The sequence below is a fragment of the Nonomuraea sp. NPDC001699 genome (assembly GCF_053596455.1).
Genome location: NZ_JBSFGF010000004.1, coordinates 221,033 through 264,205, shown reverse-complemented (window position 1 = coordinate 264,205; position 43,173 = coordinate 221,033). Strand labels below are relative to the sequence as shown.

Sequence of the window (43,173 nt, the reverse complement as noted above, 5' to 3'; positions counted from 1 at the left end):
CGTCATCCCGTTCGTCAGACGCAACGAACTCGAATCGGCCACCGTCACCCAGCTCGACGTGCCGTCGAACGACAACGCCTGGCCGTACTTGCCGGTCAGGGACCACGCCGTGTTCGCGGCCGTGCCGTTGTTGCCCTTGCCCGAGGCGTCGGCGACCGCCGTGCCGGCGCCCGCGTCCATGCCGTACGCCGCCACCAGGCCGTCCGGCACCTGGGACTGCTGGTAGGTCGCGGTGTAGGTCGCCGCGCCGGCCGGCGCCGTGACGTTGTGCGTGGCCGCGCCGCCGTCGGACCAGGAGGTGAGCGTGTAACTGGAGCCGCCGGAGCTCTGCGGTGAGGGCGCGGAGACCGAGTTGTGGGAGCCGACGATCACCGTCCTGGTGAAGGGGGCGACGGTCTGCTCGCTGTTGAAGCCGAGTTGCAACCCGGCGGGCACGGTCTGGAAGGTCAGGTTCACCGTCTTCGGCTGCAGCAGCACGCTCTTGGTGTCGGTCAGGCCGTGCGCGTCGGTCACGGTCAACCGGAGTTCCAGGTGCGACGGGTATTCGTGGTCCGGCGGAGCGAAGGAGCCACCGGTGCCGGTGAAGGTGGTGATCTCGTGCTCGTGGCAGGTGCCGGGGCAGTGATGCATGATCAGCTTCCACTGCATCCGCGAGCCGGGGATCGTGCCGTCCTGGGCGTCGGTGCCGGTGCCGGAGAACGTGATCGTGTCACCGACGGCCCACGTCAGCGAGGGCGACGGGGAGTTGATCGTCGCCGTGGGGGCCGTGTTGTTCACGTTGATCGTGACGGTCGCGTTCCCCTGGCCGCCTCGCCCGTCGTCGGTCCGCAGCTTGACCACGTAGGAGCCCGGTTGCGCGTAGGTGTAGGAGGGGGTGGCCGAGGTGGAGTCGTCGTGGTCGCCGTCGCCGTCCAGGTCCCAGCGGAAGGTGAGCGGGTCGCCGTCGGCGTCGGCGGATCCGGCGGAGGTGAAGTTCACCGTGAGCGGCGCGTTGCCCGAGGTCGCGCTGGCGCCGATGACGGCGGTCGGCGGGATGTTGTTGTACAGGTATCGGATGATCTGCCCGTTGGTGTAGTCGACCGCGAACAGGTCGCCGCCGGGGCCGGTCTGCACCTCCACGGCGGGCATGCCGGAGTCGAACGTGGTCACCGTCGCCGGGTCGGGCAGGCCGTTCGCGCCCTTGGTCATGACCCAGACGCACGACCTGCTGAAGTCGGAGAAGAACAGCGCGCCGTCGTAGGCGGCCGGGTAGGAGCCGCCCTCGTAGAACGCGACGCCGCTGGAGGACGACCCGCCTGACGGGCACGGGTCGTTCGGGGCGGGCTTGGAGGCGTGGTTCCAGGCGAAGTACGGCTGCGTCACCGCCGCCGGGCCCGCCGCGTACAGGTTCTCACAGAGAGTCAGGTTCAGGTTGTCGTAGCCGCCCTGCCGGGCCGGGCCCTCGTAGCAGGGCCAGCCGAAGTTGCTGACCGGGCCGGTCGGAGAGGTGATGCGGTTGATCTCCTCGTAGGTGTTCCAGCCGACCTCGCCCGCCCAGATCTCGTTCGTGCCGGGCCGTACGGTGATGCGGAACGGGTTGCGCTGGCCGTAGGCGATGATCCGGGCCGCGTTGGGGTCGCTGCTCCCCGCGTTCGGGTTGCCGGGGGCGGCGGCGCCGGTGTCGGGGTCGATCCTGATGATGCTGCCGTTGAGGCCCGCCGGGTCGCCGCCGGTGCGCAGGTCCTGCGAGCGCAGCGCGCCGCCCTCGGCGGCCGGCGGGCTGAGCGCGGTGCCGACGGGCGAGGGCGGGTCACCGCACGGGTTGTCCGGGGTGACGTCGGAGCTGGTCAGGTTGTCCTGGCCGTAGTCGGCGAAGTTGAAGCTGGCGCCGTCGCCGCCGCTGGCGTAGAGCATGCCGTCGGGGCCGAACGCCAGGTCGCCGACGGAGTGACTGGGGTGCTGCTGGCACCAGTCGGTAATCAGCGGGGTCTCGGCCACCGAGCCGCCCGAGGGCGTCAGCACGGACAACCGCCCGGTGATCAGGCAGCCGTCACCCGTCGCGCCGGGCGGGGTCGGGCACGGGTCGGCACTCGCGCCCGCGGTGCCCCAGCGCGGCGCGCTGCCGCCGGGCACCGCGTCGTAGGAGTACAGCACGTAGATGCGCGGGTCGGCCGGGAAGTCCGGGTGCAGGGCCAGGCCGAGGAGCCCGCGGTCCCAGAAGTTGTGCACCTGCGTGCGCAGGTCGGCGTAGATCGCCGGTGTGCTGTCGGTGAGGGAGTCGAAGACCTTGATCAAGCCGCTCTTCTCGGCGACGAACACCCGGCCGTCGGAGGCGAACTCGATGTTGGTCGGATTGGTCAGCCCGCTGAAGACCACCTGTCTCTGGAAGCTGCTCGGCAGTGCCTGCGCGGGCGGTGGCGCGACGATGGCCAGCCCGGTCGTGATCAGCAGGACGGAAAGGAGCGCATGGCGAAGCCGCCGTAACACGGGAACCCCCTTGAAACGGAAATATCCCCCGAGCCCTGAATCGATCTATCGCACCGATTCAGGGCCAAGTCACGCGCTTTGTCCGCAACTGGCCAGCCACGCGTACAGCAGCCACCCCAGCTCGTACGGCCGGCACTCCCGGTCCACGGCGACCGGCGGATAGACCCGGTCCAGCACGCCGAGCCGCGACCCCCTGTGCACGCCCGTCGCCATCGCCCGCAGCCCGCGCACCAGCTTGCGGGGGTCGTCCCTGGCCTCCTTGCGCCAGGTCAGCGCCAGATCGTCGAGCACGAACGAGGGCCGCTCGATCATCCAGTCGAGCCCCTTGGAGATCTCCGCCACGTACGCCGTGCCACCCGCGTCAGCCAGGTCCAGCAGCGCCATCGGCCCCATGGAGAGCTGGTGGACGCTGTAGACGGGATACCCCTCGACCACCGAGCCGGTACGGGCGTCGTAGTGCCACCACCACTCGCCCCGCGGCCCCTGGGCCCGGCAGATGCCCGCGGCCACCTGCTCGGCGGCCCGCAGCGCCTCGGCGTCGCCGGTGGCCGCGTGCAGCCTGGCCAGCGCCTGGAGCGGGTAGACCTGGTCGGCGAAGCACCCCACGTGGGCGCGGTAGCGGGGCACCAGCGGGCCCCGGCCGAGCGCGTGCGGGTAGAGCCGGTTGCCGGCCAGCCCGCCGAGCAGCCGCTCGCGGGCCCGTTCGGCGCGGCCGTCGCGCACCCCGGCCGCGACCAGGGCGGCCAGCACCCACGCCGCCTCGACGGTGTAGATCTGCTCGCCCGCGTCCAGCTCGGCGAGACGGCTCAGGGCCTGGTCGAGGTCGGCGTGCCCGCTCTCGGCCGCCGCCCAGCAGATCAGCGCGGCGTCACCGGCGCCGGTCACCTCGGGGAGCCGCTTGACCAGGTTCCCCACCAGGTCGAGGACGTCGTCACCGGCCAGCGCCGCCCGCTGCCTGGACTCCTCCATGGTGGCCACGCCGAGCGCGACGATCGCGGAGTAGCGGGTGCTGCGCCCCTCCGGCACGGCCGTCCAGGTGCCGTCGGCCTGCTGCCGGCCCCGGCGGGTGAAGACGAAGCCGCCGTCGCGGTATCCGGGGGGCAGGCCGCGTACCGACAGGTCCAGCATGTCCCGCACGAAGTCCTGGTGGCCGGAGCTCAGCAGAGCGATCCGGTGATCCGTCACGTCGTCTCCTCGATCCTGCGTCTGACACCGGCCCACTCCCTGATCACCAGGAGCAGGAATCTGCCGTTGGTGCGCACGTAGCGCGGCCCGAGCCGCAACGGCTCCTGGAGCATGCGGTAGAGCCATTCCAGCCCTAATCGCTGCCAGCGCAGCGGCGCCCTCCGGGTGCGCCCGGCCAGCACATCGAACGAGCCGCCCACGCCGTGGATGATCCGCGCGCCGGTGCGCTCCCCCCACTCGCGGATGAAGATCTCCTTCTTCGGCGAGGTGATGCCCAGGAACAGCAGGTCGGCCCGCGAGGCGGCGATCTCGGCGGCGACCTCGCCCGACTCCTCCGGCGCGAAGTAGCCGTCGCGGGAGCCGGCGACGGCCAGGCCCGGGTAGCGGGCGCGCACCTCGTCCAGCACCCCGGCCAGCACCTCGGCGGTCGCGCCGAGGAAGTAGGCCCGGTAGCCGCGCCGGGCGCCCTCGGCCATCAGCTCGGTGAACAGGTCGATGCCCGCCACCCGCTCGGGGAGGCGGTGGCCGAGCACCCGCGCGGCCCAGACCACCGACTGCCCGTCGGCCAGCACGAGGTCGCTGTCCAGCACCGACTGGCGCAGGGCGGCGTCCGCGCGCATGTTGACGACCTTGGCGGCGTTCACCACGCCGATGGTCAGCCTGCCGTCCGCCGCGACGGCCGCCACGCAACGGTCGATCACCTGGCTCATGGTGAGGGCGTCCAGCACGGTGCCGAACACCGTCTTCCTCTCCGGCAACCTCGTCATCCGTCCCCCTGGGTGTCCATGACATATCGGTCTCAGCTCCGGAAACGTCACATCAAGGAAGGACCAGCTCGGTGAGCGTCGCCCGGTGGTCGGTCCTCGGCACCCGCAGGGTCTGGAAGCTCCGGATCGCGATCCGCCGGTCGGCCAGCACGTGGTCGATGGCCACCTTCGGGAACAGCCGCGGCTGCTCGTAGTAGGGCCACGTCATGGAGAGCCCCTTCCCGGTGACGTCGGCGGCGTCCCGGTAGCCCGTGGCGATCAGGTCGCGCAGCACCGCGTGGTCGAGGGTGGAGTTGAAGTCCCCGGCCAGGATCCGCAGGGGCGCCGCGGCGGGCGGCAGCGCCCGGATGCTGGACGCCCAGCACGCCGTACGCCAGCCCTCCGAGGGCGCGCACGCGTGCACCGCGACGATCTCGGCCTCCCGCCCGCCCGGCAGCGTGACGACGGCGGGCAGGTGGCGCGGGCTCTCCTCGAAGGGCGGCGCCGCGATCGACAGGTCCGCCGCCCGCAGCGGGTAACGCGAGTAGATCGCCGCCCCCGACGAGTCCTCCCCCGGCAGCACGATCCGGTACGGCAGCAGCCGCGCCAGCCCCAGCTCCTCCACCCGCTCCCGCATCAGGCCGGTGAACTCCAGCAGGTTCAGCACGTCCGGCCGCTCGCGCTCGACCGTCTCCACCAGCACCGGCGGCAGCACGGAGGAGTGCAGCAGGTTGACCGCCATCACCCGCAGCACCGGCCCGGCGGCCGGCGGGTTGCCCTCGGGCACCGCGCGCGGCACGACGGCCACCGCGAACGCGCACGTCACGGCGAGCGCGGCGGCGATCAGCGGCCAGGAGCGCAGGTGGAACGCGAAGCCCAGCGGCACCACCGAGAGCGCCGCCGCGTACGGCGTGAACGACACGAGCTGCGACCACAGGAACTTCGGCTCCCACCCGGACAGCCGCAGCCCCGCCCACCCCGCCAGGCCCGCCACCATGAGCCACAGCACCGCGCCACCTACGCGACGCCGCACCGGCGCCCGTGCGTCAGCGCCGGCCAGGCCGCGCGCAGCGCCTGGTCCCAGTCCCGGATCGGCTCTCCCCTGGTGTGCGCGAGCACGCTGTTGGCCGGACGCCGGGCCGGCCGGGGGAAGCCCGCCGAGCTCACCGGGCGCACCCGCTCCGGGTCCAGGCCGAGCAGCGTGAAGATCTCCTTGGCCAGGCCGCACCATGTCGTCTCCCCGGAGCTGGTGCCGTGGTAGACGCCCGGCGGCAGCTCGGACTGTGCCAGCCGTACCAGGTAGTCGGCCAGGTCGGCGGTCCACGTCGGCTGGCCGTGCTGGTCGTCGACGACGTCCACGGTGTCGCGCTCGGCCGCCAGCCTGATCATGGTGCGCACGAAGTTGGGGCCGGCCGCGCCGTACAGCCAGGCGCTGCGCACCACGTGGTGCCCGTGCTCCAGCGCCGCCCGCTCACCGGCGAGCTTGGTCCTGCCGTACGCGTTCACCGGCGCGGTCGGCGCGTCCTCCGGGTACGGCGCCGGCGCGGTGCCGTCGAAGACGTAGTCGGTGGACACGTGCACGAGCCGCGCCCCGGCCCGCGCGCAGCTCTCGGCCAGCCAGCCCACCGCGTGCCCGTTGATCTCCAGCGCCTCGGCCTCGTGGGTCTCGGCGTCGTCCACGGCGGTCCAGGCGGCGCAGTTGACCACCACTCCGGGCCGGTAGGCGGTGACGAAGTCGCGGACCGAGCGCCGGTCGCACAGGTCGAGCTCGGAACGGCCGAGCGCGAGCACCGGATCGCCGGTCCGCGCCGCCCGTTCGAGCACGTCGGCGGCCAGCATGCCGCCGCCGCCCGTGACGAGCCACCTCATGACAGACCTCCGGTCACGAGGGCCACCAGTCGCGGTGGTCGGCGTACCAGCGGACGGTGTCCTTCAGCCCCTGGTCGAACGGGATCTCCGGGCGGTAGCCGAGCTTGCGCAGCTTGGCGTCGTCCAGGGAGTACCTGCGGTCGTGGCCCTTGCGGTCCTCGACGTAGCGCACCGAGTCCCAGTCGCGGCCGCAGGCTTCGAGCAGGCGGCCGGTCAGCTCCTTGTTCGTCAGCTCGGCGGTGCCGGCGATGTGGTAGACCTCTCCGGGCTCGCCCTTCTCGGCGACCAGGCGGATTCCGGCGCAGTGGTCCTCGGCGTGGATCCAGTCGCGCACGTTGCCGCCGTCGCCGTACAGCGGGACCTGGCGGCCGCGCAGCAGGTTCGTGACGAACAGCGGGATCAGCTTCTCGGGGTACTGCCGGGGGCCGTAGTTGTTGCCGCAGCGGGTGATCGACACGTCCAGGCCGTAGGTGATCGCGTACGAGCGGGCGATCAGGTCGCCGCCCGCCTTGCTGGCCGCGTACGGCGAACGCGGGCGCACCGGCGCGGACTCGTCCCAGGAGCCGATGTCGATCGACCCGTAGACCTCGTCCGTCGAGACCTGGACGACCTTCGGCGTGCCCGCCTCCAGGCACGCCTGGAGCAGCGTCTGGGTGCCGAGCACGTTGGTCCGCATGAACTCGGCGGCGGCGCCCTCGATCGACCGGTCGACATGGGACTCGGCGGCGAAGTTCACCACCAGGTCATGACCCGGGACGACCTCGCGCAGCAACTCCGCGTCGCAGATGTCGCCGTGGACGAACTCGTGGCGCACGCCTTCGAGGTTGGCGCGGTTCCCGGCGTAGGTGAGCTTGTCGAGGACGGTCACGTACGCGTCGTGCAGCCCCCGGACGAAGTGGGAGCCGATGAACCCCGCGCCGCCCGTCACCAGAATTCTTGTCATGTAGTGATCTGTACCTTGCTGTGATCGCCCAGCACGAGACGGTGGGCTCTGGGCGTGTTGGGCGCTCGGGTGACCTCGACGTCGTGGCCGATCAGGGACGCCTCGATCCGGCCCACGCCGTCGATGGACGCCCGAGGCAGCAGGATCGAGTATTCGATCTCGCTGCCGGTGACCACGCACGACGCGCCGACCGAGGTGAACGGCCCGACGTAGCTGTCCTGGATGCGCGCACCCCGGCCGATGATCGCCGGGCCGACCACGCGGGAGCGCTCGACCACCGCGTCCGGCTCGACCACGACCCGGCCGATCAGCTCGCTGGCCTCGTCGACCCGCCCGCGCACGCCGGGCTCGACCGACTCCAGGACCAGCCGGTTGACCTCCAGCATGTCGGTGACGTTGCCGGTGTCCTTCCAGTATCCCGAGATCACCGACGACTCCACGCGCAGCCCGGCCTCGATCAGCCACTGGATCGCGTCGGTGATCTCCAGCTCGCCCCGCCACGACGGCTTGAGCTCGGCGACGGCGGCGTGGATCGCCGGGCTGAACAGGTAGACGCCGACCAGCGCCAGATCGCTCTTGGGGCTGGCCGGCTTCTCCTCCAGGCCGACCACGCGGCCCTCCGCGTCCAGCTCGGCGACCCCGAACTGGCCGGGGTCGCCGACTCTGGTCAGCATGATCTGCGCGGCGGGCCGTTCCCTCGCGAACCTGTCCACCAGGTCGTTGATGCCCCCGACGACGAAGTTGTCGCCCAGGTACATCACGAAGTCGTCGTCGCCCAGGTACTCGCGGGCGATCAGCACGCCGTGCGCCAGCCCGAGCGGCGTCTCCTGGCGGAGGTAGGTCACCTGCAGCCCGAACGCCGAGCCGTCCCCGACGGCCGACTCGATCTCCGCCTGCGTGTCCCCGACCACCAGGCCGAGCTCCCTGATCCCGGCCGCCGCGATGGCCTCCAGCCCGTAGAACAGGACCGGCTTGTTGGCGACGGGGACCAGCTGCTTGGCCGAGGTGTGCGTGATGGGCCGGAGCCGTGTGCCCGACCCCCCGGCGAGCACGAGTGCCTTCACTGCTAGTAAGCCCCTTCTCCACGGGTGACGACGGACCAGGTCTTCCACAGGATCTGCAGGTCGAGCAGGAGCGACCAGTTCTCCACGTAACGCAGGTCGAGCCGTACGGACTCCTCCCACGTCAGGTCGGAACGGCCGCTGACCTGCCAGAGGCCGGTCATGCCTGGCTTGACCACCAGGCGGCGGCGCACGTCGGCGCCGTACCTGGCGACCTCCTCCGGCAGCGGCGGACGGGGGCCGACGAGGGACATCTCACCACGGATCACATTGAGCAGCTGCGGCAGCTCGTCCAGGGAGTAACGGCGCAGGAAGGCGCCCACCCGGGTGATCCTTGGATCGTTCCTTATCTTGAACAGCACCCCGTCGAACTCGTTCGCCTCGAGAAGCTGGTGCTTGAGCCGTTCCGCGTCGACCACCATCGTGCGGAACTTCACCACCCGGAACTCCCTGCCGCCCCTGCCCACCCTGGTCTGGTGGAACAGCGCGGGACCCTGGCTGGTCACCCTGATCACCAGGGCGAGCGCCAGCAGCGGCAGCGCGAGCACCAGCAGGGCCGCGCCGGCCACCAGGCGGTCGAAGACCGACTTCGCGAACTGCCGCGTGCCGTCGAACTCCGGGTGCTCCACGTGCAGCAGCGGCATCCCGGCCACCGGCCTGATGCTGATGCGCGGGCCGGCGACGTCCATGAGCGCGGGCGCGACGAACAGGTCCGTACGCGCCGTCTCCAGGCTCCAGGCCAGCCGGCGCAGCGCCGCCCCGTCCAGTTCGGGACAGGCCAGGACGGCCACCGCGTCGGCCCGCGAGTGGGCCACGACCTCGGCGACGTCGCCGAAGGAGCCCATCACGGGGATGCCGTCGAGGTCGACGTCCAGCGTGTCGTGCGGCAGGCAGGCCCCGACGACCTGCATGCCGTGGTGCGGCTGGCGGCGGAACTGCACGACGAGGTCGAGGATCGACTCCCGGTGCCCGACCGCGATCACCTGCCGCATGTACTCGCCGATCGCCCGCCTGCGATGCAGCCGCTTGCGCATGCGGTAGCGGAAGTAGAGCGTGGCGATCAGCACCAGCGGCAGCATCGCCATGACGAAGCTGCGCGCGATGGCCGTCTGCGTGGCGTAGGCCAGGACGGCCGTGGTGGCCATCAGCCCGATCCCGCCGGTGAAGACGGCCTTGAACTCCTCCGGGCCCTCGCCGTTGGCGCGCTGGCGGTACGCGCCTCCCATCTTGAGCGCTGCCGGCCACGCGACGAGCAGGCCGAGCCCGAGCACGTACTCGGCGATCGGCACGTACACGCCGGAGGCCAGGCGTACGCCCAGCACGCACACGCACGCGAGCAGCGCGCATGCCGTGTCTCCGCCTAACAGGAGCCGCAGGTACGCCCGGGTCCAGATGCTGGACTCAAGGCGTGGCGCGGCCTTGAGGAGCACAGCAGTGGACTCCCCAGTCCCCACCCTCATAGCACCACCCTGTGATAACTGCTTTCACCGCGATAACAGGACGTTCCTTGTGCCACATAGGTTGACAATGACCCATGCGTTATCAAGGGCGGCGGCCCCCACTAAAGAGTAAAGATCGATTCCAACCTGGGGAATAACGGGAAATGTCCACAATCGGACGTCGATCTAGGGGTTTCGGGGGTTGACGGAACGGTCCAAAAGTGCAGCACGCAGGCGAGGAAATGTGATGTTTATGGCGATATTTCGCCAGGTAACAGGCTAGCGAACGCGCTAGTCGTACTCCAGATCCGGCAATGCGGACGGCGGATCAGGGCTGCGCCACACGACCACAACCCCGTCACGCGCGGAATCGGCGGCCAGGTTCAGCCGGTCGAGATCGAAATCGGGCAAATAGCGTAGACGGGCGAGAAAGGTGGCATCAGTCGCGGAACGCGGCACCACGCAGCCTTCGCCCTCACGATCGAGCAGGATGAAGAGAACGTCTTCCCCGGATTCGGTGGCGACCCGGACCTCCGCCACGTCCTCCCACGCAAGGGCCTCGACGCTGCCGTCGGCGTAGTGACGGGTGACGCCCTCTTCGGTGACATATACGTAGGAGTCCGGCATCGGGTTGCCGTGCATGGCCGCGATTCTTGCGAGTTCCGGGCTTGTCCCGCAAGGGCTCGCGCTCAATGACGGCCATGGCGTTTCCGTTCAGGAACGCTCGGGACTGCCCCAGTTGTGGCTGAGATGCGCCGCTACGGCCGCCTGTGCCGCCTCCGCCGGGCCCGCCGCGATGGCGTCGAGCAGTTCGCGATGCTCGCGGACCAGGACGTCCCGGTCGCGGTAGACCTCACGCAGACGGACCATGCCGAGCCTGGTCTCGGCGGCGAGCGCGGCGTAGAGGCGTACGAGCCGCCTGCTGCCGGCCGCCTCGATCAGCGCCTCGTGCAGGGCCATGTGCTCGGCCACGGTCGCCGACCACGGCGCGTCGGCGGGCAGCTCCTCCCATCTGAGCAGCGCGGCCTCGGCGTCGGGGACCCGGCGGCCGGCGACGGCCCGGGCCATGAGGTCCTCCAGGGGCCGGCGCACGTACATGAGGTCCTGGAGGTCCGCGATCGTCACCTCCGGGACATAGGCGCTGCGGTTGCGCTCGCGCCTGAGCAGTCCCTCGTGCACCAGACCGGCCAGCGCCTCGCGCACGGTCGGCCTGGCCACGCCGTACGACGCGGCGATCTCCTGCTCGGGCAGCGACGTCCCCGCCGCGATCTCGCCGGAGAGCACCCGGCTGCGCAGGGCGTCGGCGAGCGCGCCGACCGTGGAGACGGGTTTGAGGGGCAACATCACGGCTGTGATGCTAGTGCCGTTTCCGCGACGCGTTCCCTGCCGCGTTCCGGCACCGCCACCGCCACCAGGCCGAGCACCAGCAGCACCAGCCCGGCGACCGAGAGCGGGGCCAGGCGCTCCCCCAGTACCAGCAGGCCCAGCAGCGCGGCGACGGCCGGCTCGGTCAGGGCCAGCGTCGCGGCCGTGGCGACCGGCGTGGTACGCAGGCCGCGCCCGTACAGGACGTAGGACAGCGCGGTCGTCCCGAGGCCCAGGTAGAGCACGGCGAGCAGCGAGCGCGGCTCCCCCATCCAGCCGACGCCGCCGACCAGCAGCACCGGCAGCATGACCACGGCGGCGCCGCCGAACATCACCCCCATCACGGCGTCCGACTCGGCCCCCTGCTCGATGGCCCTGGCGGCGGAGACCGCGTAGAAGGCGTAGAGCAGGCCGCCGAGCAGCGCGAACAGCACGCCCGACACCAGCCGCCCGCCCGCCTGCGCGCCGCCGCCGACGATCAGCGCCGCGCAGCCGCAGACCGCCGCCGCGGTCGCCAGCGCCCACCGCCCGCTCGGCCGCCGCCGGTGCAGCACCCAGGACAGCACGCCGGTGAACGCCGGCCCGCTGCCGATCGCGACCACCGTGCCGATGGCCACCCCGGTCCGCGCGACCGCCGCGAAGAAGCACAACTGGTACGCCGCCACCGCCAGCGCGGCCAGCAGCAGCCCCGGCCGCAGCACCCGCCTGAGGCCGGCCCTCGCCAGCAGGCCGAGCGCGGTGCCGCCGATGACCAGCCGGGCGGCGGCCAGCGCGACCGAGTCCACCGAACCGACCGACCCGACCGAGACGAGCAGCCCCGCGGTGCCGGCGGTGCCCCAGAGCGCGGAGGCGCCCACGACGGCGAGAGGTCCGTTCTTCATGCCTCCATTGTCAGACAATTAGACAATTTCGTCCAGAAGTCCGTCCAGCATGCGGTCAGCGGGGGCGGCGACGTCGCCGGCGTAGTCGTCCAGGACGGTGAGCGCGTCGTGCACGTTCGGCAGGCTCCGGCGCGGCAGCTCCAGCAGCGGCTCGCCCTCGGCGGTGATCCCGCCCTCCACGTGGAAGGCGTCGCCGGAGACGGTGAGGGAGACCTCGAAGAGCACCTCGCGGCCGTCGGGCAGGGTGAACGCGGTGCCGGTGCGCACGCCCGAGGGTGGGACGAAGCGGGTGAAGGGGTTGCCGCGCACGAAGGGGTGGCGTAAGTCGGCGAGGATCTCGGCCGCCCTGCTCAGGGCCGCCAGCAGCCCGGCCGCGGCCCGGCTCTCGCTGTCCACCCGGAAAAGGGTAGTTCACCCCACCACCACGTGACCAGGCCGGCCGATCACCCCGGCCCGCCGCCCTGCTCCGCCGCCACCGGCCCGCCGCGGGGCGGGGTCAGTCGGTGGCGAGGCGGGCGTGGCGCTCGACGTCGTGGCGCACGCCCTCGTAGCAGAGCTTGCCGCGCTCGATGCCCTCGGCCAGGAACCCCGCCTTGGTCGCCACCCGGCACGACGCCGGGTTGTCGGTGCGGTGCCCCAGCTCCAGCCGGAAGAGCCCGCGCTCGCCGAACGCCCAACGGGCCAGCTCCTCGGTGGCCGCCGTCGCGATCCCGAGCCCCCGGTGTGAGGGCAGGACCCAGTAGGACACCCACCCGTTGTCGTGGGCGTCGATCCCGGCCACCGCCACGTTCCCGACCACCCTGCCACCCTCGACGGTCACGGCGAACGCGTGCCCCACGCCCGTCCAGGACGTGATCCAGCCCATCGCGTCCTTGAGCGTGACGACGGGGAAAGGCGACTGGCGGCGCAGATCGGGCGTCTCGAACGCACGCAGCACGACCGGGGCGTCGTCCTCACACCATTCGCGCAGCCGGATGTCGATGAGGGTCACGCTGCCCGAGACTACCTGCGGCTCATGACGGGGCGATCTGGTGCGCCTCCTCGAACGCGCTGACCAGCGGCCGGGGCGCGGTCAGGCACCACGCCTCGGCCATCAGCTCGAACAGCTCGTCGGCCTCGATCTTGTCGAGGTGGACGACGACCCACCCGAAGCGCCCGGCGGTGAACTGCACCTCGAACACCTCGGGCCGCTCGGCCACCAGCGCGAGCTGCTCCTCGATCGTGGCCTTGACCCCGACCGTCTCGGTCTTCTCCCACAGGTAGCCAAAGCCCTTGCCGTTGACCTTGAAACCGACCCACTCCGCGCTGGGATGCTCGGTCACCTCCGGCAACCCCCGCACCAGATCAAGGAACTCGTCGACGCTCACACCCATGCCGTCTGTCTACCAAACCCGACCGACAACCTCGCCGGCTCAGCGGTAGTGACGAACCTCGATGACGTTGCGGTCCGGGTCGGGGAAGAAGATGGTCTCGGGGGCGATGCCCTGGGCGCCGAAGGAGTTGGAGCCTCTGCCGGTGACCTCGATCCCGTGGTCCTTCAGCCGGACCTGCAGCGCGTCGAAGTCCTCCCGGCTCACCGACAGGCAGAAGTGGTTGATCTGGTGCCCGGCGCTGCCCGTCACCCCCGTGCCCTCCTCCACGCCGTTCGACACGTCGTGCGCCATCAGGTCGATGATCGTCTCATCGGTGATCCGTACGCTCGGGAACCCCGCCTTGCCTTCGCGGAACTCCTCCCCCCGGACCCCCGGCAGGCCCACCACCTGCTCGTAGAAACGCAGGGCGGCGAGCTGGTCGGAGACCCAGAGAACGAGATGGTCCAGACGCGCATCCATGTAATAGATCCTCCTATTCCCGTCCAATATCCGTTGCGCGCATGCCGCTGTCCAATTGGGGGCCCCTGCGGGGGACGATCGTCTCCTGATCGAAAGGTGGAATTCACGCGTGGTTTCTCTGTCCCGCTGGATGGCCGATCCGTCAGTATTTGTCCCATGGTGAAGACGGTCGGGATCGAGCCGATGCCCTTCGTCGTACGGGCCGCCAGGTTCGTCATGACGCTTCAGGTGGCGTTCGGCCTCGTGAGGCTGGTCTTCCTGGTCGGAGCGGTGTTGCCCGCCTTCGCGCCCGGCCCGCTCCTGCTGTTCGGGGTGCAGGTGACGTTCCTCCTGCTGACCGGATGGCTGATGGAACGCTTCGGCGCCCGTAGGGCGTGGACGCTCTGGGCCGCCGTCGCCCTGGAACTGCTGCAGGTCGGCGGGGCCGTCGCGGTGGACGCGCTCGACCCCGGCCTCGACCTGGAACGGGTGCTCTTCGCGACCGTCCTCGGGCCGCTGCCCGTCGTCGTCCTGCTGCTCCTGCCGCCGTCCTGGCGCTGGTTCTCCAGCCGGGACCGGGCGGACACCCCCTCTTGACAGCAGTGGGCGCAGAACGTCCATGATCGAGTATGAATGCGTTGATCCGTGCGGCGCTCGTGGGGGCCGTGGTCGGCCTGGCACAGGCGGTCATCGCCTTCCACGGCCCCGATGACGCCGCGGGCAACCTGCTGCTGATGCTGTTCGCGACCCTTCCGCTCGGCATGCTGCTGTCCTGGTACGCCATGTTGCGGAACTGGTGGCTCGCCTCGCTGCTGGGGCAGTTCGCCCTCATCGCGCTGTACGCCGGCCTGAACGTGACCGCCCCCGTCTCCGTCATGGTCGGCTTCGGCGCCTGGCGCGTCGGCCTGATCAGCATGGCCGCCGGGGCGTGCGGCTACGCGCTGGGAGCGGGCATCGCCCTGCCGGTTGCCGCACCTGTGCGCGTCTCGGCGGTCGGCGTGGCCGCGTCCCTGTTCCTGGCGGCGTGGTCGAACCAGGACGTGATCGCACTCGCCGCCCAGTCGCAGGCCATGACCGCCCGGGACACCTCGAACGTCGTGCCCGACCTGCCCGGTTTCCGGCTGGACGAGGTGGAGGTCCGCGGCCCGGAGCTCTCCCTCAGGTACGAGCGCGCCCCGGACATCCTCCTGGTCGAAGTCCTGCCGGAGACCATGCCCCCGGCGCAGGCCTGCGCTGACGAAGTGGATCGCCACGAGGACGAGACCTGCGTGCAGGCGGCGCCGGACCTCTGGATCCTGAGAGATGACTTCGGCAGCGTCGTGTTCACCGCCCATGGGAACACCCTCGTGCGGCTCTCCGGCGAGGACATGGACGAGAAGCAGCTGCTCGCCGCCGCGGCCACCCTGCGGCCGGTCGGCCTCTGGGAGCTGGCCGCGCCCGCGTACGAGCGACCGTGATGCTGCCGGACAGCCGGAAAGTGATGAGAGATGCTGGATAGGCTGGGGTTCAGCGACGAGGAGGAGGTCGTCTATCTGGAGCTCCTGCGCCGCCGCCGGGTGACGATCCCCGACGTGGGCGAGGCGCTGGACCTGCCGGTGGCGGCCGTGACGGCGGCCGTGACGCGGCTCGTCGCGCTCGGCCTGGCCAGCCGCGACAACACCGGGTTGTACATGGCCGTGCCCCCCGACGTCGGCCTCGGCACGCTGATCGCCGAGCGCCAAGCCGCGTTGCAGCAGGTGCAGGGCAGGCTGGCCGAGCTGGTGGAGGTGTACCGCACGGGCGCGGCCTCGCCCGCGGGCGAGATCGAGGCGCTCACCACGCCGGAACAGCTCGCCACCTGGCTCGGCAACCTGGAACGCGGCGCCCGCCGGGAGGTGCTGGCCTTCTTCCGGCCTCCGTACGTGCTCGACGTCAACCTCGACGACTCCACCAGCGCCCTGGCCACCTACCGCTACGTGTACGAACGCGCCGCGCTGGACGACCCCAGGGCCCCGGCCGAGATCGCCAGGTTCCTGAAGGGCGGCTACGAGATCAGGATCGCCGTCGAGCTGCCCAGCAAGATGATCATCGTGGACCGGGAGGTCGTGCTCCTGCCCGTCCTGCCCGACCAGACGAGCGTGGAGCCGGGCTTCCTCCTGGTCAGGGGGCAGTCCCTGGTCCATCTTCTGGTGGAGTTGTTCGAACGGGTGTGGCAGGCGGCGACCCCGCTGCGGCTCACCGCCACGAGCGTGACCGAGGGGGTCGCGGCTTGGGACGACACCGATGTCGCGCTGATGACGTACCTGCTGTCCGGGATGCCGGACAAGACGGTCGCCAGCCGGCTCGGCACCAGCGAGCGCACCGTCCAGCGCCGGATCCGGCGGCTGATGAAGCTGGCCGGGACCGACAGCCGCATGCAGCTCGCCTGGTACGCGGCCCGGTCCGGCATGATCCCGCTGTGAGGGGCGCCCCCGCCGGGGACGCCCCTCACCTGGAACTATCGGCGTAGCTGGTACGCGCGGGTCACGATCTGCTCGACGGTGCCGCCGTCGGCGTCGGTGGCCTGCACGCGCAGCGACACGAAGCCGCCGGGCTTCGCCGGGTTCCTGATCGCGCCGGTGAAGGCCCGCTCACCGGCCCCGGCGAGCCGTACCGGCTGCCAGGTGGCGCCGTCGTCGGCCGAGGTCCACAGGGCGGCCCGGGTGATGCGCGGCCCCGCCAGGCCCTTCGGGTAGCGCAGGCCGAGGCCGACGCGGGTGGGGGCGTTCGCGTGGGCGCTGTTGGTCTCGTCCACGTCGAGGTCGTAGTCGATCGACAGGACCGGCAGCAGGTCCTGGGCGGCCACCTGCTGCGAGTGGAACGTCCAGTCGGTGCGCACCTTGGTGGAGGTCGTCCAGAAAGGTGCGTTCCGCTGCACGTCGGTCACCACGCGGTACTGGGCGCGTTCCGGCACCACCGGGAAGGCGACGGCCGCCGACGGCGCGGAGCCCAGCAGCTCGCCGTCGCGGTAGACCGTCGACTGCTCCTTGTCGGCGGAGGCGCGGAACAGGTACGTCTGGCCGGGCGCGGTGTCGAACAGCCCGCCCGCGAAGAGCACGCCGATCGCGCCCTCGCGGACCGCCGACTTGTCCACCGCGGCCGGCAGCGCCGTGCGGACCACCGCCTTGTTCCAGTCGCGCGACACCCGCTGACCGGCCTTGAGCACGGACGGCGCGGTCTGCTGCCACGCCTGGCCGCCCTCCCAGACCGAGCCCACCTGCATCGACTCGAAGGTCCGCAGGTCGGCCGTGACGTACTCGGTGAGGGGCCGCGGGATGACCATCCGGGTGAAGACCTGGTAGGCCGTGCCCTGCATCGGCGAGACCAGCGCGCGGGCGTACCCGGCCTCCGTGGCCGGCGCCGAGGCGTGGAACGACGACTGCACGGTGGCCAGCTCGCCGTCGCGCACCTTGTACCGCTGGTCCGCCGGGACGCCGCCGTTGCGGTACTTGACCAGCTCGTAGGCGTACGGGCTCACCGCCGTGCCCGAGAGCCGGACCTGCAGCCTGCCCTTGGCCGCCGCCGCGGCCAGCCGGGCGCCCTGCTCACCCGCGAGCGTCATCGCCGGGATCCTGGTCGGCGACGTGCTCCAGTTGTCGGCGCCCCAGTTGTCGGGCTTGTCGTTGTAGATGATGACCGCGCCCGCTCCTGCGGCGGCCGCGTTGTCGACCTGCTGCTGCGGCGTGAGCTCGGCGCTGCGCTTGACCAGCGCGAGCCGTCCCCGGACCGGCTGCCCCGCGTAGTCCTCGGGACGCCCGGTCCCGGCGTCCGCGGCCCGCAGGACCTGGGCGCCGTCGATGCGCGCGGAGCCGGCCCGGCCCCGGAAGTAGGCCGGCTCGATCGGCTCGGCCCCGGCGCCGAGGACCTGGGCCTTCAGCTCCGGCGCGGTGAGCGACCAGGCGACCCGGGACTCGAAGCGGCTGCTCGTGCCCTGGGACGGGACGGAGTACACCTTCGTCTCGCCGTTCATCCACTGTTCGAGGCCGTAGGCGCTGGTGCCGGCCGCACTCTGGACCGACAGGCCGAGCCGGACCCTGTCCGCCTGGTTCGGCTTCGGGGTGTCCATGGTGACCGGTCCGGCCTTGGCGCCGTCGAAGGTGATGGTCCGGTCGGAGTCGATGACCGCGCCCGGCTCGGCGCCGTAGGTGTACTCCCAGACCCGGTTCCCCTCGGCGGCGTAGTGGAAGATCTCCGCCATGAAGGCGTGCTCGCCCCGGGGCAGCCGGACCTTGGTGGTGCCGTCCGCGCCGATCAGGTAGCTGTCCGGAAGGGCCAGCCTGTCGAGGTTGATGTCGTGCACGACGGCGGCGCCGGTGGTCGGCTTGCCGTCCCGGTCGAGCACCTTGAGGGTGACGTCGAAGCGCTCCACGTCCCGGACGAAGCCGACGGCCGTGGTCACGACCGTCTGGCCGTCGGCGGTGGACGCGGTGACGTGCGCGCCGTGCGCCCCCGCCGGCACGGCCGAGGTGTCGACGGTGACGGCCGCCGACGCGGTGCCGTGCGCCGGCACGGTCACCGTCTGGGCGCCCAGGGTCAGCGCCGCGGCCGGCAGATCCTCGCCCGCGCCCTTGGCGGCGAGCGTCAGGGTGACGGGCTGGTCGCCGTCGTTGACGTACTCGATCTGCTTGGTGGCCGGCTCTCCGGCGTCCCAGTCGGCGAGCCTGAAGTCGATCACGCCGGAGCCCGAGACGGGCTGGCGTACGGCGCGGCTCACGTCCACGCGGCCGGCGCCCTGGCTGTGCACGGGGGTGCCGGCCGTCGTCCGCGCCGTGCTGACGAGCTGGTTCTTCAGCCTCGCGGCGGTCCAGTCGGGGTGCCGCTGCGCGAGGATGGCGGCGGCGCCCGCCACGTGCGGCGTGGCCATCGACGTGCCGCTCGCCGTGGTGTACGTGCCGTCCACCGGCGTGCCCATCGAGGTGCCCGCGGCGCGGGCGGCCACGATCTTGAAGCCGGGAGCGGTGATCTCCGGCTTGAGCGCCCCGTCGCCGCCGCGGGGACCCCGGCTGGAGAAGTCGGTGACCGCATCCGCCGAGTCGACCGCGCCGACGGTGAGCGCCGCCTCGGCCGCGCCGGGCGAGCCCACCGTGGTCGCCCCCGGGCCGCTGTTGCCTGCGGCGATGGTGAACAGCACGCCCGTCTCGGCGGTCAGCTCGTTGACCGCCACGGCCATCGGGTCGGTGCCGTCGGCGCCCTCCTGGCCGCCCAGGCTCATCGAGACGACCTTCGCGCCCGAGTGGGCCGCCCAGTTCATCCCGTCGAGGATCCACGACTCCATGCCGGCGCCCTCGTCGGCCAGCACCTTGCCCACGATCAGCCGGGCGCCGGGCGCCACGCCCTTGTACTTGCCGCCCGAGCCCGCGCCGCTGCCCGCGATCGTGGAGGCGACGTGCGTGCCGTGCCCGTGGCCGTCCTGAGCCGTCTCGCCGGGGACGAAGCTGCGGCTCTCGGCGATCCGGTCGGCCAGGTCGGGGTGCTCGGCGTCCACGCCGGTGTCCAGGACGGCGACCTTGACACCGGTTCCGTCGTAACCGGCGGCCCATGCCTCGGGGGCGCCGATCTGCGGCACGCTCTTGTCGAGCAGCGTCTTGACCTTGCCGTCCAGCCAGAGCTTCTCGATGCCGCCGGAGAGCCGGGCCTTGGGCGTTCCCGCCTTGGCGGTGTCGTCGTCCACGGCCTCCCAGAACGCGCCGCCGCGCTTCTTGTCCGCGGCGACGGCCGCTCCCCGGATACCGGGCAGGGACCGGGTGAGCCGGCCGCCGTCGGGCGGAGCGGCCTTGGCCAGGCCCTTGCCGGAGTAGCGGACGATGGTCGGGATCGATTCGCTGTGGGCGTCGTCGTACCCCTGGGCGATGAGCTGGGTGACGTTGAACAGCCGCTTGTCCACCTGGCCCGAGGCGACCAGCGGCGCGGCCTCGTTCGGCAGCACGTACACGTCGCCGCCGACCGTGTAGGTGCGCAGGTCGCCGGCCGAGCGTTCGCCGGGGGTGACGGTGACCGAGACGGGACGGCCGGCCTGGCCGGTCACGGTGACCTCGTCCCCGGTGATGAGGGTGACCCGCGCGGTGGTGACCGACGACGCCGGGACGCCGGTGACGCCGGCGACTCCGGCGGCGGGGGCCGTCGCGTCACCGTGGGCGCTTCCGGTGCCGGCCGCGACGAGCGTGGCGGCGAGGGCGGCGCTGAGCAGCGCCGCTCTACGACTGAATGGCATGGCGGTGGCTCTCTTTCTACCGGTTGGGGGGTTGCGCAACCGGCAGAACAAAGTTTCGCCAGAAAGGGACTTACACACCATGACTAGGTCATGGCGGACAACCGACATGTCAGGTCGTCGCCACCGTCCGGGTCAGCGACGGTTGTCAAGGCGTGAGGTCGCGGGCGGTCCCATCCGCGATCGCGCCCAGCTTGTCGGGGTTGGCGACGTTGTGAACGGCGGTGATGTGCCCGTCGGCGTCGAAGTCGAAGGTCACGGTGGCGACGACCCGGCCCTGACCGCTGAACACCACGCCGGGGCCGCCGTTGATCTCGGCGAGCTCCGCCCGCATGTCGCCCGGCTCGATGCCCTGGTAGGTGACCGTGCCGATCGCGGCGAACCACGAGGCCACCGTCTGCGCGCCCACGACCGGCCGCAGCGCCTGGCGCACCTTGCCTCCCCCGTCGGTCCACAGGGTGACGTCGGGGGACAGCAGTTCCATGAGCGTGTTGATGTCGCCGCCGGTCGCGGCGGCCAGGAAGCGCCGCGTGACGTCCCGCTGCCGCGTCCGGTCCGCCGTGAAGCGCGGCCGCCGGGCCTGTACGTGCTCCTTCGCCCGATGCGCGACCTGGCGCACCGCCGCCTCGGAACGCTCCACCGCCTCGGCGATCTCGGCGTGGCTGAAGCCGAAGACCTCCTTGAGCACGAACACCGCCCGTTCGAGCGGGCTCAGGGTCTCCAGGACCACCAGCATCGCCGTCGAGACCGAGTCGGCGCCCGCGACGTCGTCGGCGGTGTCGCCGCTGGTCAGGATCGGCTCCGGCAACCACGGCCCCACGTACGTCTCGCGCTGGTACTGCGTCGACCGCAACCGCTGCAACGCCAGGTTCGACACGATCCGCGCCAGATACGCCTTCGGATCGGCCACCTGCGAACGGTCGTCGGCCGACCACCTGATCCAGGCGTCCTGGACCGCGTCCTCGGCGTCGGCCGCCGAGCCGAGCACGCGGTAGGCCACCGAGAACAGCAGCCTGCGATGCTGGTCGAAGACCTGCTGGTCCTGCTCCGAGTACGCGCGGCTCATCGCCCGGCGCCGATCCGGGTGAACCGGCCGCCACGCGGCCAGAGCGCGCCGGAGACCGGCATCTTCTTCATACGGACGTACGTCGGCCAGGGTGCTGCGGTCACCGTCTCCTTATACCGTGCGGCCATCCGGCCGGTGAGGTACACCCTGCGCGGGCTGTCGTCGGGGTGGGTGAACTGCACGACGCCGTCGTTCCGTCCGAGGCTCACCGGGGTGTGGTAGTAGCCGAAGCGGAACGGCTTGAGCCGCCGGCCGTCCAGGGCGCGCAGGATCGACACCGCGGCGTGCACGCCGGTCGGCATGCCGCTCTGGCAGGTGCCGTGCATGACGCCGTAGCCCTGGCTGATCGCGGCCGCGTCGCCGAGGGCGTACACGTCCGGGTGCGACACCGAGCGCAGGAAGGCATCGGTGACGATGCGGCCGCGCTCGTCCACGGTGAGCCCGGCGGCCGCCGCCAGCGGCGAGACCCGCGTCCCGCTCGTCCAGAGCACGGCGTCCGCGGCGACGCTCTCCCCGCCCGCCACCTCCACCGAGCCGGGCAGCACCTTCGTGACCTCGACGCCGCTGCGCACCCGCACGCCCAGCCGGGCGAGGGCCTCGCGCAGGTACGCCCTCGGCCCGGCCGCCATGGCCGCGCCCGGCTCCTGCCTGCCGAGCAGCACGACGTCCAGCTCGGGGTGACGCTCGGCGATCTCGGCGGCCGACTCGACGCCGGTCAGCCCGCTGCCGCCGACGACCACCGTGCCCCGGCCCGCCTGGGCCAGCCGGGTCAGCCGGGCGGCCAGCGCCTCGGCGTCCTGCACGCTGTCCAGCGTGTACGCGTGCTCCTCCACCCCGGGCACGGTCGCCGTGTCGGCCACGCTGCCCAGCCCGTACACGAGGGTGTCGTAGTGCAGGACCCGGTCGTCGTCGATCCGCACGCTCCTGGCGTCCGCGTCCACGGCCGTCACCCAGCCCCGGACGAACCGCGCCCCCGTACCTTCCAGCAGCTCCGGAATGCTCATCTCGGCGACCTGCTGCCCGCTCGCCACGACGTGCATCCGCAACCGCTCGGTGAACCGCTCCTGCGGATTGACCAGCGTCACCCGGACGTCCTCACGCCCCTTGGTCCGCGCCGCGAGCTGAACCGCCGCCGCCATCCCCGCGTACCCCGCCCCCAGAACCAGGATGTGATGCGGAGCCTTGCCGTTCTCGCGCTGTGTGGTCATCATCGTCCCTTTCGTACGGTGCCTCTGACCACGCGATGCAAACAGCCACCCCGTCCGTGACACGCCCCCACTGTGATCCGCACCACACAGCGAAGGCGACCTTCAGAGCGACCGGCGCGACAACCAGCGGTCCAGCAGGACGGGGACGAGCGTGGTCGCGGCCAGTGCCGCGCCGATCCACGGGATGGCGGCGATCCCCGCCCCGGCGTCCAGTGCGGCGGCGGCCAGCACCGGGACGAGGCTGATGCCCAGTTGGAAGGCCGAGACGGTGGTGGCCCCGGCGAGCGTCGGCGCCCCCGACGCGATGGCGAACACGCGCCCGTAGACGGCCGGGTTCAGCACGAACCCGGCCACGCCGAGCAGCGGCACCAGCGGCACGACGGCCGGGACGTGCCGTCCGAGCACGGCGAGCAGCACGGAACAGGCGGCGATGCCGAGCGCCCCGGCCAGGAGCGCGTGCGTGGGCAACCGGTCGGCGATCCGGCCGCCGATCGACAACCCGGCGAAGGCCCCCACGCCGAACAGCGTCAGGATCAACGGGACCCAGACCCCGGGCACGCCCGTGACCTCGGTCAGGAACGCCGCCAGGTAGTTGTAGGAGATCATGTAGGCCGCGGTGCTCAGCAGGGTGACGGCGTACACGACCCAGAGCTGGGGCCGCCGCATCGTGCGGAGCTCGCCGCGGACGCTCGCCCGCCCGTGCCAGCTGGTGGCGGGCAGCGCGACGAGCGTCAGGACGGCGCCCACGACGGTGAGGGCGACCACCGCCCAGAACCCGCCACGCCACCCGGTGAAGTAGCTGATCATCGCCCCGGCCGGCCCACCCGCGATCATCGCCAGGCTCAGCCCGCTGACGACGACCCCGGACGCGCGGGCGGTACGGTCCGCCGGGACCAGTCCGATCGCGGTGACCGCCGCGACCGCCCAGAACCCCGCGTACGCGAGACCGCAGAGGAACCGCGTGACCAGCAGCACCGGATGGCTGTCGGTGAGGATGCCGACCGCGACGCAGGCGGCGAAGGTCGCCTGGGCGGCCACCAGCGTCGTCCGGCGCGGCCAGCGGAGGGTCAGGATGGCCAGCGGCGGCCCGCCGATCACGACGCCCACGGCGAACGCGGAGATCAGCCCGCCGGCGGAGGACAGCGTGATCCGCAGGTCCTCGGCGACCGCCGGCAGCACCCCGGCGAGCAGGAACTCCGCGCTGCCCATCGAGAACAGGCTGAAGGACAGCAGGTAGACCCCCAGGGGGAGCCTGCCGCGGGCGACCGCCGTCCCCCGGGCGGCCGCGGCCTCGGCGCTCAACGGTCCACCCCCGCGTCGCGCAGGGCCGCGGTGAGGCAGGCGGGGACGGCGGTGACGGCGTGCCGGGCGGCCAGGCTCTCCACGATCGGCGTGACCAGCCGGCACGGACGGCACCACGCCGCCCAGAACTGGATCAGAACCGGACGTTCCGCCTGGAGGACGCGTTCGGCGAAGTTCTGCTCGGTGACGCTGCGCACCGAGCCCGGAGCATGCGCGGGCATGACGAGATCTCCTTACGTATGAGGGGGTTGCTAGCGAGCCGGGGCGCGGCGCCGCTCGACGGCGTGCCGGACCTCTTCGTCCACCAGGTCGGCGTTGACGGCGAAAGCGGCCGCCGCCCCCATCCCCGCCGCCGTGACGACCTGCGCCCGCGGGTCCACGACGTTGCCCGCCGCCCAGACGCCGGGCACGCTCGTCCGTCCCGTGCGGTCGGTGACGACCCAGCCGGCGTCGTCCGTCTCGCAGCCCAGGCGGGTGAGCAGCTGGTCGTTCGGCACCATGCGCGGGAACAGGAACACGGCGGCGCGTGGCAGCACCCGTCCGTCGGCGAGCTCGACGCCGCGCAGCCGTCCGTCCTCGACGACGAGGTGGTCGATCGGGCCCTCGACGATGCGCAGGCCGCGGGCCTCCAGACGGTCGCGGTCCGCCGGCGTCAGGTCGAGGGTGTGGGCGAGGAAGACGACGTCGTCGCTCCACTGGCGCAGGAGCAGGGCCTGGTGGACCGCCCTGGGATGCGTGCCGAGCACCGCGAGCGGCCGGTCGCCGACCTCGTGGCCGTGGCAGTACGGACAGTGCAGGACGTCCTTGCCCCACTGCTCCCGTACGCCGGGGATGGCGGGCAGTTCGTCGTACAGGCCGGTGGCGACCAGGAGCCGACGCGCACCGAGCACCGGGCCGCCCTCCAACCGCACGGAGAACCCGATCTCGCCGTCCTGCCACGCGGACGGGCCCGGCTCGATCTCGTCCACGCGCGCCCGGACGAGCCGCACGCCGTACCGGGCGATCTCGGCCCGTCCGAGCTCCAGCAAAGTCGACGGCGGCAGGCCGTCGCGGGACAGGTAGCCGTGCATGTGCGCGGCCGGGGCGTTGCGCGGCGCGCCCGCGTCGACGACGACCACATTGCGCCGCGCCCGCCCGAGCAGCAGAGCCGCGTTCAGCCCGGCCGCCCCCGCGCCGACCACCACTACGTCGTGCTCGGTGTCCTTGCTGTTCATCGCCTTGGTCATGACGATCACCTCCTGGCCCCGATGGTGCGATCCGGCACACGGAGATGACAACTTCTGTTGCCATTTCCGGGACAGCGGAGGTGGAATGGGCCTCATGGAACAGCAATCCCGGATAGACGCCACGCTGGCCCAGGTCGGCGCCCGGCTCAGGCATCTCCGCACCGAGCGCGGGGTGACCCTGGCAGCCCTGGCCGAGGCCACCGGCATCTCCAAGAGCACGCTCTCGCGGCTGGAGTCGGGGCAGCGCCGTCCCAGCCTGGAGCTGCTGCTGCCGATCGCGGAGGCGCACCAGGTACCGCTGGACGAGCTGGTCGGCGCGCCGGAGGTGGGCGATCCGCGCGTGCGGCTCAAACCGGTCGTCCGCAACGGCCGGACCGTACTGCCTCTGACCACCCAGCCCGGCCCTTTGCAGGCGTGGAAGTCGGTCATCCCCGCCGACCAGAAGCGGCCGCAGCCGGTCACGCACGAGGGCTATGAGTGGATGTACGTGCTTTCGGGGCGCGTCCGGCTGATCGTGGGCGACCACGACCTGATCCTGGGGCCGGGTGAGGCCGCCGAGTTCGACACCCACCTGCCCCACTGGTTCGGCCCCGCGGGCGATCAACCGGTGGAGGTGCTCAACCTGTTCGGACGGCAGGGCGAACGCATGCACATGCGCGCCCAGCCCCGCTCCCGGCAGCCGTCCTAGAGGTGCCCGGTCATTGGCTGGTGCAGCGGGTGGGCCGGACCACGATGACCACCCGGCGTTCGGCGTCGCCGACCGGCCGTTCGTAGTCCAGGCCGTACCGCCTGGCCAGGACGTCGAAGAAGTCACCCTGGGGGTCGCTCTCGACGCGCTCGACCGTGCCCCGGACCTCCAGGTAGCGGTACGGCCGGTCGGGGTCGTTGACGGAAATGGCCACGTACGGGCGGGCGGCGGCGTTGCGCCCCTTCTGCCGGTCGTTCGTGGTGGTGAAGCGCAGGAACTCGCCGTCCCAGACGGTCCACACGGGGGTCACCTGCGGGGTGCCGTCGGGCATCAACGTCGCCAGGTGGGCGTACAGGGGGCGGGTCAGCAGGTCGAGGTGGCTCTCCGGAATCACAGACATGGCAGCACACTATCAAAGCTTTGATATCTATACGGGCTTGTATAGCGTGCCGGCTTGTAGGCTCCCTGCATGGACATGCCCCCGGAGGAGCGGCTCGGCCTCGACGTCAAGCGCGCCGAGCAGCGACTCATGGCGGCCAAGCACGCGGCGGTCAAGATCGCCGGGCTGACCGTCCCCCAGTACGCCGCCCTGCTCGCCCTCGACGCCAGCCCCGGCATCTCCGCCGCCGCCCTGGCCAGGGAGTGCCTGGTGACCCCGCAGGCCATGAACGTCGTACTGAAGAACCTGCTGGAACACGGCCTGATCGAACGTTCCCCCCACCAATGGCACCGCACCATGCTGGAGACCCACCTCACAGACGCGGGCCGCGAGGCGCTCCGGGTGGCGGACGAGGCCGCCGTGATCATCGAACGCAGGATCGCCGACGCCTTCACCCCCGAGGAACGCGCCACCCTCCGCACCCTCCTGGCCCGCTTCACCGCCGCGATCTGACCCCTGCCCATCCCGGCGTCATCCGCGAGACGGGCTCAGCAGGCGCGAGCCGACGACCGCGACCTCGAACCACTCGCTCCCCACCACGTGCAACGACGGCAGGCGAGGACCGCGACGGCCGCCGCCACCCGCACCGCGCGGCTGCGCAGACGGGCAAGGTGAAGGCGATCGCGAAGGAGCAGACGGCCCCACGACTCCACCCACCCACTCGGTCAGCCGAAAAGCGGTCAGCGTTCCACGCGAAGACTCACCTGAGACCCCAACTCACGGAACCCGAGAGCTCGCGCCACCCGCCGCGACGCCTCCGGACGCGCCCTCCACTGCGGCAACAACCCCTCACCCAGCGCGTCGGCCACCGCCGCCGACGCCACCACCCGCCCCAGCCCCCGCCCCCGAAACTCCCCAGCAGTCAGTACGGACAGATGCGCCGCCACCCCCGACCAGGTCCGAAACCCAGCGGCGGCGACCACGTCACCACCCTCACGAACCACCCACACCCCCGACCCGACCTCCTCCAACCCACTCTCATCGGCATCCCGCTCGTCCACCCCCGCCACCAGCCCAGAGACATCCCGATCCCCCACCGCCAAACGTTCGACGTCCACCCCGACATGGCAGGGAACGAACTCGTCAGCATCGAGATACGCGAGCGTCGCCGGCCCCAGAACCTCACGAACCTCCAGCCGCTCGGACAGCCGCGCAAGATCAACGCCATCCTCACCAAGACAGCCGGTCAGAGCACGCCGCACCGGCCCCACCAAGCCTGCCTCAGGCACCGTGACCAGCGCCGCTCCACCCAGGACGACGATCCCTGTCCACCCGGGCGGACACAATACCGACCCGGCGGAGGCGGTCACCGCCACCTCTCCCCGCTGAGGAAACACGACCGGAACCCCCGCCAGCCCCGCCCACAACCGCCCCGCCCGCCCCACCGAACTTCTCTGCACACCCCATGATCTACTTGACGCGCAGCCGACGTCCACAGACCGTGCAACGTGAAGACCTCCGGCAGGGCGCAGACAGCATCTCCACCACAACCGAAGGCCTTCTCACCCGGCTCCGACCCGCTAGTTGCTCTCTGGTCGCTGCCAAGTGCCGGGGCGGCGCAGGAACTCACAGCGCGGGCCGTTGAAATGGTCGTTGATGTGATGCCGCAAGGCAGTGAGCTCGTCGACCACGGCCGCGAAATCTTGCCTCAACTCGTCCTGCAAGGCAGCGAGCTCGGTCATCATCAGAACAATGCTGATCACGGTGATGTCATCCACGGTGCGGCTACTCGTCTCGAGCGCCTGGACGCGTAGCAACACCTCGAGGATCTGCGCCTCTACGTTCACGACTCCTGCCTGTTCCACACAGGGAAGAAGATGCCGCCCCGGAGACCCGGCACGGACTCTGACATGAGCACAGTGACAGGCGAATGGCAAAGACGGCGGGCCATATCGCAGATCAGGTGTGGTTCCTTCTCCCCACGCCAAACCTCTTTCCTCTTCGGGGTACAGATTTTCACCGACCCCCCGGACACAAACAGAGCCGAACAGCTCCGGAGCAGAGCAAGCCAGGCAGCGCAGACGAATCTACAGTTCGTATGACAACGGCCATCACCACCACCGCGTAAAGGCTGCCAGTTCACTAACTGACGTAAAGGCCATCGAAGACAGCCCGACCACAACTCCGTCTTCGGGTCTCCGGGCCGGGTACACATCGGGAACGCGGCTCCCGGTCTCGCGGACCCCCTTCGGACCAAATCACCTGGACAGGCATCCCACGCCACCACGTCAGACGGCGAACCACATGACGATCTGCAGCAGTTCCGCCTCTACAGGTGGAACCAGTGGATCCGCCGACAAGTGGTGCAGACGAAGCAGGTCGCGTCTCGGTTGGCCCAGTCCAGACCCATGAAGGTCATCCCGGTGGTCTGCAACTTCCACTGACGGGACTCGAAGATCTCACCCTGACACGTGTCGCACCTGAGGTTCTGGCCGTGCGGGAGCGTTACGGTGGTGGCCTCATTCATGCTCACGATGCTAGACGCCCCCCAATCGGGACGACCGCTCAGATGTCCGGCTCTTGCCCCAGCGCGGCAAGCTCGTCAGCAGCCGATCGGTGCTTGGCATCATCACGGCGCCTGTACTCCTGAAGATCCTCGTAAGTGATCCGGCGGTGCTTGCCGATCAGTCGGAAGGGAATCTTCCCCGACTCCAACAGCTTTGGTCGTCCAACGCGACCACACGCGCGATCGCGACCCCCAAACTGCTGCTGGTCGACTCCGGGCTTGGCGCCCATCTGGCAGGCCTGACCCCGTCCCGAGTGGCCGACATAACGGCACCCGCGGGTCCGCTGATCGAGAACTTCGCCCTTGGCGAGCTGGCCCGCCAGCTCACGTGGTCCGAGGAGCCTGTACGGCTCTATCACTACCGAGATCGAGATGGGGTCGAAGTCGACGGCATACTCGAACGGGCCTCTGGCGAGATCATCGGCATCGAAGTCAAGGCCACCGAAACCGTACGCGCCAATGACTTCAGGGGCCTGCAGCATCTGGCCCGCAAACTGGGCGACCGGCTCATTGCCGGGTACGTCCTGTACGCGGGCCAGGAAACGCTTCCCTTCGGAAACCGCATGCGCGCTCTTCCACTATCCACATTGTGGACCGCGTCTTCCACGACCTGTTGGACGGGCTCATGTGTCCCCGAACGCGGGCCCTCGCGGCACGGCTCGCCCGGTAGGTCAAGCTTCGCCGGAGGTCAGACCGACGGGGCAGGACACGCCGGCTCCCGCCGATACCGCAGTACCCGTTGGGCACTTTGTACAAGTACTGCTGGTGGTAGCGCTTTGCTTCAGGTCATAGATGTGCTGCTCAGTTGGCCTTCGACCGGCACTCAGCCCACATGTCGACGGCCTCGTGGAGGTCAAGCATGGACTTCGAACGGAGGCAGACGAGCACCACGTGGGCGTTCGCTCTTTCGATGGCACGCGGCTCGCCATGACCAATGCCGAGATCGAGGCGAGGGAACTCGCCGCAACGTTCCACCGCCCTGAGTCAGCCCGACCGACCACATCCGTCGTTGTCCGCGAACCACCGCCTGTCTCCAGCCACGTGGCCGCTGACGATGTTTAGTTCAAGTACTCAAGTAGCGGGTACCATGACTAGATGAAGGCATCATCGCGACATCTCTCGGTCTACGTCACCCCTACGTTGACCACAGAGGACCGCGGCGTCCTGGGCGAGATTCACCAGATGCGCAAGCAACTTCGGCATGTCCTGAAAACGCCAAAACGCTGGCAAGGCGGGCTGCGTCGGTCGGCCTTGGCTCGGGCCATCCGCGGGTCCAACAGCATTGAAGGCTATCAAGTCGCCGAGGATGACGCCGTGGCCGCGCTGGACGGCGAAGAGCCGATCGGTGCCGATGAGCGGACCTTCCTGGAGATTCAGGGTTACCGTCAGGCGCTGGGTTATGTTCTCGCGATGGGCGAAGACGATTATTCGACTTTCGACTCCACCGAGATTCGCGCGATGCACTACATGATGCTGCAACATGAGCCGTCGAAGTCCCCCGGCCGTTACCGCAAGGGCCCGGTCTTCGTACACGATGATCGCAAGGATCAAGTGGTCTACGAGGGCCCAGATGCTGGCGATGTTCCAGCGCTCATGGACGCGCTGGTCGAGAGCCTCCATGCGGAACCAGAGATCGATCCCGTGGTGCGCTCAGCCATGGCACATCTGAACCTCGTCATGATCCACCCATTTCGCGACGGCAACGGCCGTATGGCCCGCGCTCTTGCGACTTCTGTACTGACGAGATCAGACATCGGAGAGCCGGAGTTCTCAAGTATCGAAGAGTGGTTGGGGGCGAACACCGAGGATTACTACGCCGCCTTGGCCCTCACCGGCCACGGTTCGTGGCAGCCGCGTGACGATGCCCAGCTCTGGATCTCATTCAATCTACGCGCCCACCACATGCAGGCCCAGACTGTGGCTCAGCGAGTAGGGGAGGCGGGAACCACCTGGGCCGAACTCGATACTCTCATCGCAGAAAACTCACTGCCCGAGCGCGCGCTTGACGCCATGTTCGAGGCTGTTTTGGGCTACCGGGTACGGCGCGCCGGCTACCTGAAGCGAACCGGCGTCGAGGATCAGACCGCCACGCGCGACCTGGCAGCCCTTGCCAACGCTGGACTCCTTGTCCCTCATGGCAACGGGAGGGGACGCTTCTACACCGCCGGAGAGTCGCTGCAGCGGATTCAGCAGAACCGTCGGGCAAGACGCACGCCGCTCACTGATCCGTATCCGTGGATGCGCCCGCGTCTTGCCACAGCTCCTTGATGTCCCAGCTCGGGCGACAGAGCGTCCAAACCGGGCATCGACTCGATCCGGTGCCGCTCTCCTCGGCGCGTTACCTCAGGCCTCGCCAGAGGTCAGGCCGACCGGACAAGCCACCCCGGTGCCACCGATGCCGCAGTAGCCGTTGGGGACTTTGTACAGGTATTGCTGGTGGTAGCGCTTTGCTTCAGGCGATAGATGCGCGACCTAACGAGGCTTGGACCGGTACTCAGCCCACGTGTCGACCGCCTCTTCAAGGTCAAGAGCGGCAACATCCTCACGCGCCATCCCAACCGTGTAGATCAAGCGGTCTGCGAGCCAGTCTGGAACGGGTTCCCTGGGAGATGCCTTCTCCACCCGAATGTGATCGGCCAGCGCGCCGAGGCGTTCGATCACCTGGCCGAGCTGGATGATCTCGGGGCGGCCTGTACCCGCCTCCCGGACCCTGGCCGTCGCCTCCTCGTACACTTCGGCGTCGGCACGTTCACCGACAGCCCACACCTCGCAGATCTCCACCGACTTGTCCTCGGTGATGCGGTAGACGACACGCCAGGTGTTGCGACCGACCACCAGCTTCCGGAAACCGGTCAGTTCACCGCCAAGCGGATAACCAGCTTCAGGGTTGTCCAGCAGGAGAAGGATCTTCTTGAGCACCTTGGGTACCGCGTCTGGGCCGATCCGCCGAAGGTCGTCGACCGCCGGCGCCGTGAAGGCGACGTCGGACACGATTCACTCATCGTCCGGGATGGCGGACAGCGACTCGCGAGTGTGCCCGAAAGCGGCAAGCACCTCATCGAGTGAGACCCGCTCCCCCGTGTCCGTAACCGACCGGGCGAGCACCAGCGCCAGATCACGCAGATCAGCCGCCGCCTCCTCCAGCTCATTGAGCCGGCGGATACTCACCACGGCCGCCACTGGCTGACGCCGACGGGTGACCACCAGATCGGTCCCCTGCTCCGCATCAGCCACCAGGCGGGCAACCCCTCGCTGGGCCGCCTCTGTGACGCTCAGCTCAGTAGCGTCGTGCAGAACAGTCATACATGAACTGTATATCTATCTGCACAGAAGTGCGACGCCTGGGCCAGCCTTCGGCTCACGCCTCGCCGGACGTCAGGCCCACCGGGCAGGCGACGCCCGTTCCGCCGATTCCGCAGTAGCCGTTGGGGACTTTGTACAGGTATTGCTGGTGATAATCCTCGGCGTAGTAGAAAGGCTTGGCTTGGGCTAGTTCGGTGGTTATGGGGCCGTAGCCGGCCTGGGTGAGGACCTGCTGGTAGGCCGCCTTGGACGCCTCCGCCGCCTTCTCCTGCTCCGGCGAGTGGTAGTAGATCGCCGACCGGTACTGGGTGCCGGCGTCGTTGCCCTGGCGCATGCCCTGGGTCGGGTCGTGGGCCTCCCAGAAGACCTTCAGGAGCTCCTCGTACGACACCTGGGCCGGGTCGAACACCACCCGGACGGCCTCGGTGTGCCCGGTGAGGCCGCTGCAGACCTCTTCGTACGTCGGGTTGGGGGTGTAGCCGCCCTGGTAGCCGACGGCCGTCGTCACCACGCCGGGCGTCTGCCAGAACTTGCGCTCGGCTCCCCAGAAGCAGCCCAGGCCGAAGTCGGCCACCTCCAGGCCCGAGGGGTACGGCGGGGCGAGCGGAGCGTCCAGGACCGCGTGCCGCGCGGGCACGGGCATCGCCTCCGAGCGGCCCGGCAGGGCGTCCTCGGGACGGACCATCGATGTCTTGTTGCCGCCGAACAGCCAGCCCATCGTGCCACCTCCATCAGGTGTCTCTACCTTACGCAGCGCCGCGGGCGGCGGCGTGGCGTGGGTAGCGGGATTGCGCCTACACAACGCCCGAACACTTAAGGATGCCTAAACATTCCCGTATAGTGACACACATTTGTATTTAAGCTGGTAAGGCCCGAAAATGGGTTACATGCCTGACCTTCGGCGCGGTGTACTGTTCGGGATCGCCGCCTACACCATGTGGGGGCTGTTCCCCCTGTACTGGCCGCTGCTCAAACCGTCCGGAGCCGTGGAGATCCTGGCCCATCGGATGGTCTGGTCGCTGGTCGCCGTCGTCGCGGTGCTCGCCGTACGCCGGCACTGGAGCTGGTTCCGCGAGCTGGCCCGGCAACCGCGCAAGCTCGTCCTGCTCGCCATCGGCGCCGTGGTCATCACCGTCAACTGGGGCACCTACATCTACGCGGTCAACACCGGCCACGTCGTCGAGAGCGCCCTCGGGTACTTCATCAACCCGCTGGTCAGCGTGCTGTTCGGGGTGCTGGTGCTGAGGGAGCGGCTGCGTCCGCTGCAGTGGACGGCGGTGGGGTTCGCGGCCCTCGCGGTGGTCGTGCTGACCGTGGACTACGGCCGGCTGCCGTGGATCGCGCTCACGCTCGCGGTCAGCTTCGGCGTGTACGGGCTGGTCAAGAAGCAGGCGAACGTGGCCGCCACCGAGAGCCTGGCCGTCGAGACGCTGGTGCTGCTGCTGCCGGCGCTCGGGTACCTGATCTATCTGGAGTTCGCGGGCGGGGCCACGTTCGGGCAGGAGGGCGCCGGGCACGCGCTGCTGCTGGTGGGGGCCGGGATCATCACGGCGGTGCCGCTGATCTTCTTCGGCGCGGCGGCGATCCGGGTGCCGCTGAGCACCGTCGGGGTGCTGCAGTACATCGCGCCGATCCTGCAGTTCGTGGTGGGGGTGACGATCGCCGGCGAGGTCATGCCGCCCAGCCGATGGATCGGGTTCTCGATCGTGTGGCTGGCCCTGGCCATCTTCACGTACGACAGCTTCCGGGCGGCACGGACGGCCGCCCGGGTCAGGCGATCAGCCCGAACGCTCGACCACGTAGTCGCAGAGCGCTAGGAACGCCGCCCTGGCCGGGATGTCGGGCAGGGCGGAGAGGTCGACGCGGGCCCGGTCGACCCACGCGACCAGCTCGGCGCGGGCCCGCTCCATGGCCGGGTGGGCCCGCAGCAGGGTGAGCGCCTCCTCCACGTCCTCCTCGGCCACCGGGCCCGACAGCAGCTCGGTCATGCGCGACTGCTCACCGCTGGTGAGCGCGTAGAGGACCGGCAGGGTCCTGACGCCCTCGCGCAGGTCGGTGCCAGGGGTCTTGCCCGACTGGGCGCCCGAGGAGGCCACGTCGAGCAGGTCGTCGCCGAGCTGCCAGGCCACGCCGACGGCCTCGCAGGCGCGGCTCAGCCGCTCCTCGACGTCGGCGGGGGCGCCGGACAGCAGCGCGCCGAACCGGCCGGAGGCGGCGATCAGGGAGCCGGTCTTGTCGGACAGGACGCTCAGGTAGTGGCCCACCGGGTCCTCGTCCGCGCGCGGGCCGACCGTCTCGCGGATCTGCCCCTGGACGAGCCGGGAGAACGTCTGGGCCTGGATGCGGATCAACTCGGGGCCGAGGTCGGCCAGGAGGTCCGAGGCCTGGGCGAACAGGTAGTCGCCGGTGAGGATCGCCACGGTGTTGTCCCACCGGGCGTTGGCCGAGGGCGAACCCCGGCGCACCGGGGCCTCGTCCATGACGTCGTCGTGGTAGAGCGAGCCCAGATGGGTCAGCTCGATGACCACCGCGCCGGGCACGACACCCGGCGCGGACGGGTCGCCGAACTGGGCCGCGAGCAGCACCATCAGCGTACGGAACCGCTTGCCGCCCGCCTCGATGAGGTGCTTGGACGCCTCCGTGACGAAGGCGTCCTCGCTCTCCACCGACGAGCGAAGGAGCTTCTCGACCGCGGCCAATCCGGTGGCCACGTCCTGCGCCAACCGTTCGTCCTCAATGGGAAGGTCAACCACGGGCGGCGCAGACATACGAAATCCCCTTTATCTAATGAACAGAGCCGAAGCGGCGTCGTTGGCGACACCGAGGAGGGACTCCGGGTAGAGCCCCACTCCTACGGTAACCAGCAGGGAAACGGCGATGACGGCCACGGTCCCCATACTGGGCACCGCGATCGCCGGGCCGTCGGCCGCGGGCTCGCTGAAGAACATCAGCACGATGACGCGGACGTAGAAGAACGCGGCGATGGCCGAGGCCACCACGCCCACCACGACCAGACCGGCCATCCAGCCGCCCATGGAGTCGCCGGGCTGCGTGCCGCTGTTGAGGGCGGCCGCGAACACGGCGTACTTGCCGAAGAAGCCGCTGGTCAGCGGGATTCCGGCGAAGGCGAGCAGGAAGAAGGCGAACACCCCGGCGAGCATCGGCGAACGCTTGCCGAGCCCGGCCCAGCGCGACAGGTGGTTCGCCTCGCCTCCGGGATCGCGCACCAGCGTGACCACCGCGAACGCGCCGACCGTGGTGATGCCGTAGACGGCCAGGTAGAACAGGATCGACTTGAGCGACTGGGCGTTCTGCCCGGCCGAGCCGAACGTCGCCATCACACCGACGAGCAGGAAGCCCGCGTGCGCGATGGAGGAGTAGGCCAGCATGCGCTTGATGTCGGTCTGCGTGATCGCCAGGATCGAGCCGACGATCATCGTCAGGGCCGCGACGGCCCAGATGACCGGCCGCCAGTTCCAGTCGAGGTTGCCCAGACCGACCCAGAACACCCGCAGCAGTGCGCCGACGGCCGCGACGAGCGTGCCGGACGCCATGAGCGCGGTGATGGGGGTCGGGGCGCCCTGGTAGACGTCGGGCTTCCACGCCTGGAAGGGCGCGGCGCCGATCTTGAACAGCAGGCCGACGCCGAGCAGCGCGAGCCCGGCCATGAGCAGCGGGTCGAGCAGCGCGCCCTTGGACAGGGCGGCGTTGATCCCGGGCAGCGAGACGGTGCCCGCGTAGCCGTAGATCATGGCGGTGCCGTACAGGAAGAACGCCGACGAGAACGCGCCGAGCAGGAAGTACTTCATCGACGCCTCCTGCGACAGCAGGCGGCGCCGGCGGGCCAGGCCGCACAGCAGGTACAGCGGGAGCGACATGACCTCAAGGGCCACGAACATCGTGAGCAGGTCGTGCGAGGCGGGGAAGAGCAGCATGCCGCCGACCGCGAACAGCACCAGCGGGTAGACCTCGGTCTGCCCGGCGCCGTTGTCGGCCGCCTCGGCCTCCTCCTCGTCCGCGCTGCCCGGCACGGCCGCCGCCGAGGCCACGAAGTGGCCCTCGTCGTTGATCAGCAGCACCGACACGAACGACAGGACGATGATCACGCCCCAGATGAACAGCGCGGGACCGTCCACCGCGACCGCGCCCATGGCGGCGGCCTGCGTCGGCACGCCGCGCATGACCTGCAGGATGACCAGGGCGAACGCGCCGATCAGGCTGAGCAGCGTGAGCGGGACGTGGATGGACTTGCGCAGGTAGCGCGGCGCGAACGCCTCGACGAGCACGCCGATGCAGGCCGCACCGAAGATGATCAGCAACGGCGCCAGCGTGCCGTACTCGATCGTCGGCGCTTGGATGACGTCGTTCACTGACCTGTCCCCTTCTCAGCGATGGTGGCAGTGGGTACGTGCACGTTGGTCAGCGTCTGCTGGACCGACGGGTTGATCACGTCGAGCAGCGGCTTGGGGAAGAAGCCGAACCCGATGATCAGCGCGACCAGCGGCGCCAGCACCCAGATCTCGCGGGCGTTGAGGTCCTTGAACGCCTTGACCGGCTCGGCGGTCGGGCCGTTCAGCGTCCGCTGGACCATCCACAGGATGTAGACGGCGGCCAGGACGACGGCCACCGCGGAGATGATCGCGGCCACCGTCAGCGCGCCGGAGCCGTGCGCCTCGCTGGAGTACGTGCCGATCATCACCATGAACTCGCTGACGAAGGACGAGAGCCCGGGCAGCGAGAGACCGGCCAGACCGGCGACCAGGAAGAAGCCCGCGAGCACCGGGGCGACCTTCTGGACGCCGCCGTAGTCGGCGATGAACGGCGAGCCGCGCCGGGCGATGAGGAACCCGGCCGCCAGGAACAGCGCGCCCGTGGCGAAGCCGTGGTTGACCATGTAGAGGGCCGCGCCGGACTGGGCGACCGACGACATGGCGAACACGCCGAGCACGATGAAGCCGAAGTGCGAGATCGACGTGTAGGCGATGAGCCGCTTCATGTCGGTCTGGCCGATGGCCACGATCGCGCCGTAGATGATGCTGATGACCGCCAGGACGACGATCGGCATCGTGAACGCCTTGGCCGCGTCGGGGAACAGCTCCAGGCAGAAGCGGAGCATGCCGAACGTGCCGACCTTGTCGAGCACGCCCACGAGCAGCACGGCCGCGCCGGCCGGGGCCTGGGCGGCCGCGTCGGGCAGCCAGGTGTGCACCGGCCACAGCGGCGCCTTGATGGCGAAGGCGATGAAGAAGCCGCCGAACAGCCACTTCTGCGTCGTCGGGTCCTTGATGGCGCCGACGAGCGGCTCGAACATGAACGTGCCCTTGTTGGCCAGCACGTACAGGCCGATGACCGCGACCAGCATGAGCAGGCCGCCGAACAGCGAGTACAGCAGGAACTTGACGGCCGCGTAGGACCGCTGGGCGCCGCCGTACGACCCGATCATGAAGTACATCGGGATCAGCATGGCTTCGAAGAACACGTAGAAGAGGAAGACGTCGGTCGCCGCGAAGACGCCGATCATCATCGTCTCAAGGACGAGCAGCAGCGAGAAGTACGTCTTGACCGACCGCTTGGGCGTGATCAGCGTGCCGTCCGAGGTCCGGACGCCGTCGGCGTCGTGCCAGGAGGCCAGCACGACGATCGGCACCAGCACGACCGACAGGGCGATCAGCACCAGCGCGACGCCGTCGACGCCGACCCCGAACTTCACGCCGAAGCTCGGGATCCAGTCGTACTCCGCCTTGAACTGGAAGCGCTCGCCACCGGGCTTGAACCCGGCGGCCATGACGCCCGTCAGCACCATCGTCAGCAGCGAGACCGCCAGCGTGACCTGCTTGGCCAGCTTGTCGCCGCCCTTGGGAAGCAGGGCCACCACGATGGCGCCCACAACGGGCACCGCCATGAGTATCGGGAGCCAGGGTGACATCAGATGTTCCCAACGAGGAGCAGGGCGCCGGTCAGCAGGGCGGCACCGATCAGGATGGACAGCGCGTACGTTCGCGCGAAGCCCGTCTGGAGCCTGCGCAGGCGACCCGAGCTCCCGCCGATGCCTGCCGCCAGACCGTTGACCAGCCCGTCGACGCCGCGGTTGTCGAAGAACACCGCGATGCGGGTCAGCCACTGGCCGGGACGCATGAACAGGGACTCGTTGAGGGCGTCGCCGTACAGGTCACGGCGGGCGAACGTGGTGAGGAAGGAGCCGCGCGGCTGCACCGCCGGCACCGCTGCCCGGCCGTACTTCATCCAGGCGAAGACCACACCGACGGCGACGAGCGCGAGGGTGGCCAGACCGGGCGTGCTGGCGAACTGGAAGGCCGGCGCCTCTGCCTCGCCGCCCACGGCGGGCCGCAGGAAGTTGTAGAGCGTACCGCCCAGCACCAGGTACGCGCCCAGACCGAGCGCGCCGAGCGACAGGATCATCAGCGGAACCGTCATGACGAGCGGCGACTCGTGCGGGTGGGCGTCCTCCGCCCAGCGCTTCTCGCCGAAGAAGGTCATGAAGACCATCCGCGACATGTAGAAGCCCGTGATGCCCGCGCCGAGGACGGCCAGCCAGCCCAGGATCGGCTGGTGGTGGACCGCGGTCTCGATGATGCCGTCCTTGGTGAAGTAGCCGGACAGCAGCGGGAACCCGATGATCGCCAGGTAGCCGATGAAGAACGTGACGAACGTGATCGGCATGAACTTGCGCAGGCCGCCGTACTTCCTCATGTTCACCTCGTCGTTCATGCCGTGCATGACCGATCCGGCGCCGAGGAACATGTCGGCCTTGAAGAAGCCGTGCGTGATGAGGTGGCCGATGGCGAAGGCGTAGCCCGCGGGGCCGAGGCCCGCGCCGAGCATCATGTAGCCGATCTGCGACATCGTCGAGCCGGCCAGGCCCTTCTTGATGTCGTCCTTCGCACAACCGATGATCGCACCGGCGAGCAGCGTGGCCGCGCCGACGATGGAGACGGCGAGCGCCGCGCCCGAGCCCTCGGGGAAGAAGAACGCGCCCGAGCGGACCACCAGGTAGACGCCGGCGGTGACCATGGTCGCCGCGTGGATCAGGGCCGACACGGGCGTCGGGCCCTCCATGGCGTCGAGGAGCCAGGACTGCAGCGGGAGCTGGGCCGACTTGCCGCAGGCGCCGAGGAGCAGCAGCAGGCCGATGGCCAGCATGGTGCCGTCGGAGGCGGCGCCGGAGCCGATCTTCGCGCCCAGGTCCTTGAAGGCCAGGGTGCCGAACGACGTCCAGATGATGAACATGCCGACCAGCAGGCCGAAGTCACCGACGCGGTTGACGACGAACGCCTTCTTCGCCGCGACCGCGGCCGACGGCTTGAACTGCCAGAACCCGATCAGCAGGTACGAGGCCAGGCCCACGCCCTCCCAGCCGATGAACAGGCCCACGTAGTTGTCGGCCAGCACCAGCAGGAGCATCGCGGCGACGAACAGGTTCAGGTACGCGAAGAACCTGCGCCGGTGCTCGTCGTGCGACATGTAGCCGATGGAGTAGATGTGGATCAGCGATCCGACACCCGTGATGAGCAGCGCGAAGCTGATCGACAGCGGGTCGATGAGCAGGCCCATGTCGACCATGTGCGGGATGAACTCGTAGAGGTGCACCGCCCGGCGGCGCTCCTCCTCCCCGAACCCGATCAGCTCGAAGAAGGCCAGCACCGCCACCACGAACGAGGCCAGCGACATGACCGTGCCGAGCAGATGGCCCCAGCGGTTGGTGAACTTGTTGAACACCAGCAGGATGAACGCCCCCACGAGCGGAAGGGCGATCATCAGCCAGGCGTTCCCGATCACACCGCCGACGTGAGGGGTGATCTGAGCGATTTCAGATTGCATCAGTCACCTCTCTTAGTACTTCAGCAGGTTGACGTCGTCGACGGACGCGGACCTGCGGGTTCGGAAGATCGTCACGATGATGGCCAGGCCGACGACGACCTCGGCCGCGGCCACCACCATCACGAAGAACGCGATGATCTGGCCCTCCAGGTTGCCGTTCTGCCTGGCGAAGGTGACGAACGCGAGGTTGCAGGCGTTGAGCATGAGCTCGACGCACATGAACACCACGATCGCGTTGCGCCTGATCAGCACGCCGAGCGCGCCGATCGCGAACAGCACACCCGACAGGATCAGGTAGTGGGTCGTCACTTGGTCACCTCGTTGGTCGTCTCCTCGGCGTCATCCTCGGCCGTGTGCTGGATGGCCTCGGCGAGCTTCGGGTCCTCGGGGAGGTGGCCGTGCTCGACGTCGTAGCGGGCGATGTAGCGGTTGACCGACGACGGCGCGACCGAACCGTCGGGCAGCAGCGCCGGCATGTCGATGGCGTTGCTCCTGGCGTACGTGCCGGGGCCGGGCAGGGCCGAGGGGTTGTCGCTCAGGAACCTGGCGCGCGAGAGGTCCTTCTGCGTGACCTTCTCGGTGAGCTTCTCCCGGTGCGCCAGGACCATCGCGCCCAGGGCGGCGGTGATCAGCAGGGCCGAGGTGACCTCGAACGCGAAGACGTACTTGGTGAACAGCAGCAGCGCGATCGAGCGGACGTAGCCGCCCTGCGCCGTGGCCTGCGCGAGGCCCGCCTCACCGGAGAAGATCGCGTTGCCCACCGCCAGGATGATCAGGACGGCGAAGCCGAGGGCCGCGAGGGCGCCCCAGAAGCGCTGACCCTTCAGCGTCTCCACGAAGGAGTCGGAGGAGTCGACGCCCACCAGCATGAGCACGAACAGGAACAGCATCATGATGGCGCCGGTGTAGACGATGATCTGCACCGCGGCGAGGAAGGGCGCGTCCTGGACGGCGTAGAGCACCGCGAGGCAGAGCATCACGGTGCCCAGCATCAGCGCTGAGTAGACGGCCTTCCTGTTGAAGACCATGCCGAGCGCCGCGCCGACGGATACGACGGCGAGAACCCAGAATGTGATGGTCTCACCCATTGGTTCGTCCCAGCCGGTAGTAGTCCTCTTCGGTCTCACCGAGCCGCATGGGGTGGGGCGGCTGCTCCATGCCCTGCGTCAGCGGCGCGAGGAGCATCTCCTTGGTGAAGATGAGGCTCTCGCGGCTGCTGTCGGCGAGCTCGTACTCGTTGGTCATGGTGAGCGCGCGGGTCGGGCAGGCCTCGATGCACAGGCCGCACAGGATGCACCGCAGATAGTTGATCTGGTACGTGCGCCCGTAACGCTCACCCGGCGAGAAGCGCTCCTCGTCGGTGTTGTCCGCGCCCTCGACGTAGATCGCGTCCGCCGGACACGCCCACGCGCACAGCTCGCACCCGACGCACTTCTCCAGCCCGTCCGGCCAGCGGTTGAGCTGGTGACGACCATGGAAGCGAGGAGCCGTCGGCTTCTTGACCTCCGGGTAGTTGGTCGTGACGGGCTTCTTGAACATCGTGTGGAAGGTGACCCCGAAGCCCTTGACGGGGTTCAGCCAATCAGTTAGTCCCACTGGGAATCTCCTTGTGCTGCACCCCGTGGTAGTGCGGCAGATCGAGCGGCGGCACAGGGAAGCCGCCGGCCGTCGGCTCGTCGGACAGTTGCTCGAACTCGGCCTCCACCTCGGCCTTGCGCGCCTCCTTGCGCCGCTGGTTGACGGTGTCGAACCGCATCCAGATGGCCAGCGCGCCGACCACGATGACCGCGCCGATCACGATGCCGACCGTCTTGTTGCCCTCGTTGACGACCACGTTGCGAGCCGCGGCGACGAGCAGGATCCAGGCCAGGTTCACCGGGATCAGCACCTTCCAGCCCAGGGACATGAGCTGGTCGTAGCGCACGCGCGGCAGCGAGGCACGCACCCACACGATGAAGCTGAAGGTCAGCACGAACTTGATGAAGAACCACAGCACCGGCCACCAGCCCGTGTTGGCGCCGTCCCACAGGGAGATCGGCCACGGGGCCCGCCAGCCGCCCAGGAACAGGGTGACCGCGATGCCCGAGGCGGTGAAGGTGTGCAGGTACTCGCCCATCATGATGAGGGCGAACTTCAGGGACGAGGAGTACTCGGTCTGGAAGCCGCCGACCAGCTCGCCCTCGCCCTCGGGCAGGTCGAACGGGATGCGGGCGGCCTCGCCGAACATGCAGATCACGTAGATCACGAACGACGGGATCAGCAGGAAGACGAACCAGCCCTGCTCGCCCTGCGCCTTGACGATCTCGGAGGTGGACAGCGTCCCGGCGAACAGGAAGATGGCCACGAACGACAGGCCCATCGCGATCTCGTACGAGACCACCTGCGCCGCCGACCGCAGACCGCCCAGCAGCGCGTACGGCGAGCGCGACGACCAACCGGCCAGCACCACGCCGTAGACCGAGATGGCGCCCATGGCCAGCATGAACAGCACCGCCACCGGCAGGTCGACGAGCTGCAGCGGCGTCTGCACGCCGAACAGGTTGACCATCGGCGCGAACGGCACGATCGAGAAGGCCAGGAACGCCGGCACGACCATGATCACGGGGGCCAGCAGGTAGAGCACCTTGTCCACGGTCCGCGGGAAGATGTCCTCCTTCAGACCCATCTTGATGCCGTCGGCCACCGACTGGAGCAGACCGAACTTGCCGGCCCGGTTGGGGCCGTAGCGGTGCTGCATCCGCGAGATCAGCTTGCGCTCGTACCAGACGCCGAACAGGATGCCCAGCATCAGGAAGGCGAACAGCATCACGGCCTTGATGATGGTGATCCACAGCGGGTCCTTGCCGAAGTCGGCAAGGGTGGGATCGGCCGCGAGAACGTGGGTCATGATGCGCTCCCGATGGTGACGATGTCGCCGGCCAGCGCGCGCAGGTCGCGCGTGACCGAGCAGCCGCCGGAGTTCGCCGGCACCCAGACCACCCGGTCGGGCAGGTCGGCGACGCGGACCGGCAGCGTGACCGCGTTGGGGCCGGGGCCGCCGACGACGAGCTTGTCGCCGTCGATGACGCCGATCTCGGCCGCCGTGGCCGCCGACACCAGCGCCTCGGTGGCGCGGGCGGTGCCGGCCAGGTACGGCTCGCCGTCCTGGAGCCTGCCCTCGTCGAGCAGCAGGTGCCAGGTCGCCAGCAGCGCCTCACCGGCCGCCGGGGCGGCCTGGGCGCGGGTGGCGGTGCTCGGCGCGGCGACGCGGGCCCCGCGCCAGGCGCCGAGGCTGCCCAGCTCGCGGCGGACGGCCTTGGCGTCCGGCAGGCCGAGGTGCACGTCCATGCGGTCGGCGAGGTTGCCGATGACGGCCAGGTCGCTCTGGATGCCGGGCACGCGCAGCGGCGCCTCGAACGAGCGGCCCCTGCCCTCCCAGTTGACGAACGTGCCGCCCTTCTCCTGCACGGCCGCGACCGGCAGCACCACGTCGGCGCGGTCGGTGACGGCGCTGGCCCGGATCTCCAGGCTGACGATGAACGGCGTGTTCTCCAGCGCCTCCAGCGCGGCGGCGGGGTCGGCCAGGTCGTGCGGGTCGACGCCGGCCACGACCAGCGCGTCGATC

General features: G+C 70.0%; 45 protein-coding genes and 1 pseudogene (1 of these 46 running past the window's edge). 8 read left to right on the top strand and 38 right to left on the bottom strand.

Going from position 1 to position 43,173, the window contains the following annotated elements; translation table 11 throughout:
- The 15 genes from ACWCSU_RS14685 to ACWCSU_RS14615 all read right to left on the bottom strand — a co-directional run.
- A partial coding sequence (locus tag ACWCSU_RS14685) for a PQQ-dependent sugar dehydrogenase (RefSeq protein WP_449935357.1) occupies nt 1-2,466 on the bottom strand: 2,466 nt, incomplete at its 3' end.
- A gap of 69 nt (nt 2,467-2,535) precedes the next feature.
- Complete coding sequence (locus ACWCSU_RS14680; protein ID WP_449935355.1) at nt 2,536-3,651, bottom strand: hypothetical protein; 1,116 nt, start codon at nt 3,649-3,651, stop codon at nt 2,536-2,538.
- Nucleotides 3,648-4,418 carry a WecB/TagA/CpsF family glycosyltransferase gene (locus ACWCSU_RS14675; protein WP_357692311.1) on the bottom strand — a complete coding sequence of 257 codons (771 nt, stop codon included), beginning with the start codon at nt 4,416-4,418 and terminating at the stop codon, nt 3,648-3,650. Before ACWCSU_RS14675 ends, ACWCSU_RS14680 begins: the two co-directional genes overlap by 4 nt.
- Nucleotides 4,419-4,470: 52 nt before the next feature.
- Nucleotides 4,471-5,406, bottom strand: a complete 936-nt coding sequence (locus ACWCSU_RS14670) for an endonuclease/exonuclease/phosphatase family protein (protein WP_449935353.1) — start codon at nt 5,404-5,406, stop codon at nt 4,471-4,473.
- A gap of 8 nt (nt 5,407-5,414) precedes the next feature.
- Nucleotides 5,415-6,266 (bottom strand): dTDP-4-dehydrorhamnose reductase, encoded by an 852-nt coding sequence (gene rfbD, locus ACWCSU_RS14665; protein ID WP_357692315.1) that lies wholly within the window; start codon nt 6,264-6,266, stop codon nt 5,415-5,417.
- 13 nt (nt 6,267-6,279) lie between these two features.
- The gene (gene rfbB, locus ACWCSU_RS14660) at nt 6,280-7,209 is read right to left on the bottom strand and encodes a dTDP-glucose 4,6-dehydratase (protein ID WP_357692317.1); all 930 of its coding nucleotides are present in this window, start codon (nt 7,207-7,209) and stop codon (nt 6,280-6,282) included.
- Nucleotides 7,206-8,273, bottom strand: a complete 1,068-nt coding sequence (locus ACWCSU_RS14655; protein WP_449935349.1) for a glucose-1-phosphate thymidylyltransferase — start codon at nt 8,271-8,273, stop codon at nt 7,206-7,208. Before ACWCSU_RS14655 ends, rfbB begins: the two co-directional genes overlap by 4 nt.
- Before the next feature lie 2 nt (nt 8,274-8,275).
- Complete coding sequence (locus ACWCSU_RS14650) at nt 8,276-9,730, bottom strand: sugar transferase (RefSeq protein ID WP_449935347.1); 1,455 nt, start codon at nt 9,728-9,730, stop codon at nt 8,276-8,278.
- 270 nt (nt 9,731-10,000) lie between these two features.
- Nucleotides 10,001-10,351, bottom strand: a complete 351-nt coding sequence (locus ACWCSU_RS14645; RefSeq protein ID WP_357692323.1) for a hypothetical protein — start codon at nt 10,349-10,351, stop codon at nt 10,001-10,003.
- 72 nt (nt 10,352-10,423) lie between these two features.
- Nucleotides 10,424-11,053, bottom strand: a complete 630-nt coding sequence (locus tag ACWCSU_RS14640; protein ID WP_449935778.1) for a GntR family transcriptional regulator — start codon at nt 11,051-11,053, stop codon at nt 10,424-10,426.
- Nucleotides 11,053-11,955, bottom strand: a complete 903-nt coding sequence (locus ACWCSU_RS14635) for a DMT family transporter (protein ID WP_449935344.1) — start codon at nt 11,953-11,955, stop codon at nt 11,053-11,055. Before ACWCSU_RS14635 ends, ACWCSU_RS14640 begins: the two co-directional genes overlap by 1 nt.
- A gap of 18 nt (nt 11,956-11,973) precedes the next feature.
- Complete coding sequence (locus ACWCSU_RS14630) at nt 11,974-12,351, bottom strand: hypothetical protein (RefSeq protein ID WP_357692327.1); 378 nt, start codon at nt 12,349-12,351, stop codon at nt 11,974-11,976.
- A 100-nt stretch (nt 12,352-12,451) separates the two neighbouring features.
- Entirely contained in the window at nt 12,452-12,946 is a 495-nt protein-coding gene (locus ACWCSU_RS14625; RefSeq protein ID WP_449935341.1) for a GNAT family N-acetyltransferase, read from the bottom strand.
- 22 nt (nt 12,947-12,968) lie between these two features.
- Nucleotides 12,969-13,328, bottom strand: a complete 360-nt coding sequence (locus ACWCSU_RS14620; protein ID WP_357692331.1) for an MmcQ/YjbR family DNA-binding protein — start codon at nt 13,326-13,328, stop codon at nt 12,969-12,971.
- A gap of 39 nt (nt 13,329-13,367) precedes the next feature.
- Complete coding sequence (locus ACWCSU_RS14615) at nt 13,368-13,787, bottom strand: VOC family protein (RefSeq protein ID WP_357692333.1); 420 nt, start codon at nt 13,785-13,787, stop codon at nt 13,368-13,370.
- A 156-nt stretch (nt 13,788-13,943) separates the two neighbouring features.
- Between ACWCSU_RS14615 and ACWCSU_RS14610 the strand changes: the two genes are divergently transcribed.
- From ACWCSU_RS14610 to ACWCSU_RS14600, 3 genes are read left to right on the top strand one after another with little or no spacing between them, the layout of a single operon-like run.
- Nucleotides 13,944-14,363 carry a hypothetical protein gene (locus tag ACWCSU_RS14610; RefSeq protein ID WP_449935340.1) on the top strand — a complete coding sequence of 140 codons (420 nt, stop codon included), beginning with the start codon at nt 13,944-13,946 and terminating at the stop codon, nt 14,361-14,363.
- 32 nt (nt 14,364-14,395) lie between these two features.
- Nucleotides 14,396-15,223 (top strand): hypothetical protein, encoded by an 828-nt coding sequence (locus ACWCSU_RS14605; protein WP_449935338.1) that lies wholly within the window; start codon nt 14,396-14,398, stop codon nt 15,221-15,223.
- A 30-nt stretch (nt 15,224-15,253) separates the two neighbouring features.
- On the top strand, nt 15,254-16,207 hold the full coding sequence (locus ACWCSU_RS14600) for a helix-turn-helix domain-containing protein (RefSeq protein WP_449935336.1): 954 nt from the start codon (nt 15,254-15,256) through the stop codon (nt 16,205-16,207).
- A 35-nt stretch (nt 16,208-16,242) separates the two neighbouring features.
- On the opposite strand, the gene ACWCSU_RS14595 is transcribed toward ACWCSU_RS14600, so the two are convergent.
- The 6 genes from ACWCSU_RS14595 to ACWCSU_RS14570 form a co-directional block, all read right to left on the bottom strand.
- A complete protein-coding gene (locus ACWCSU_RS14595) occupies nt 16,243-19,995 on the bottom strand; it encodes a S8 family serine peptidase (protein WP_449935334.1) in 3,753 nt (1,250 codons plus the stop codon).
- A 145-nt stretch (nt 19,996-20,140) separates the two neighbouring features.
- Entirely contained in the window at nt 20,141-21,058 is a 918-nt protein-coding gene (locus ACWCSU_RS14590; protein WP_449935332.1) for an RNA polymerase sigma-70 factor, read from the bottom strand.
- Complete coding sequence (locus ACWCSU_RS14585) at nt 21,055-22,269, bottom strand: NAD(P)/FAD-dependent oxidoreductase (protein ID WP_449935331.1); 1,215 nt, start codon at nt 22,267-22,269, stop codon at nt 21,055-21,057. The genes ACWCSU_RS14590 and ACWCSU_RS14585 overlap by 4 nt, the downstream gene beginning before the upstream one ends.
- 99 nt (nt 22,270-22,368) lie before the next feature.
- Nucleotides 22,369-23,568, bottom strand: a complete 1,200-nt coding sequence (locus ACWCSU_RS14580) for an MFS transporter (protein ID WP_449935330.1) — start codon at nt 23,566-23,568, stop codon at nt 22,369-22,371.
- Nucleotides 23,565-23,789 (bottom strand): thioredoxin family protein, encoded by a 225-nt coding sequence (locus ACWCSU_RS14575; RefSeq protein ID WP_449935328.1) that lies wholly within the window; start codon nt 23,787-23,789, stop codon nt 23,565-23,567. Before ACWCSU_RS14575 ends, ACWCSU_RS14580 begins: the two co-directional genes overlap by 4 nt.
- 30 nt (nt 23,790-23,819) lie before the next feature.
- Nucleotides 23,820-24,794: an NAD(P)/FAD-dependent oxidoreductase gene (locus tag ACWCSU_RS14570; protein ID WP_449935326.1), complete on the bottom strand. Its 975-nt coding sequence runs from the start codon at nt 24,792-24,794 to the stop codon at nt 23,820-23,822.
- 94 nt (nt 24,795-24,888) lie between these two features.
- Between ACWCSU_RS14570 and ACWCSU_RS14565 the strand changes: the two genes are divergently transcribed.
- Nucleotides 24,889-25,482 carry a helix-turn-helix domain-containing protein gene (locus tag ACWCSU_RS14565; RefSeq protein WP_357692352.1) on the top strand — a complete coding sequence of 198 codons (594 nt, stop codon included), beginning with the start codon at nt 24,889-24,891 and terminating at the stop codon, nt 25,480-25,482.
- 10 nt (nt 25,483-25,492) lie between these two features.
- On the opposite strand, the gene ACWCSU_RS14560 is transcribed toward ACWCSU_RS14565, so the two are convergent.
- Nucleotides 25,493-25,882: a PPOX class F420-dependent oxidoreductase gene (locus ACWCSU_RS14560; protein ID WP_449935324.1), complete on the bottom strand. Its 390-nt coding sequence runs from the start codon at nt 25,880-25,882 to the stop codon at nt 25,493-25,495.
- Nucleotides 25,883-25,951: 69 nt separating this feature from the next.
- Between ACWCSU_RS14560 and ACWCSU_RS14555 the strand changes: the two genes are divergently transcribed.
- Complete coding sequence (locus ACWCSU_RS14555) at nt 25,952-26,374, top strand: MarR family winged helix-turn-helix transcriptional regulator (RefSeq protein ID WP_364099394.1); 423 nt, start codon at nt 25,952-25,954, stop codon at nt 26,372-26,374.
- 227 nt (nt 26,375-26,601) lie between these two features.
- Here ACWCSU_RS14555 and ACWCSU_RS14550 read toward each other — a convergent pair whose 3' ends face one another.
- The 3 genes from ACWCSU_RS14550 to ACWCSU_RS14540 form a co-directional block, all read right to left on the bottom strand.
- Nucleotides 26,602-27,231: a GNAT family N-acetyltransferase gene (locus tag ACWCSU_RS14550; RefSeq protein ID WP_449935322.1), complete on the bottom strand. Its 630-nt coding sequence runs from the start codon at nt 27,229-27,231 to the stop codon at nt 26,602-26,604.
- Nucleotides 27,232-27,441: 210 nt separating this feature from the next.
- Nucleotides 27,442-27,708, bottom strand: a complete 267-nt coding sequence (locus ACWCSU_RS14545) for a hypothetical protein (protein ID WP_357692360.1) — start codon at nt 27,706-27,708, stop codon at nt 27,442-27,444.
- A gap of 482 nt (nt 27,709-28,190) precedes the next feature.
- Nucleotides 28,191-28,388 (bottom strand): hypothetical protein, encoded by a 198-nt coding sequence (locus ACWCSU_RS14540; protein WP_357692362.1) that lies wholly within the window; start codon nt 28,386-28,388, stop codon nt 28,191-28,193.
- Nucleotides 28,389-28,477: 89 nt separating this feature from the next.
- Here ACWCSU_RS14540 and ACWCSU_RS14535 point away from each other — a divergent pair, with 89 nt between their 5' ends.
- Complete coding sequence (locus ACWCSU_RS14535; RefSeq protein ID WP_449935321.1) at nt 28,478-29,410, top strand: DUF4143 domain-containing protein; 933 nt, start codon at nt 28,478-28,480, stop codon at nt 29,408-29,410.
- A 112-nt stretch (nt 29,411-29,522) separates the two neighbouring features.
- On the top strand, nt 29,523-30,695 hold the full coding sequence (locus ACWCSU_RS14530) for a Fic family protein (protein ID WP_449935320.1): 1,173 nt from the start codon (nt 29,523-29,525) through the stop codon (nt 30,693-30,695).
- Nucleotides 30,696-30,770: 75 nt separating this feature from the next.
- Here the strand turns inward: ACWCSU_RS14530 and ACWCSU_RS14525 are convergent.
- From ACWCSU_RS14525 to msrA, 4 genes and pseudogenes are all read right to left on the bottom strand, one after another.
- Nucleotides 30,771-30,878, bottom strand: a pseudogene (locus ACWCSU_RS14525) (peptide-methionine (S)-S-oxide reductase MsrA); the annotation flags it as partial.
- Nucleotides 30,879-30,899: 21 nt separating this feature from the next.
- Entirely contained in the window at nt 30,900-31,418 is a 519-nt protein-coding gene (locus tag ACWCSU_RS14520) for a type II toxin-antitoxin system RelE family toxin (RefSeq protein WP_449935318.1), read from the bottom strand.
- A gap of 3 nt (nt 31,419-31,421) precedes the next feature.
- On the bottom strand, nt 31,422-31,730 hold the full coding sequence (locus tag ACWCSU_RS14515) for a type II toxin-antitoxin system prevent-host-death family antitoxin (RefSeq protein ID WP_237103413.1): 309 nt from the start codon (nt 31,728-31,730) through the stop codon (nt 31,422-31,424).
- Nucleotides 31,731-31,785: 55 nt separating this feature from the next.
- The gene (msrA, locus tag ACWCSU_RS14510) at nt 31,786-32,448 is read right to left on the bottom strand and encodes a peptide-methionine (S)-S-oxide reductase MsrA (RefSeq protein ID WP_364082547.1); all 663 of its coding nucleotides are present in this window, start codon (nt 32,446-32,448) and stop codon (nt 31,786-31,788) included.
- Nucleotides 32,449-32,617: 169 nt separating this feature from the next.
- Between msrA and rarD the strand changes: the two genes are divergently transcribed.
- A complete protein-coding gene (rarD, locus tag ACWCSU_RS14505) occupies nt 32,618-33,547 on the top strand; it encodes an EamA family transporter RarD (protein ID WP_357692380.1) in 930 nt (309 codons plus the stop codon).
- Here rarD and ACWCSU_RS14500 read toward each other — a convergent pair.
- The 9 genes in view from ACWCSU_RS14500 to ACWCSU_RS14460 are tightly spaced (at most 12 nt apart) and all read right to left on the bottom strand, a layout consistent with a single transcriptional unit that may run on beyond the window.
- Entirely contained in the window at nt 33,509-34,498 is a 990-nt protein-coding gene (locus ACWCSU_RS14500) for a polyprenyl synthetase family protein (protein ID WP_357692382.1), read from the bottom strand. The two genes, rarD and ACWCSU_RS14500, sit on opposite strands and share 39 nt — an antisense overlap.
- A 12-nt stretch (nt 34,499-34,510) precedes the next feature.
- Complete coding sequence (nuoN, locus tag ACWCSU_RS14495) at nt 34,511-36,100, bottom strand: NADH-quinone oxidoreductase subunit NuoN (RefSeq protein WP_357692384.1); 1,590 nt, start codon at nt 36,098-36,100, stop codon at nt 34,511-34,513.
- Nucleotides 36,097-37,656, bottom strand: a complete 1,560-nt coding sequence (locus ACWCSU_RS14490) for an NADH-quinone oxidoreductase subunit M (protein WP_357692386.1) — start codon at nt 37,654-37,656, stop codon at nt 36,097-36,099. The genes nuoN and ACWCSU_RS14490 overlap by 4 nt, the downstream gene beginning before the upstream one ends.
- Complete coding sequence (gene nuoL / locus ACWCSU_RS14485; RefSeq protein WP_449935315.1) at nt 37,656-39,569, bottom strand: NADH-quinone oxidoreductase subunit L; 1,914 nt, start codon at nt 39,567-39,569, stop codon at nt 37,656-37,658. The genes ACWCSU_RS14490 and nuoL overlap by 1 nt, the downstream gene beginning before the upstream one ends.
- 12 nt (nt 39,570-39,581) lie before the next feature.
- Entirely contained in the window at nt 39,582-39,878 is a 297-nt protein-coding gene (gene nuoK / locus ACWCSU_RS14480; protein ID WP_125643825.1) for an NADH-quinone oxidoreductase subunit NuoK, read from the bottom strand.
- Nucleotides 39,875-40,657 (bottom strand): NADH-quinone oxidoreductase subunit J, encoded by a 783-nt coding sequence (locus tag ACWCSU_RS14475; RefSeq protein WP_357692390.1) that lies wholly within the window; start codon nt 40,655-40,657, stop codon nt 39,875-39,877. The genes nuoK and ACWCSU_RS14475 overlap by 4 nt, the downstream gene beginning before the upstream one ends.
- Nucleotides 40,650-41,165 carry an NADH-quinone oxidoreductase subunit NuoI gene (gene nuoI, locus ACWCSU_RS14470; RefSeq protein WP_189646988.1) on the bottom strand — a complete coding sequence of 172 codons (516 nt, stop codon included), beginning with the start codon at nt 41,163-41,165 and terminating at the stop codon, nt 40,650-40,652. The genes ACWCSU_RS14475 and nuoI overlap by 8 nt, the downstream gene beginning before the upstream one ends.
- Nucleotides 41,152-42,456, bottom strand: a complete 1,305-nt coding sequence (gene nuoH / locus ACWCSU_RS14465; RefSeq protein ID WP_352322507.1) for an NADH-quinone oxidoreductase subunit NuoH — start codon at nt 42,454-42,456, stop codon at nt 41,152-41,154. Before nuoH ends, nuoI begins: the two co-directional genes overlap by 14 nt.
- Nucleotides 42,453-43,173 carry the 3' portion of an NADH-quinone oxidoreductase subunit G gene (locus tag ACWCSU_RS14460; RefSeq protein ID WP_449935313.1) on the bottom strand. 1,667 nt of this gene lie beyond the right edge of the window, so the window shows 721 of its 2,388 coding nt (coding positions 1,668-2,388); its start codon lies off the right edge, out of view; it ends in the stop codon at nt 42,453-42,455. The genes nuoH and ACWCSU_RS14460 overlap by 4 nt, the downstream gene beginning before the upstream one ends.

Excerpts from the sequence above, each read along its gene's own strand:
- nuoH (WP_352322507.1), bottom strand. The coding sequence starts at position 42,456 with ATGACCCACGTTCTCGCGGCCGATCCCACCCTTGCCGACTTCGGCAAG.
- ACWCSU_RS14540 (WP_357692362.1), bottom strand. The coding sequence starts at position 28,388 with ATGAATGAGGCCACCACCGTAACGCTCCCGCACGGCCAGAACCTCAGG.
- ACWCSU_RS14615 (WP_357692333.1), bottom strand. The coding sequence starts at position 13,787 with ATGGATGCGCGTCTGGACCATCTCGTTCTCTGGGTCTCCGACCAGCTC.
- rfbB (WP_357692317.1), bottom strand. The coding sequence starts at position 7,209 with ATGACAAGAATTCTGGTGACGGGCGGCGCGGGGTTCATCGGCTCCCAC.
- ACWCSU_RS14590 (WP_449935332.1), bottom strand. The coding sequence starts at position 21,058 with ATGAGCCGCGCGTACTCGGAGCAGGACCAGCAGGTCTTCGACCAGCAT.
- ACWCSU_RS14605 (WP_449935338.1), top strand. The coding sequence starts at position 14,396 with ATGAATGCGTTGATCCGTGCGGCGCTCGTGGGGGCCGTGGTCGGCCTG.
- ACWCSU_RS14565 (WP_357692352.1), top strand. The coding sequence starts at position 24,889 with ATGGAACAGCAATCCCGGATAGACGCCACGCTGGCCCAGGTCGGCGCC.
- ACWCSU_RS14490 (WP_357692386.1), bottom strand. The coding sequence starts at position 37,656 with ATGTCACCCTGGCTCCCGATACTCATGGCGGTGCCCGTTGTGGGCGCC.
- rfbD (WP_357692315.1), bottom strand. The coding sequence starts at position 6,266 with ATGAGGTGGCTCGTCACGGGCGGCGGCGGCATGCTGGCCGCCGACGTG.
- nuoL (WP_449935315.1), bottom strand. The coding sequence starts at position 39,569 with ATGCAATCTGAAATCGCTCAGATCACCCCTCACGTCGGCGGTGTGATC.
- ACWCSU_RS14595 (WP_449935334.1), bottom strand. The coding sequence starts at position 19,995 with ATGCCATTCAGTCGTAGAGCGGCGCTGCTCAGCGCCGCCCTCGCCGCC.
- ACWCSU_RS14500 (WP_357692382.1), bottom strand. The coding sequence starts at position 34,498 with ATGTCTGCGCCGCCCGTGGTTGACCTTCCCATTGAGGACGAACGGTTG.
- rarD (WP_357692380.1), top strand. The coding sequence starts at position 32,618 with ATGCCTGACCTTCGGCGCGGTGTACTGTTCGGGATCGCCGCCTACACC.
- ACWCSU_RS14635 (WP_449935344.1), bottom strand. The coding sequence starts at position 11,955 with ATGAAGAACGGACCTCTCGCCGTCGTGGGCGCCTCCGCGCTCTGGGGC.
- ACWCSU_RS14570 (WP_449935326.1), bottom strand. The coding sequence starts at position 24,794 with ATGACCAAGGCGATGAACAGCAAGGACACCGAGCACGACGTAGTGGTG.
- ACWCSU_RS14555 (WP_364099394.1), top strand. The coding sequence starts at position 25,952 with ATGGACATGCCCCCGGAGGAGCGGCTCGGCCTCGACGTCAAGCGCGCC.
- ACWCSU_RS14650 (WP_449935347.1), bottom strand. The coding sequence starts at position 9,730 with ATGAGGGTGGGGACTGGGGAGTCCACTGCTGTGCTCCTCAAGGCCGCG.
- ACWCSU_RS14530 (WP_449935320.1), top strand. The coding sequence starts at position 29,523 with ATGAAGGCATCATCGCGACATCTCTCGGTCTACGTCACCCCTACGTTG.
- ACWCSU_RS14620 (WP_357692331.1), bottom strand. The coding sequence starts at position 13,328 with ATGGGTGTGAGCGTCGACGAGTTCCTTGATCTGGTGCGGGGGTTGCCG.
- ACWCSU_RS14675 (WP_357692311.1), bottom strand. The coding sequence starts at position 4,418 with ATGACGAGGTTGCCGGAGAGGAAGACGGTGTTCGGCACCGTGCTGGAC.
- ACWCSU_RS14475 (WP_357692390.1), bottom strand. The coding sequence starts at position 40,657 with ATGGGTGAGACCATCACATTCTGGGTTCTCGCCGTCGTATCCGTCGGC.
- ACWCSU_RS14610 (WP_449935340.1), top strand. The coding sequence starts at position 13,944 with ATGGTGAAGACGGTCGGGATCGAGCCGATGCCCTTCGTCGTACGGGCC.
- ACWCSU_RS14645 (WP_357692323.1), bottom strand. The coding sequence starts at position 10,351 with ATGCACGGCAACCCGATGCCGGACTCCTACGTATATGTCACCGAAGAG.
- ACWCSU_RS14640 (WP_449935778.1), bottom strand. The coding sequence starts at position 11,053 with ATGTTGCCCCTCAAACCCGTCTCCACGGTCGGCGCGCTCGCCGACGCC.
- ACWCSU_RS14585 (WP_449935331.1), bottom strand. The coding sequence starts at position 22,269 with ATGATGACCACACAGCGCGAGAACGGCAAGGCTCCGCATCACATCCTG.
- ACWCSU_RS14575 (WP_449935328.1), bottom strand. The coding sequence starts at position 23,789 with ATGCCCGCGCATGCTCCGGGCTCGGTGCGCAGCGTCACCGAGCAGAAC.
- ACWCSU_RS14560 (WP_449935324.1), bottom strand. The coding sequence starts at position 25,882 with ATGTCTGTGATTCCGGAGAGCCACCTCGACCTGCTGACCCGCCCCCTG.
- ACWCSU_RS14600 (WP_449935336.1), top strand. The coding sequence starts at position 15,254 with ATGCTGGATAGGCTGGGGTTCAGCGACGAGGAGGAGGTCGTCTATCTG.
- ACWCSU_RS14515 (WP_237103413.1), bottom strand. The coding sequence starts at position 31,730 with ATGACTGTTCTGCACGACGCTACTGAGCTGAGCGTCACAGAGGCGGCC.
- msrA (WP_364082547.1), bottom strand. The coding sequence starts at position 32,448 with ATGGGCTGGCTGTTCGGCGGCAACAAGACATCGATGGTCCGTCCCGAG.